This window comes from Sporosarcina sp. SAFN-015 (assembly GCF_059415085.1).
Genome location: NZ_JBPFDR010000006.1, coordinates 1 through 57,671, shown reverse-complemented (window position 1 = coordinate 57,671; position 57,671 = coordinate 1). Strand labels below are relative to the sequence as shown.

At 41.1% G+C, this 57,671-nt stretch carries 59 protein-coding genes and 1 tRNA gene (1 of these 60 running past the window's edge); 45 read left to right on the top strand and 15 right to left on the bottom strand.

The window, feature by feature from the left end; translation table 11 throughout:
* Positions 1–247, bottom strand: partial view of a DUF3899 domain-containing protein gene (locus tag ACR65H_RS11765; RefSeq protein WP_440500466.1) — the 5' portion only. 98 nt of this gene lie to the left of the window's left edge; only the first 247 of its 345 coding nucleotides appear in the window; it begins with the start codon at positions 245–247; the stop codon falls past the left edge of the window.
* 257 nt (positions 248–504) lie between these two features.
* Between ACR65H_RS11765 and ACR65H_RS11760 the strand changes: the two genes are divergently transcribed.
* The 11 genes from ACR65H_RS11760 (at position 505) to ACR65H_RS11710 (ending at position 10,992) form a co-directional block, all read left to right on the top strand.
* Positions 505–2,226 carry a peptide ABC transporter substrate-binding protein gene (locus ACR65H_RS11760; protein WP_440500465.1) on the top strand — a complete coding sequence of 574 codons (1,722 nt, stop codon included), beginning with the start codon at positions 505–507 and terminating at the stop codon, positions 2,224–2,226.
* Positions 2,227–2,390: 164 nt separating this feature from the next.
* The gene (gene opp3b, locus ACR65H_RS11755; protein WP_440500464.1) at positions 2,391–3,323 is read left to right on the top strand and encodes an oligopeptide ABC transporter permease; all 933 of its coding nucleotides are present in this window, start codon (positions 2,391–2,393) and stop codon (positions 3,321–3,323) included.
* The gene (gene opp3C, locus ACR65H_RS11750) at positions 3,323–4,345 is read left to right on the top strand and encodes an oligopeptide ABC transporter permease (protein ID WP_440500463.1); all 1,023 of its coding nucleotides are present in this window, start codon (positions 3,323–3,325) and stop codon (positions 4,343–4,345) included. Before opp3b ends, opp3C begins: the two co-directional genes overlap by 1 nt.
* A 16-nt stretch (positions 4,346–4,361) precedes the next feature.
* The gene (locus ACR65H_RS11745; RefSeq protein WP_440500462.1) at positions 4,362–5,426 is read left to right on the top strand and encodes an ABC transporter ATP-binding protein; all 1,065 of its coding nucleotides are present in this window, start codon (positions 4,362–4,364) and stop codon (positions 5,424–5,426) included.
* A complete protein-coding gene (locus ACR65H_RS11740; RefSeq protein WP_440500460.1) occupies positions 5,426–6,358 on the top strand; it encodes an ABC transporter ATP-binding protein in 933 nt (310 codons plus the stop codon). The genes ACR65H_RS11745 and ACR65H_RS11740 overlap by 1 nt, the downstream gene beginning before the upstream one ends.
* Positions 6,359–6,498: 140 nt before the next feature.
* Positions 6,499–7,194, top strand: a complete 696-nt coding sequence (locus ACR65H_RS11735; RefSeq protein WP_440500459.1) for a Crp/Fnr family transcriptional regulator — start codon at positions 6,499–6,501, stop codon at positions 7,192–7,194.
* A gap of 179 nt (positions 7,195–7,373) precedes the next feature.
* On the top strand, positions 7,374–7,523 hold the full coding sequence (locus tag ACR65H_RS11730; RefSeq protein WP_440500457.1) for a cytochrome C oxidase subunit II: 150 nt from the start codon (positions 7,374–7,376) through the stop codon (positions 7,521–7,523).
* Positions 7,524–7,551: 28 nt separating this feature from the next.
* Positions 7,552–8,019, top strand: a complete 468-nt coding sequence (locus ACR65H_RS11725) for a cytochrome c oxidase subunit II (protein ID WP_440500455.1) — start codon at positions 7,552–7,554, stop codon at positions 8,017–8,019.
* Positions 8,020–8,108: 89 nt separating this feature from the next.
* A complete protein-coding gene (locus ACR65H_RS11720) occupies positions 8,109–9,740 on the top strand; it encodes a cbb3-type cytochrome c oxidase subunit I (protein WP_440500695.1) in 1,632 nt (543 codons plus the stop codon).
* Between the two features lie 62 nt (positions 9,741–9,802).
* A complete protein-coding gene (locus tag ACR65H_RS11715) occupies positions 9,803–10,438 on the top strand; it encodes an SCO family protein (protein ID WP_440500694.1) in 636 nt (211 codons plus the stop codon).
* Entirely contained in the window at positions 10,435–10,992 is a 558-nt protein-coding gene (locus tag ACR65H_RS11710; protein WP_440500454.1) for a hypothetical protein, read from the top strand. The genes ACR65H_RS11715 and ACR65H_RS11710 overlap by 4 nt, the downstream gene beginning before the upstream one ends.
* A gap of 59 nt (positions 10,993–11,051) precedes the next feature.
* Here ACR65H_RS11710 and ACR65H_RS11705 read toward each other — a convergent pair whose 3' ends face one another.
* The 3 genes from ACR65H_RS11705 to ACR65H_RS11695 all read right to left on the bottom strand — a co-directional run bounded on the left by ACR65H_RS11705 (position 11,052) and on the right by ACR65H_RS11695 (position 13,707).
* Positions 11,052–12,347 carry an L-lactate MFS transporter gene (locus ACR65H_RS11705; RefSeq protein WP_440500453.1) on the bottom strand — a complete coding sequence of 432 codons (1,296 nt, stop codon included), beginning with the start codon at positions 12,345–12,347 and terminating at the stop codon, positions 11,052–11,054.
* 213 nt (positions 12,348–12,560) lie between these two features.
* Positions 12,561–13,346 carry a formate dehydrogenase accessory sulfurtransferase FdhD gene (gene fdhD / locus ACR65H_RS11700; protein ID WP_440500452.1) on the bottom strand — a complete coding sequence of 262 codons (786 nt, stop codon included), beginning with the start codon at positions 13,344–13,346 and terminating at the stop codon, positions 12,561–12,563.
* Positions 13,347–13,359: 13 nt separating this feature from the next.
* The gene (locus ACR65H_RS11695; RefSeq protein ID WP_440500451.1) at positions 13,360–13,707 is read right to left on the bottom strand and encodes a Na-translocating system protein MpsC family protein; all 348 of its coding nucleotides are present in this window, start codon (positions 13,705–13,707) and stop codon (positions 13,360–13,362) included.
* Between the two features lie 263 nt (positions 13,708–13,970).
* Here ACR65H_RS11695 and fdhF point away from each other — a divergent pair, with 263 nt between their 5' ends.
* From fdhF to ACR65H_RS11680, 3 genes are all read left to right on the top strand, one after another.
* Positions 13,971–16,907 (top strand): formate dehydrogenase subunit alpha, encoded by a 2,937-nt coding sequence (gene fdhF / locus ACR65H_RS11690; RefSeq protein WP_440500450.1) that lies wholly within the window; start codon positions 13,971–13,973, stop codon positions 16,905–16,907.
* A 5-nt stretch (positions 16,908–16,912) separates the two neighbouring features.
* Positions 16,913–17,392 carry a helical membrane plugin domain-containing protein gene (locus ACR65H_RS11685; RefSeq protein ID WP_440500449.1) on the top strand — a complete coding sequence of 160 codons (480 nt, stop codon included), beginning with the start codon at positions 16,913–16,915 and terminating at the stop codon, positions 17,390–17,392.
* Between the two features lie 92 nt (positions 17,393–17,484).
* The gene (locus ACR65H_RS11680) at positions 17,485–18,126 is read left to right on the top strand and encodes a YIP1 family protein (protein WP_440500447.1); all 642 of its coding nucleotides are present in this window, start codon (positions 17,485–17,487) and stop codon (positions 18,124–18,126) included.
* Positions 18,127–18,177: 51 nt separating this feature from the next.
* Here the strand turns inward: ACR65H_RS11680 and ACR65H_RS11675 are convergent, their stop codons facing one another.
* Together ACR65H_RS11675 and ACR65H_RS11670 are read right to left on the bottom strand one after the other, a co-directional pair.
* Positions 18,178–18,357, bottom strand: coding sequence for a hypothetical protein (locus ACR65H_RS11675; RefSeq protein ID WP_440500445.1), 180 nt, complete (start codon positions 18,355–18,357; stop codon positions 18,178–18,180).
* 102 nt (positions 18,358–18,459) lie between these two features.
* Positions 18,460–19,308 carry an MBL fold metallo-hydrolase gene (locus ACR65H_RS11670; RefSeq protein ID WP_440500444.1) on the bottom strand — a complete coding sequence of 283 codons (849 nt, stop codon included), beginning with the start codon at positions 19,306–19,308 and terminating at the stop codon, positions 18,460–18,462.
* Between the two features lie 150 nt (positions 19,309–19,458).
* Here ACR65H_RS11670 and ACR65H_RS11665 point away from each other — a divergent pair.
* Positions 19,459–19,531, top strand: a tRNA-Arg gene (locus ACR65H_RS11665).
* Positions 19,532–19,607: 76 nt separating this feature from the next.
* On the opposite strand, the gene ACR65H_RS11660 is transcribed toward ACR65H_RS11665, so the two are convergent.
* Positions 19,608–19,844 (bottom strand): hypothetical protein, encoded by a 237-nt coding sequence (locus tag ACR65H_RS11660; protein WP_440500443.1) that lies wholly within the window; start codon positions 19,842–19,844, stop codon positions 19,608–19,610.
* Between the two features lie 232 nt (positions 19,845–20,076).
* On the opposite strand from ACR65H_RS11660, the gene ACR65H_RS11655 reads away from it, so the two are divergent.
* The 4 genes from ACR65H_RS11655 to ACR65H_RS11640 all read left to right on the top strand — a co-directional run bounded on the left by ACR65H_RS11655 (position 20,077) and on the right by ACR65H_RS11640 (position 23,084).
* Entirely contained in the window at positions 20,077–20,859 is a 783-nt protein-coding gene (locus tag ACR65H_RS11655) for an amino acid ABC transporter substrate-binding protein (protein ID WP_440500441.1), read from the top strand.
* A 63-nt stretch (positions 20,860–20,922) separates the two neighbouring features.
* Positions 20,923–21,582, top strand: coding sequence for an amino acid ABC transporter permease (locus ACR65H_RS11650; RefSeq protein WP_440500440.1), 660 nt, complete (start codon positions 20,923–20,925; stop codon positions 21,580–21,582).
* A 43-nt stretch (positions 21,583–21,625) separates the two neighbouring features.
* Positions 21,626–22,375, top strand: coding sequence for an amino acid ABC transporter ATP-binding protein (locus ACR65H_RS11645; RefSeq protein ID WP_440500439.1), 750 nt, complete (start codon positions 21,626–21,628; stop codon positions 22,373–22,375).
* 151 nt (positions 22,376–22,526) lie between these two features.
* A complete protein-coding gene (locus ACR65H_RS11640; protein WP_440500438.1) occupies positions 22,527–23,084 on the top strand; it encodes a DUF420 domain-containing protein in 558 nt (185 codons plus the stop codon).
* A 48-nt stretch (positions 23,085–23,132) separates the two neighbouring features.
* On the opposite strand, the gene ACR65H_RS11635 is transcribed toward ACR65H_RS11640, so the two are convergent.
* A complete protein-coding gene (locus ACR65H_RS11635) occupies positions 23,133–23,609 on the bottom strand; it encodes a general stress protein (RefSeq protein WP_440500436.1) in 477 nt (158 codons plus the stop codon).
* Between the two features lie 141 nt (positions 23,610–23,750).
* On the opposite strand from ACR65H_RS11635, the gene ACR65H_RS11630 reads away from it, so the two are divergent.
* Positions 23,751–24,461, top strand: a complete 711-nt coding sequence (locus tag ACR65H_RS11630) for a DUF421 domain-containing protein (RefSeq protein ID WP_440500435.1) — start codon at positions 23,751–23,753, stop codon at positions 24,459–24,461.
* A 60-nt stretch (positions 24,462–24,521) separates the two neighbouring features.
* The gene (locus ACR65H_RS11625; protein ID WP_440500434.1) at positions 24,522–25,820 is read left to right on the top strand and encodes a purine/pyrimidine permease; all 1,299 of its coding nucleotides are present in this window, start codon (positions 24,522–24,524) and stop codon (positions 25,818–25,820) included.
* Between the two features lie 18 nt (positions 25,821–25,838).
* Here ACR65H_RS11625 and mnmH read toward each other — a convergent pair whose 3' ends face one another.
* Positions 25,839–26,903, bottom strand: a complete 1,065-nt coding sequence (gene mnmH, locus ACR65H_RS11620; RefSeq protein ID WP_440500433.1) for a tRNA 2-selenouridine(34) synthase MnmH — start codon at positions 26,901–26,903, stop codon at positions 25,839–25,841.
* Positions 26,904–26,928: 25 nt separating this feature from the next.
* Positions 26,929–27,978 (bottom strand): selenide, water dikinase SelD, encoded by a 1,050-nt coding sequence (selD, locus tag ACR65H_RS11615; RefSeq protein WP_440500432.1) that lies wholly within the window; start codon positions 27,976–27,978, stop codon positions 26,929–26,931.
* 164 nt (positions 27,979–28,142) lie between these two features.
* Between selD and ACR65H_RS11610 the strand changes: the two genes are divergently transcribed.
* Both ACR65H_RS11610 and dacB read left to right on the top strand, forming a co-directional pair.
* Positions 28,143–29,561 (top strand): NAD-dependent succinate-semialdehyde dehydrogenase, encoded by a 1,419-nt coding sequence (locus tag ACR65H_RS11610; RefSeq protein ID WP_440500430.1) that lies wholly within the window; start codon positions 28,143–28,145, stop codon positions 29,559–29,561.
* 187 nt (positions 29,562–29,748) lie between these two features.
* Positions 29,749–31,230 carry a D-alanyl-D-alanine carboxypeptidase/D-alanyl-D-alanine endopeptidase gene (gene dacB / locus ACR65H_RS11605; RefSeq protein ID WP_440500429.1) on the top strand — a complete coding sequence of 494 codons (1,482 nt, stop codon included), beginning with the start codon at positions 29,749–29,751 and terminating at the stop codon, positions 31,228–31,230.
* 50 nt (positions 31,231–31,280) lie between these two features.
* Here dacB and ilvA read toward each other — a convergent pair whose 3' ends face one another.
* Positions 31,281–32,543 (bottom strand): threonine ammonia-lyase IlvA, encoded by a 1,263-nt coding sequence (ilvA, locus tag ACR65H_RS11600; RefSeq protein WP_440500693.1) that lies wholly within the window; start codon positions 32,541–32,543, stop codon positions 31,281–31,283.
* A gap of 174 nt (positions 32,544–32,717) precedes the next feature.
* A complete protein-coding gene (locus tag ACR65H_RS11595) occupies positions 32,718–33,617 on the bottom strand; it encodes a diacylglycerol/lipid kinase family protein (RefSeq protein ID WP_440500428.1) in 900 nt (299 codons plus the stop codon).
* Positions 33,618–33,931: 314 nt separating this feature from the next.
* Between ACR65H_RS11595 and ACR65H_RS11590 the strand changes: the two genes are divergently transcribed.
* The 3 genes from ACR65H_RS11590 to ACR65H_RS11580 all read left to right on the top strand — a co-directional run bounded on the left by ACR65H_RS11590 (position 33,932) and on the right by ACR65H_RS11580 (position 38,359).
* Complete coding sequence (locus ACR65H_RS11590; RefSeq protein ID WP_440500427.1) at positions 33,932–35,395, top strand: amidase; 1,464 nt, start codon at positions 33,932–33,934, stop codon at positions 35,393–35,395.
* Between the two features lie 173 nt (positions 35,396–35,568).
* A complete protein-coding gene (locus ACR65H_RS11585) occupies positions 35,569–37,275 on the top strand; it encodes a methyl-accepting chemotaxis protein (protein WP_440500426.1) in 1,707 nt (568 codons plus the stop codon).
* 115 nt (positions 37,276–37,390) lie between these two features.
* Positions 37,391–38,359, top strand: coding sequence for a proline dehydrogenase family protein (locus ACR65H_RS11580; RefSeq protein ID WP_440500425.1), 969 nt, complete (start codon positions 37,391–37,393; stop codon positions 38,357–38,359).
* Positions 38,360–38,415: 56 nt separating this feature from the next.
* Here ACR65H_RS11580 and ACR65H_RS11575 read toward each other — a convergent pair whose 3' ends face one another.
* Positions 38,416–39,432, bottom strand: coding sequence for a DUF1646 family protein (locus tag ACR65H_RS11575; RefSeq protein ID WP_440500423.1), 1,017 nt, complete (start codon positions 39,430–39,432; stop codon positions 38,416–38,418).
* A 128-nt stretch (positions 39,433–39,560) separates the two neighbouring features.
* Positions 39,561–41,054, bottom strand: coding sequence for a peptide MFS transporter (locus ACR65H_RS11570; protein ID WP_440500421.1), 1,494 nt, complete (start codon positions 41,052–41,054; stop codon positions 39,561–39,563).
* Between the two features lie 350 nt (positions 41,055–41,404).
* On the opposite strand from ACR65H_RS11570, the gene ACR65H_RS11565 reads away from it, so the two are divergent.
* The 11 genes from ACR65H_RS11565 to ACR65H_RS11515 all read left to right on the top strand — a co-directional run bounded on the left by ACR65H_RS11565 (position 41,405) and on the right by ACR65H_RS11515 (position 51,745).
* Positions 41,405–43,291, top strand: coding sequence for an ABC-F family ATP-binding cassette domain-containing protein (locus ACR65H_RS11565; RefSeq protein WP_440500420.1), 1,887 nt, complete (start codon positions 41,405–41,407; stop codon positions 43,289–43,291).
* 17 nt (positions 43,292–43,308) lie between these two features.
* Positions 43,309–44,442, top strand: a complete 1,134-nt coding sequence (locus ACR65H_RS11560; protein ID WP_440500419.1) for a conserved virulence factor C family protein — start codon at positions 43,309–43,311, stop codon at positions 44,440–44,442.
* A gap of 344 nt (positions 44,443–44,786) precedes the next feature.
* Positions 44,787–45,659 (top strand): ectoine/hydroxyectoine ABC transporter substrate-binding protein EhuB, encoded by an 873-nt coding sequence (gene ehuB / locus ACR65H_RS11555; RefSeq protein ID WP_440500418.1) that lies wholly within the window; start codon positions 44,787–44,789, stop codon positions 45,657–45,659.
* 80 nt (positions 45,660–45,739) lie between these two features.
* Positions 45,740–46,402 (top strand): amino acid ABC transporter permease, encoded by a 663-nt coding sequence (locus ACR65H_RS11550; RefSeq protein WP_440500417.1) that lies wholly within the window; start codon positions 45,740–45,742, stop codon positions 46,400–46,402.
* Positions 46,399–47,085, top strand: coding sequence for an ectoine/hydroxyectoine ABC transporter permease subunit EhuD (gene ehuD / locus ACR65H_RS11545; protein WP_440500415.1), 687 nt, complete (start codon positions 46,399–46,401; stop codon positions 47,083–47,085). The genes ACR65H_RS11550 and ehuD overlap by 4 nt, the downstream gene beginning before the upstream one ends.
* A gap of 17 nt (positions 47,086–47,102) precedes the next feature.
* Positions 47,103–47,882, top strand: a complete 780-nt coding sequence (ehuA, locus tag ACR65H_RS11540) for an ectoine/hydroxyectoine ABC transporter ATP-binding protein EhuA (RefSeq protein WP_440500414.1) — start codon at positions 47,103–47,105, stop codon at positions 47,880–47,882.
* 131 nt (positions 47,883–48,013) lie between these two features.
* Positions 48,014–48,451 (top strand): BrxA/BrxB family bacilliredoxin, encoded by a 438-nt coding sequence (locus ACR65H_RS11535; protein WP_440500413.1) that lies wholly within the window; start codon positions 48,014–48,016, stop codon positions 48,449–48,451.
* Complete coding sequence (locus ACR65H_RS11530; protein ID WP_440500411.1) at positions 48,429–49,226, top strand: class I SAM-dependent methyltransferase; 798 nt, start codon at positions 48,429–48,431, stop codon at positions 49,224–49,226. Before ACR65H_RS11535 ends, ACR65H_RS11530 begins: the two co-directional genes overlap by 23 nt.
* Before the next feature lie 305 nt (positions 49,227–49,531).
* Positions 49,532–50,134 (top strand): YpjP family protein, encoded by a 603-nt coding sequence (locus ACR65H_RS11525; protein ID WP_440500410.1) that lies wholly within the window; start codon positions 49,532–49,534, stop codon positions 50,132–50,134.
* A 158-nt stretch (positions 50,135–50,292) separates the two neighbouring features.
* The gene (locus ACR65H_RS11520) at positions 50,293–51,234 is read left to right on the top strand and encodes a thymidylate synthase (RefSeq protein ID WP_440500408.1); all 942 of its coding nucleotides are present in this window, start codon (positions 50,293–50,295) and stop codon (positions 51,232–51,234) included.
* A gap of 22 nt (positions 51,235–51,256) precedes the next feature.
* Entirely contained in the window at positions 51,257–51,745 is a 489-nt protein-coding gene (locus ACR65H_RS11515) for a dihydrofolate reductase (RefSeq protein WP_440500406.1), read from the top strand.
* Positions 51,746–51,767: 22 nt separating this feature from the next.
* Here ACR65H_RS11515 and trhA read toward each other — a convergent pair whose 3' ends face one another.
* Positions 51,768–52,403: a PAQR family membrane homeostasis protein TrhA gene (gene trhA, locus ACR65H_RS11510; protein WP_440500405.1), complete on the bottom strand. Its 636-nt coding sequence runs from the start codon at positions 52,401–52,403 to the stop codon at positions 51,768–51,770.
* Between the two features lie 72 nt (positions 52,404–52,475).
* Here trhA and ACR65H_RS11505 point away from each other — a divergent pair, with 72 nt between their 5' ends.
* The 8 genes from ACR65H_RS11505 to ACR65H_RS11470 all read left to right on the top strand — a co-directional run.
* Positions 52,476–53,315 carry a DegV family protein gene (locus ACR65H_RS11505; RefSeq protein ID WP_440500403.1) on the top strand — a complete coding sequence of 280 codons (840 nt, stop codon included), beginning with the start codon at positions 52,476–52,478 and terminating at the stop codon, positions 53,313–53,315.
* 47 nt (positions 53,316–53,362) lie between these two features.
* A complete protein-coding gene (locus ACR65H_RS11500) occupies positions 53,363–54,175 on the top strand; it encodes a GDSL-type esterase/lipase family protein (RefSeq protein WP_440500402.1) in 813 nt (270 codons plus the stop codon).
* A gap of 12 nt (positions 54,176–54,187) precedes the next feature.
* A complete protein-coding gene (locus ACR65H_RS11495) occupies positions 54,188–54,763 on the top strand; it encodes a YpmS family protein (protein ID WP_440500400.1) in 576 nt (191 codons plus the stop codon).
* A 138-nt stretch (positions 54,764–54,901) separates the two neighbouring features.
* Positions 54,902–55,432, top strand: a complete 531-nt coding sequence (msrA, locus tag ACR65H_RS11490; RefSeq protein ID WP_440500399.1) for a peptide-methionine (S)-S-oxide reductase MsrA — start codon at positions 54,902–54,904, stop codon at positions 55,430–55,432.
* Positions 55,429–55,854 (top strand): peptide-methionine (R)-S-oxide reductase MsrB, encoded by a 426-nt coding sequence (msrB, locus tag ACR65H_RS11485; RefSeq protein WP_440500398.1) that lies wholly within the window; start codon positions 55,429–55,431, stop codon positions 55,852–55,854. The genes msrA and msrB overlap by 4 nt, the downstream gene beginning before the upstream one ends.
* Before the next feature lie 13 nt (positions 55,855–55,867).
* Positions 55,868–56,089, top strand: coding sequence for a YozE family protein (locus ACR65H_RS11480; RefSeq protein ID WP_440500397.1), 222 nt, complete (start codon positions 55,868–55,870; stop codon positions 56,087–56,089).
* Between the two features lie 81 nt (positions 56,090–56,170).
* Positions 56,171–56,872, top strand: a complete 702-nt coding sequence (gene deoD, locus ACR65H_RS11475) for a purine-nucleoside phosphorylase (RefSeq protein ID WP_440500396.1) — start codon at positions 56,171–56,173, stop codon at positions 56,870–56,872.
* Between the two features lie 85 nt (positions 56,873–56,957).
* The coding region (locus ACR65H_RS11470; protein WP_440500395.1) for a S41 family peptidase at positions 56,958–57,671 on the top strand (714 nt) is incomplete at its 3' end.

Sequence of the window (57,671 nt, the reverse complement as noted above, 5' to 3'; positions counted from 1 at the left end):
GTGCCCGCATAGTATTTATTTCGTCTTGGCCATGTTTGCGGGAGAAGACCTTTTTAAAACTCGAAGAAAAGAAATCGAAAAAACCAGATTGCAAGATCAAAACAAGAATTCCAATAAAGAGATAGGCTCCTCCTATATAGAAAGAAACGTTAATATAATCTATAGTTGTCAGTTTCTTGTATAAGATTAAAACAAGTACCAAAATTAATAATTGGTTTACAATAACATTGAATGTAATTTTCTTCATATTCTAACCTCTTTTTTATTGTTTATATTATTGATTATTTATGTATAATATCTCATTTGACGAAAGAATGCAATTTGGCTAGAAGTCAATATCTATAAGGTTTTATGTATATATATGCTAAGTATTTAGACTTTTATTTCTTTTATAATTATGTTGTTTCAGAAAAAAACATAAAAAAACTCTTTGACTTAAGATATTTTGAATGTATAATAAAAAGTGATAATTCTTCAGACAATTACAAAAGGGAGGTCAATGCTTTGAAAACAAACAAATGGCTTTTGCTTGTCGCTTTATCATTAGTGCTAAGTGTCGTGCTTGCTGCTTGCGGAGGCAAGGACAAGGACGAAGACAAAACTGCTGCACCAAACAAAGAAGATGACAAAGCAACAGAACAACAAACAGAAGAAGCCGGCGAGCCGGATGCAGAACAAGTTTTGAACTTGATCGAATCTGCAGCAATTCCATCTGTTGACTCCGCAATCGTGGAAGATGCAGTAGGATTTAACGTATTGAACAACGTAAACGAAGGGTTGTACCGTTTAAACCTTGAAAACGTTGCTGAACCAGCAATGGCAGCAGAGGAAGCGGAAGTAAGTGAAGATGGTCTCACTTACACATTCAAACTTCGTGATGCAAAATGGTCTGATGGAACACCTGTTACAGCACACGATTTCGTGTTTGCATGGCAACGTGCAATCGATCCTGCAACTGGATCGCCTTATGGTCCGTTCATGATGTCTGGAGTTATCAAAAATGCAACAGCAATTAGTGAAGAGAAAATGGACAAGTCTGAACTTGGCGTAGTTGCCGAGGACGACAAAACATTGGTCGTAACATTGGAACGCCCAGTACCTTACTTCCTATCACTAATGTCATTCGGAACGTTCTACCCACAAAAAGAAGAGTTTGTTACATCAAAAGGTGATGCATACGCTACGAACTCTGACAACCTGCTTTACAACGGTCCTTTCGTTCTTACTGAATGGGATGGAACTGGAGATAGCTGGGTTTACAAGAAAAACGAACATTATTGGGATGCTGAAAACGTAAAACTTGAAACAATCAACGTTGACGTTGTTAAAGATTCTGCAACAGCAGTTAAACTTTACAACGACGGCAAGAAAGACCGTGCAGGAGTATCTGGAGACTTGGCTCTTCAATATGGAACTCATGAGGAAGCTCGTAATGAGTCAGATACAGCAGTATTCTATTTTAAATTTAACCAAGAACGCGGTGGAGAAAAAACTCCACTTGCAAACGTAAATATCCGTAAAGCAATTGCAAAGTCTTTCCAAAAAGAGGACTTGGCTGATGTAGTTCTTGCGAACGGATCAACAGCTGCAAACTTCCTAGTGCCAAAAGAATTCGCATATGATGAAAACGGAACAGATTTCCGTGAAATCAGCGGAGATCACCTAGTATACGATGCAGAAGAAGCTAAGGAATACTGGGCAAAAGGTTTGGAAGAGCTAGGTGTTACTGAATTGGAACTTGAAATCCTAGGCGGAGACACTGAACTTTCCAAGAAAATGGACGAGTATTTCAAATCACAACTTGAAGGCAACCTTGAAGGTTTGAAAATCAAGTTGAAAGAAGTTCCTTTCGCAGTACGTTTGGAACTTGACGGAAATCAAGATTACGATATCCAAGTTTCTGGATGGGGCCCTGACTTCCAAGACCCGATTTCATTCATGGATTTGTTCGTAACAGGTGGTACTAACAACTTGATGTCATTCTCGAACAAAGAATACGATGAATTGATCGAATCTACTAAAGATGAGCTTGCACTAGATCCTGTAGCACGTTACGAAGCATTCGCAAAAGCTGAGAAAATCCTACTTGAGGATGAAGCAGCTATCGCACCGATCTACCAACGTGGTTTGATCCAACTTCAAAAACCGTACTTCAAAGGACTTGGAGTTCATCCATTCGGAGCTGACTACAGCTACAAATGGGCTTATATCTCTGGTAAAGAGTAAGTAAGCAACGCAGTTTAATCATCTGAGAGTATATGGCGGAAGCTCCATATACTCTCTTTTTACTAAAAGGGAATAAAGTGAAAGTTTGTAAGTGTTTTCATTTTGAAAAGAAATTGATTATTCAATTTGACATAAATCAAACTCACGTACTTTGGAGGTGCAACGTGGTTAAGTATATTGGAAAACGGCTCGTTTACATGTTCCTTACGATGTTCCTGATTGCAACTGCAACGTTTTTCTTAATGCAGACGCTCCCAGGTTCACCGATTGCTTCTTATAATAAGTTGAACGAAACGCAACGGGCAATAGTAGAAAAAAAATATGGCATCGATAAACCGAAACCGGTACAATACGCTATTTATATGAAAAACTTAGCCAAAGGGGATTTGGGTACTTCCTTTGTCTTTAAAGGGAAAAGCGTTAACGACTTATTGGCGTCAAGGGTGAAACCTTCCTTCATATTAGGTGCGCAGGCGATGGTATTCGGTACGATCATAGGGATTCTATTAGGAATGCTTGCCGCTTTGAAGCAGAATACGATATGGGATTATGGAAGTACATTTTTCGCCATATTGGGCGTATCGATACCTTCTTTCGTATTTGCTTCATTATTGCAATATTGGGTCGCTTCCCAATGGCATTTATTGCCGGTCGGACTTTGGAACGACGGATGGAAGTCAAGTGTCCTTCCTTCCATAGCTTTGGCAATGGGACCACTTGCACTATCGGCACGTTTCATTCGTACCGAAATGATTGAAGTATTGAGTTCCGACTATATTACATTAGCGAAAGCGAAAGGTGCGAGCGGTTTTGAAATCGCATTCAAACATGCATTCCGAAATGCGCTAATTCCTCTCGTTACAGTATTAGGACCGGTAGCGGCCGGTATTGTCACCGGTTCCCTTGTTGTAGAACAGATCTTTGCGATTCCGGGAATCGGGGAGCAGTTCGTATCCTCCATCATGACGAATGATTTTGCAACAATCATGGGTACGACACTATTCTTCTCTGCATTGTTGATTTTCATTATCTTCATTGTAGACCTTCTTTACGGAATCATTGATCCGCGAATCCGTTTGTCTGGAGGTAAAGGTTAATGCGAAAAGAAGAACTTCAACAATTGCCGCCGGAAAAATTCGAGCGTATTTCAATTGATAGCAGTAATGCTGAACGTATTACTAAACCAAGCTTAAGTTTTTGGCAAGATGCATGGCTAAGACTACGGAAAAACAAAGCGGCGATTGTCAGCATGATTATTCTTGTATTGTTTATCATTATGGCTTTAATAGGGCCGCATCTAAATGGCCATGATGGTGATGAACAAATTTTACGTCACGCTAACTTGCCGCCAAAAATTCCTGGTATTGAAAAATTAGGGATATTTGACGGAATGGGAAAATTAGGTGGAGAAACAGTAAACCTATATGAAATTAAAAAAGTGGATGAGTATTATTGGTTCGGAACAGATGGACTTGGCCGTGACTTGTTCACACGTGTTTGGGAAGGAACTCAAATTTCCTTATTGATTGCATTTGTTGCTGCGGCGATTGATGTGGTCATCGGTGTCCTTTACGGAGGAATTTCGGGCTACTTCGGTGGCCGTGTTGACGATATCATGCAACGGATTGTCGAAATTTTAATCGGTATCCCGACACTAATTATCGTCATCTTGATGCTATTGATAATGGAGCCGGGGCTAACCGCAATTATCATTGCAATATCCTTGACCGGATGGATCGGCATGTCCCGTATTGTACGTGCTCAAATCTTGAAATATAGAGGACAGGAATTCGTACTTGCTTCACGGACGCTTGGCGCGAGTGATAAGCGAATCATCGGTAAGCATTTATTGCCGAACATCATGGGGATTATCATTATTAATACGATGTTCACGATTCCAACTGCTATTTTCTTTGAGGCGTTCTTGAGCTTTATCGGACTTGGGCTGCAACCGCCTGCCGCTTCATTAGGTACGCTGATCAATGATGGATACAAAGTGATGGAGCATCAGCCGTATTTCCTATTGTTCCCGGCTGTGATCATCAGTGTCTTGATGATTGCATTTAACTTGATCGGCGACGGACTGCGCGATGCGCTGGATCCGAAAATGAAAGATTGATAGGAGGAAAGCCAATATGGAAAAAATATTGCAAGTAAAAGACTTGGAGCTTTCCTTCCACACATTTGCCGGTGAAGTGAAAGCAATCCGAGGAGTCAGTTTTGATTTGAACAAAGGAGAGACGCTAGCAATTGTCGGTGAGTCAGGATCCGGGAAATCGGTTACGACAAAATCGATTATGCGTCTATTGCCAGAATCAAGTTCTGAATTTAAAAATGGTGAAATACTATTTAACGGAAATGACCTTACGAAACTTTCTGATAAACAGATGCAAAAAATCAGAGGGAAAGAAATTTCAATGATTTTCCAAGATCCAATGACATCATTGAACCCGACAATGACAATTGGCAAGCAAGTAATGGAGCCGATTTTAAAACACCAAAAAGTTAGTAAAGCTAAAGCAAGAGAAGTAGGAATTGAGCTCTTGAAAATGGTAGGGATTCCGAACGCGGAAAACCGCTTTAAAATGTATCCTCACCAATTTTCCGGTGGCCAAAGACAGCGGATTGTTATTGCGATAGCGCTCGCTTGTAATCCGAAAGTCTTGATTGCCGACGAACCGACAACTGCCCTTGATGTTACGATTCAAGCTCAAATTCTCGAATTGATGAAGGATATACAGAAAAAAGTCGATACGTCGATCATCTTCATTACACATGATTTAGGCGTCGTTGCGAATGTCGCAGATCGGGTTGCTGTCATGTATGGTGGGCGGATTGTAGAAGTAGGTACGGTTGATGAAATTTTCTATAACCCGCAACATCCATATACATGGGGGCTTCTCAGCTCGATGCCGTCTATGGATTTGACAGAAGAGAAGCTGTATGCGATTCCTGGCACTCCGCCAGATTTGTTGAATCCACCTCTTGGAGACGCTTTCGCACCAAGAAGTGAGTATGCTTTAAAAATTGATTTGGAGCAAGCACCACCAATGTTTAAAGTGAGTGATACGCATTATGCTGCAACCTGGTTGTTGCATCCGAATGCTCCAGAAGTTGAACCGCCGAAAGCGATCATCGACCGGATGAAGACTTTCCGTGGAAGCAAATATTTTGAGCAAGCGAATAGAGGTGATGCTTGATGGCAGAGAAATTACTAGAAGTAAAAAACTTGAAACAATATTTTAATGCTGGCAAGCCATCCGAAGTCCGTGCAATTGATAATATTAGCTTTGATATTTATCGTGGGGAGACATTCGGGCTAGTCGGTGAATCCGGTTGCGGTAAATCGACGACCGGTAGGACAATCATCCGACTATATGACGCAACTGACGGCGAAGTCCTTTACGACGGAGTCAGTGTGCATGCGAATAAATCGAAATCCGAAATGAAGGATTTGAATCAGAAGATGCAGATGATTTTCCAAGATCCATATGCATCGTTAAATCCACGGATGAAAGTTCTTGACATCATTGCTGAAGGATTGGATGTCCATGGACTGGTTAAAAATCCGAAAGAACGGAAACAAAAAGTTGTCGAGCTGCTGGAAACAGTCGGATTGAATAAAGAGCATGCTGATCGTTATCCGCATGAGTTCTCCGGAGGACAGCGGCAACGGATCGGGATCGCCCGAGCACTTGCCGTCAACCCTGAGTTCATTATTGCTGACGAACCGATTTCCGCACTAGATGTATCTATTCAAGCACAAGTCGTCAACCTCTTGAAAGAGCTGCAAAAGGAAAAAGGATTGACGTATTTATTCATCGCGCATGACTTATCAATGGTGAAATATATTTCAGACCGTATTGGCGTTATGTATTTTGGGAAACTCGTTGAGATGGCTCCTGCAGATGAATTATATAAAAATCCTCTTCATCCTTATACAAAATCATTATTATCTGCAATTCCACTTCCAGATCCGATTTATGAACGGACACGCGTAAGACAAGCGTATGATCCTAAAAAACATAATTACGGACCAGATGAAAAAGTGGAATTCCGTGAAGTGACACCAGGTCATTTCGTTCTCTGTTCTGATAAAGAGTTCAACGAAATGAAAGCACAAGTCAACTAATCAATTTCTACCGCCATGACATCAATCATTACGATGTCATGGCGGTTTTCTGTTTCTAAGCCGATATCTTGCGATAGAATGTTATAATATAAGCAACTATTTTATTTGGAGAGTTATGTTTCATTCGAAGGAGAGATAAAATGGACTCGGAAATTGAACTTCTGAAAAGTGCAATGTTTTTTAAAGACTTATCCGACCAAGAATTGAAGCCTTTTCTTTCAATTATGTATCGTAGGAAGCTTACCGATAGAACTATTTTATTTTTGCAAGGTGATCCGATCACCCATGTATTTATCGCAACGGCAGGGAAGATTAAAATATACAGGAACGACCAGGCGGGCAAAGAACAAGTCCTGCATTTTAAACAGCACGGGGACTTGTTTCCACATGTCGGTTTCTTCCGTCAAGGTCACTATCCAGCTCATGCACAAGCGATTGAGGATAGTGAAGTCTTTTCGATTGCTATCAAAGATTTCGAACAGGTTCTTATGTCGAATCCTTCTTTGTCCATCAAGCTTTTCAGAATGCTTGGCGATCAAATCGTCAATTTGCAGCAAAGGCTGGAGGAGCTTGCATTGCGCAGTGCGAATGAACGGATCTTGTTATTATTGCTTAGGCTTTGTGAAACACATGGATCTGTCATAGGGAAGGAAGGTTGGGTGAAGTTGAATACTCGCTTTAAAAATGCAGATCTTGCCAATATGATCGGCACTTCAAGAGAGTCAGTCAACCGGATGATTTCACAGCTGCGCAAAGATGATGCGTTGCGATTGGAAGAAGGGGAATATTTGATACGCCCAGAAATGCTGAAAGATGAATTGCTCAATTTTACTTGAATCATTACATGATAGCCATTTTGCAAACTACGATCGCGTAGTTGCAAAATGGCTTTTTTGTTGGAATCAATGTCATAGGTTTGTCACTTTCAATCTCGTTAATGTGATGTACATCACATTATTGAGAACTATTATCAACTATTATAAAAACAACAATAAAGCAATGGAGGTGTTACGAAATGAATTTGCATGAAGCACCGCTTAAAAATAAGCAAGAACAAGAAGATGAAAATACCGTAAAAGGAACAATGGTATCAGTAGGCATCGTCGGACTTGTCATCCTGGTAATGTGGGTATTGCTATTCGCCATTTATATGTACCGCTACTAATACACGATAGAGATTAGGAGGAAGAAAGATGAAAATGAATCGCTATGAAGAGATCTGGTTACTATTGAGCGGTGGGATGCTTGTCATTTTCATGCTTATTACGGGTTATCAAACATTTGCTTTTGGGATGGGGCCACCGAGCCATAAAGAGACAATTGACCCGCAAAAGGTGAATGAAACTGCACCGTTTGATAAGCCAGGCGTTTATAAGACCGGCGACAAAGAATATGAAGTAGTCATGACTTTGGAAGTCTTCAACTTCAATCCGGGGAATATTGAAATTCCGGCTGGTTCAACTGTCACTTTCATCATGACATCGAAGGATGTAGTACACGGTTTCCAAGTTGCTAACACAAACTTGAACGCGATGGTGATGCCTGGCCATATTCAAAAAGCGACGCAAACATTCGATAAACCTGGGGAATATCTCGTGTTATGCAATGAGTATTGCGGCGCAGGACATCAGCATATGAGTACGACTATAACGGTGAAATAAAGGAGGGAATTTCCTTGAATACTGCAGTAAATGTGCATCAAAAAGAAAAGAAATTAAAAACCGTTTTTAAGGATACATCAAATAAAGTGATGGGAATTGGACCAGAAGATGCCAAATTGACAAAATCATATATGAGTGTAGCTTTTATCGCTTTGCTAATCGGTGGTGCATTAGGGCTGCTGCAAGGTTTGGAAAGAGCCGGCCTCATGCAGCTGCCACACTGGTTCAATTATTATCAAGTTTTGACCACTCATGGTGTATTGCTCGTACTTGTATTAACGGCTTTCTTTACGATCGGCTATTTCTATGCAGGTTTGTCTCACACATTAGGCGGTTTATCATCAAAAGTGAGAAAAGTGGCATGGATCGGCTTTTGGCTGAAAGTGATTGGTCTTGTCGTAGCAGTTATTCCAATACTTATGAATAAAGCATCCGTCTTGTATACATTTTATCCACCTATGGCAGCGTCACCCTATTTTTATATTGGTCTAGCACTAATCGTCATCGGAGTATGGATGTGCGCTTTCGGAGCTTTCATAAGCGTAGCAAAATGGCGTAAACAGAATCCAGGAAAGCATATTCCAATTCTCGCATTCTTTGCAACAGGTGTATTTGTTTTATTGTTTTTCGGAAGTATCGGTGTCACCATTGAAGTGTTGACGTTAATTGCATGGTCTTTCGGTTGGAAAGCTACGATCAATGTCTTGCTTAGCCGCACGCTATTCTGGTCTTTCGGCCATACATTAGTGAACATATGGTATTTGACAGCTGTATCAGCATGGTATGTAGTCGTTCCTAAAATTATCGGAGGACGTAGATTTAGCGATACATTGACAAGGGTAGTCGTCATTTTGTTAGTAATCTCAAATATTCCAGGTGGATTCCACCATCAAATTGTCGATCCTGGAATGACACAAACTCTTAAATTTCTTCATCTGTTCATGAGCCTTGCAATCGGTTTTCCATCTTTGATGACAGCTTTCGCAATGTTTTATGTGTTCGAAAAAACCGGCAGGAGATTAGGGGGAAAAGGGTTGTTTGGTTGGTTAAAGAAATTGCCCTGGGGAGATGTGAGATTCCTCGCTCCGATGGTTGCAATGATTGCCTTCATTCCTGCAGGTGCTGGAGGAATTGCACAAACAACTAACCAATTGAATCAAGTCGTGCACAATACATTATGGGTAGTCGGCCATTTCCATTTAACAGTCGGCACATCTGTAATTCTGACATTCTTCGGCATCAGTTATTGGTTGATCCCTTATATATCTAAACGGGTACTGACTCCAAGGATGAATAAAATCGGCATCATCCAAACAATTATCTGGACTGTTGGCATGTTGTCCATGTCCGTTGCTATGCACTGGGTCGGATTGCTTGGATCTCCTCGAAGAACATCCTATACGACTTATGGGGATGATGCGACAGCACTCGGTTGGGATCCGTACTTGCTTTTCCTTGCTGTAGGAGGGACATTCCTGATTATCGGTGTGCTCATCCAAGTATACGCTGTATTCCATATGATGTTTTTTGCTCCAAAAGGAGAAACGCAATTTCCGATTGCCGAGCCGGAAATGCCCGAAGAAACAACGCCATTGTGGACGGATCGATGGGGATTATGGATTGTTGCCATGTTACTAGTCGTTTCCATGGGGTATGTCGTTCCGCTAGTCGATTTGATCGTCAATGCACCTCCTGGATCGCCTCCATTCATAACATGGTGAATAAAAGGGTGGGTGGTCCTGATGAGAGGCCACCTCTTCTTGAAAACAATCGAGGAGTGGGTATCATGTCAACTCGATATACGAAATTGGCTAGCTCGGTAGTATTGCTAGTCGGATTACTTATCATTTTTATCGGAACTGATGGATTCACAGCATTCACTGCCGAAAAAGCCCGTGTGAATCATTTGCTAAAAGATAAACCTGCATTTCCCGAAGTTACTATGGAGGATAGTGAGGGTCGGGTATATTCGATTGATGAATTTAGAGGAAATTATGTTCTTATAACTTTTTTCTACTCATCTTGCACGACTGTTTGCATCGATCTCGAGATGAATATGTCCGAGTTATATGAGAAAATTCCACAGAAATACATTGGAAAAGATATCGATTTTCTTAGTATCAGTTTTGATCCTGCAAGAGATGACCCCGCTACTTTAGACATTTATAAAAATATGTTCAATAGTGATGGCGAGACATGGAGAATGGCAAGAATTCCGAACCAGCAGCAATTGGAAGGTCTGTTGAAAGAGTTCGGCGTCATCGTCATTCCCGATGATTATGGGAATTTCGCTCATAATTCAGCATTCTACCTCGTAGATGGCGAAGGCAAATTAGAAGAAGTTATGGATTATACAAATGTGGATGAGGCTGCAGAAAAACTGATGGAAGTACTGGGCGGTAGGGAGGGGAGGTCATGAAGCAGGCAGCATATGGAGCAGCATTATTCATCTTCCTTGCAATTCCAGTCGTTGCAGATGTGCTCGAATCAATAATGATTATGCACATGCATATGCAAATGCCACTTCTTATATTTTGCGGCTTTCTAATTGCTGTTTTTTTCAGACGTAAGTTTCCTACGTTCTTTGCTAAATGGAATGGGGATGGGATACCAGGTATTTTACTATTTACACTTATCATGTTGTATTGGATGATTCCGCGAACGATGGATGATGCATTGACAAATATGACAGTGGAGATATTCAAATTCATTAGTTTACCGTTTCTTGCAGGCATTCCATTACGCGATAGTTGGAAAAAAATCGGTTCGGCCGGGAAAAAAGTTATATGGGTCACTTTTACTTTTATGTTTTATATAATGGGTTTTCTTTATATAAAAGCGCCTATTCAACTTTGCAACAACTACTTGCTCATCGATCAGCTCACTCTTGGATGGGGATATATGACGATGGCTATCTGCTTCACGATCTACTTGCTCTATCTTGCTTTTACAAATAAGTATGAAACGGTATAAATAGAAGCAAAACCCCTATTCCATATTCCAAGGAGTAGGGGTCGCATATTATAAAAATATTAAACGCTCTTAGCAGTTTGTACTACATTTGATTTTTTAGAGTTATGTTGTTCAGCTCTTACTTTTTTGATATCAACTTGTATTAAAATCGAAATCACTAAAGCAATCGCAAAGAGTCCGGAGAAAAATAATAAGCTGCTTTCATAGCTTCCTGTTGTGTCTTTCATCCATGCCGCAAACATTGTTCCAGCAATCCCTGCAGCCGCCCAGGCTGTTAAAATATACCCATGAATTGCCCCAAGTTGTTTTGTTCCAAAAATATCGCCGATATATGCTGGTATACATGAAAAACCACCGCCATAGCAAGTATAAATGATGGCGAGCATTACTTGGAACATAATAGCGTTTGTTGTAAATGGAAGAAGGGCAAAAAGCGCTAACTGGATAACGAAAAACGCTGTATACGTATGCCTTCGGCCGATATAGTCGGAAATAGATGCCCATCCAAGCCTTCCAGCTCCATTAAAAAGACCAAGAACTCCTACGAGAGCAGCAGCTTGTACTGTAGTCATGCCAATACTTTCTATAGCAAGAGGCTTCGCCGCAGACAAAATGGCGATTCCACAAGTGACATTTAGGAACAGCATCATCCATAGATAGTAGAATCGTTTAGTTTTGACTGCTTCATTCGCTGTCAATTGCGCTAAGTCAACTTTCGCTTCAATTTTTCCGGATTCTAGTTTTTTAACATACCCCGCAGGTGCCCAACCTTCCTCAGGTTTTTCGAGATAAAGAGAAGAGACAATCATTATTAATAAATAAGACGCTCCTAAAATATAAAAAGTATTTTGTAGGCCGACTGAATTAATAAGCGCTTCCATTATTGGACTGCTGATCGCAGCTGCAAAGCCAAACCCCATAATGGCCATTCCAGTTGCTAGACCACGTCGATCGGGAAACCATTTCACTAGTGTAGAAACGGGAGCGATATATCCTACACCCAAACCAATTCCACCCAACACACCATAAAAAACGTATAATAGCGTAAGTGAAGACATACTTACAGCAAAACCGGCACCCATGACACCCACTCCAAAGCATGTTGCCGCGAGAATACCAGCTTTACGAGGACCGTGCTTTTCAACGAAGTGCCCAAGAAATGCAGCGGACAGACCTAGAAATAAAATTGCGATACTAAACGTCAATTGAACTTGGCTCGTCGACCATCCGAATTGATCGATGAGAGGGTTTGTAAAGTTACTCCAAGCATACACGGAACCGATTGAAATATGAATCCCGACAGCAGAGGCGGCAATTAACCATCTGTTCTTCGTTTTCTTCGTTCTCCCTTTCATTTTTCACATCTCCCTTTAATGATAAAGTAATATGCCAAATAAAAATATCTTCAGATTTTTATAAAGAAGTTTCTTGATAAAATGAAGAATTTTACATTCTATTTGAATAATAAAAATTCAGAAGACATATATTTGTCACATTTCCGACATAGTACCACCATTATTTGGGTTTGTCACTTAAAAGTTAAATAAGTCGAAAAACAGGGGAAATCGTTATTTAATCCTTTCGGGATGTGTATAGACATTGAATGATTCGCCTCTAATGAATCCAACTGCAGTTATGCCTAACTCTTCAGCAAGATTTATAGCCAGTTCAGTCGGGGCTGATTTTGAAAGAACAACTTCACAACCAATTTTTGCAACCTTCAACAATATTTCGGAAGAAATTCTACCGCTAAAGACAATTACCTTGTTTTTGACAGGAATATCTTTTCTTAAACAATGTCCATAAATCTTATCAAGTGCATTATGACGTCCAATATCCATTCTCGTTAGCATGAAATCTTGCGAATCACAAAGTGCAGCAATATGGACCCCGCCTGTTTGTTGAAATAGATCGGCTTTCATATCCATTTTTTCCATCAGTGCAAAACAATCCTGAGCTGATAACAGTACGTTTCTATCTTGCATACGTTTTGCGGTAAGTGCATCATTGGCGAAAACGAAACCTTGTCTGCTCATGCCGCAGCATGAAGTAATATACCTTTTATTTTGTAGTTGTTCGAAAAAAGGGAATGTCCGGCTTGTTTGGATATGGACTAACCCTAAATCTTCTTCCAATCGTATTTCCTGTATATCTTTATAACTGATAATAATTCTTTCAGAAGCAAGAAATCCGACTACCATATCCTCGAGATACTCAGGTGTACACACGATCGTCAATAGTTCTTTGCCATTCAATTTAACTGTAATAGGATACTCGGTTGCAACCTCATCATATTTTTGTTCGAAATTACCGTTGGCAAATCGTAAAATAGACCGACGTTGAATTCGGTTCATATTTGTTCTCCTTTCACTGATCAATGATTCTATCAAACAAAAATACAGAAACTGCAATATCATCCTCTAATTTGATGTCTGAAAAGAGATGGATAAATTTTGCCCCAACAACCTCCTCAAGGCCATCCGGAGGTGATTCATCATACACTTCTTGTATCATTTTTGTTCTGGCAGAATGGACCATTTCTTTTCCTTCTCGTGTACCCGCTATGAATTTTTCAGTTGGTGTCAAGTTTCCATACAACGTAGAGATTGCCATATTATCAACGAATATAGTTGTAATCCTCTCCGGACCTTTTCCGAATAGATCTTTCCTCAACTTTCTAATAATGTCGTTGAAATCGTGTATCTTCTTAGACATTTCTAAGCGCTCCTTTTTGAAACAATATGAATTGACTTGCAATAATTCTCTAAACCTATTGAATAGTGTATTCTTCTACTCTATAATACTAGTTAGTATGGTATCGGGGTATGGCATTGCACCGATATTATCAATTCATTACTTTACATTTGGATTGGTTATTTAGCAAGCTCTGCTATTAGACTATTCCACCATAGACAAGCACACCTCAATAGCAGGTGTATTTGTCTATGGTGGTTTTTTATTTCAAAGGAGGCATTTTCATGTCAATTAAGATCAATGGAAAGGCGTTTCCGTTCAAAGAGGGCATAACGATATTACAAGTGGTCAATGAACAGAAAATCGAGCATCCGCAAATTTGTTATTTTCCAGAAGTGGACCCGATTGAAACATGTGATACATGTATTGTCGAGATGAACGGACGGCTTGTTCGCGCGTGTTCCACAAAATTAGAACCAGGCATGGATATCCAATTATCTTCTCCTCGTGCTAAGGAAGCACAAACTGAAGCAATGGATCGAATTCTTGAAAACCATTTATTATATTGCACAGTTTGTGATAACAACAACGGCAACTGTAAAATCCACAACACTGTCGATATGATGGGAATCGAAGAACAGAAATATCCTTACGAACCGAAGTGCACACAAGACAGCGTCGACTTCACGCATCCATTTTACCGATATGATCCTAACCAATGTATCGCTTGCGGACAGTGCGTGGAAGCATGTCAAAATCTGCAAGTGAATGAAACCCTCAGTATCGATTGGGAAAGGGATCGTCCAATTGTCCTTTGGGATGGCGGCGCCAAAATCAATGATTCTTCCTGTGTAGGCTGCGGACACTGTGTCACCGTCTGTCCGTGTAATGCATTGATGGAGAAATCGATGCTTGGTGAAGCTGGCTTCATGACAGGAATGAAGGAAGAGATTTTGACACCGATGATCGATTTGGTGAAAAATGTCGAGCCAGGCTACAGCGGCATTATGGCAATATCAGATGCTGAAGCTGCCATGCGCGACACAAGAACGAAAAAGACAAAGACTGTTTGTACATTCTGCGGTGTCGGATGTTCATTCGAAGTGTGGACGAAAGATCGCAAAATCCTTAAAATACAGCCTGTTTCAGATGCGCCGGTCAATGCGATTTCAACTTGTGTGAAAGGGAAGTTCGGCTGGGATTTCATCAATAGCGAAGAAAGACTAACAACTCCACTCATCCGGAAAGGCGAGTCCTTTGTGGAGGCAACGTGGAAGGAAGCGTTGGACTTAGTGGCAGAAAAATTGGGAACTATCCATCGGGAGCATGGTGAAGACAGTGTCGGTTTCATTTCTTCTTCAAAAATAACAAATGAAGAAAACTATTTAATGCAAAAGCTCGCTAGGCAAATGTTCAAGACGAATAACGTCGACAACTGTTCTCGCTATTGCCAGTCTCCGGCGACTGATGGCTTATTCCGTACAGTCGGCATGGGAGGAGATGCCGGGACGATCAAAGATATCGCAAAAGCTGGGCTTGTCATTATCATCGGCGCAAACCCTGCTGAAGGTCACCCGGTCCTAGCAACACGTGTGAAACGCGCCCATAAGCTACACGGACAAAAACTGATCGTCGCCGATTTGCGTAAACATGAAATGGCCGATCGATCAGACATTTTCATTAGCCCTAAGCAAGGGACCGACCAAGTATGGCTAATGGCAGTTACGAAATATATGATTGACCAAGGTTGGCACGATTCAAATTTCATCAAAGAAAATGTTCATCATTTTGAAGAGTTTAAGGATGTATTGAAGAAATACACTCTCGATTTCGCTGAGCATGTAACCGGTGTTCCGAAAGATCATCTCATTCGTACTGCTGAAATGATTCGTGACGCAGATGGAACGTGTATCTTATGGGGAATGGGCGTAACGCAAAATACAGGAGGTTCCGATACGTCAGCTGCCATTTCAAACTTACTCCTGGCAACCGGAAACTACCGGAGACCAGGCGCAGGTGCATACCCGCTTCGTGGCCATAATAATGTACAGGGTGCTTGTGATATGGGGACGCTTCCGGGCTGGCTACCAGGATATCAGCACGTGACGGATAATCGTGCACGTGAAAAATTCGAACAGGCATATGGTGTTGAAATTGGCAATAAACCGGGACTTGATAATATTCAAATGCTTCATGCCGTCGATGAAGGAATCATGAAAGCAATGTATATCGTCGGAGAGGATATGGCGCTTGTCGATTCCAATGCGAACCACGTACATGACGTCTTATCCAAACTCGATTTCCTAGTCGTTCAAGACATATTTTTCTCAAGGACTGCAAGGTACGCAGATGTCATCTTGCCTGCAGTGCCTTCCTTAGAAAAGGATGGTACTTTCACGAATACGGAAAGAAGAGTTCAGCGTTTGTATAAAGCATTGCCGGAATTAGGGGATGCAAAGGCGGATTGGAAAATCATCCAAGAAATAGCAACTCGTTTAGGAGCGGATTGGAATTTTGAACATCCTAGCGAAATCTTCGCTGAAATGGCTAGTCTTTCACCATTATTCAGCCAAGCTGATTATAGCAATATGGAAAACTGGGATAGCTTTTTCTGGGGCAGTCTGGAAGGGGAAAGCACGCCGTTGCTATACGTTGATGGTTTCAATTTCCCTGATGGAAAAGCAAGATTCGCTTTATCCGATTGGGTAGAGCCTGTCGTCTATGATGACGAATTCGATTTGCACATTAACAATGGCAGGATGCTTGAACATTTCCATGAAGGGAACTTGACGAATAAATCTGCAGGGATTCAATCGAAGGTGCCTGAAATTTTCGTGGAAGTATCGCCAGAGCTTGCAAAAGAGAGAGGCGTTCTCAGCGGTTCATTAGTAAGGCTCGTTTCACCGCACGGAGCTGTCAGACTGCCGGCTTTAGTGACCGACAGAGTGAAAGGGAATGAGTTATTCCTTCCGATGAACTCTGTAGAAAAAGAATCAGCTATTAACTTTTTGACGGGTACAGCAGTAGATCAAAGAACGAACACACCTGCATTCAAACAAGCAAAAGTCCGTATGGAAGTTTTAAGGAAAGAAGGCGAAAATCCTTTACCGGCAAGCAACCATCGGAACAAGAAACGACATCCTCAAAACGGGGTAGAAGTTGAACGGAAGTGGGCTAGACCAGGTTACGAGCATCTGACAGATCAAGTGGAGAAAGGGTGAGCTCTATGGCAGCGCCAATTACTTCAATTAAACTAAAAGAACTTACGCCAGCAGAAGTGCAGCAACAGAAAATGGATGAACTGCAATCCCTCATTACAGAACAGCAGCAATCATTGCAAAAAATCTTAGAAATTACAGCTGAATTGGACAATGCGGGAGTACTGGATTCTGTAAATGCAATGGTAAAGGCGAAAGATGAGATTGCAAGTATCGCTGTAACACAAGCGTCCCGGGAACCGATGACGAATCTCATCAATAATATAATGAACGCGGCGGGTCTATTGACATCGATAAATCCGGAAGTTACGGAAAGTTTGAAGGACAGCATATCAAAAGGAATCGAAGAGGCTGAATTGTATAAAGGAAATGGAGATAAAGTGTCGATTTTTCAAGTGATGACCGCACTTAACGACCCTCATATCAATCGCGCAGTGAAGTATGGTTTAGATTTTCTGAAAGGTATGGGAAAAGGGCTTGATAAGTAAATGCCGATTCTCAATTATTCTTGAAACGAATCCGTTTTTCATGCGTATGTATGAAGAGTGGAAGAAAAAGAATAATAGGGAGTGAGCTTTCTTTGCAAAATAATGAATATGAAGTCCATGAAGGAATACAAGTCAACCCATGGACTGCCATATGGCTTCATCCGAGAAAAACCGTCCAATATGTGAAGGATTATAAAACAGGCAGTTTCGTACTTGGCATTTCGGCAATTACTGGAATCATACACTTCCTTGACCAAGCTGTGAACAATGATTTAGGGGAGACCTGGAATCTCGCCTCTATTCTATTAATTTCATTGATTGTCGGACCAATTATAGGAGTAATTGCACTATATGTAGTATCGGGAATATACCATGCTTTATCACTTCTGTTTGGCGGCTCGGGAACATTTGAGGAATCGCGAAAGGCGTACACGGTTTCTAATATCATTATTGTGATTATCGGAGTTATTTGGATACCGGATCTGCTTATTTTGGGTCAAGGCAATTTTATTAGTGACTATGATTTCTCGGTTGGACAATTTATTTGGATGATCGTCTCTTTACTTGTCAACTTTGTTGGAGGAATTTGGTCGTTGGTAGTCCTCGTTGCCGCATTTGCTGAAGTTCATCAGTATGCTATTTGGAAAGCTGTATTGGTTGTACTATTGCCGATTATCATTCTTGTAGTCTTTTTAGTCATTATTATTGCATTAACGACACCAGCTTTGTTTTAATTATGAAAAAAAGTTCGTCTCAAAGCCGTTTATAGCTTTAAGACGAACTTTTTAATGTGGGTTTATTGATTCATCGTCATTCTTTTGCTCTTGCTCCGTCTTTCTGTATGAGTTGACCATCGCTTCCTTATAATCGCCTAGAGTGGAAAATTCATGAAACCTCTTCGCAAACTTTCGATTCCGCAATTCAATTTCATTTCGTTTCGTAATGTTTCGCTCAACCCTGTCCATCGATCATACCTCCTCCGGATCATTATTATTTAGCTTACCCGGAAAACATGACAATATGACAGCGATGTAGGAATGACAGGGATAAGTCTACCGAAGTTGAATTTATTTTGAATCATCTACGAATTTGCCGTAATCGGGAACAGCAATCGATTGGAAATTAGAAACAAGCTTATTTAAGTTTTCATCTAGCCATTGCCCTTCAACCGGAACTCCATGGCCTGTAATAGCAATTTTCGGTCTCAAAGCCGCTAATATGCCGACTGACTGTTCAGCCGTATCCCAATCTGGCGTCAAATAGCGGGGAGGCCCACCTATTTCTTTTTCCTGAGTAAACACTTTATACAACTCATCCTGGATGACTGTTACGAATGCATCACCAACAATCATGGCGTGATCGTCATTACGGAACATAGAAATATGGCCAACGGAATGTCCTGGTGTGTGAATCCATTTCCAACCGGGCATGAATGGCACCGTATGATCGTCTGGTAGTGCATGCGCTTTTGATCCGATATTTGTACTTTCATGAGGAAACATGAACGATAATTTGGCAACCATCCCTCCCTCGACAGTCGTGTCAGGTTCAGGGTAATTTTTTTGTCCGGTAATATAAGGAAGCTCTAACGCATGTGCATATACGGGTACGTCCCAAACCTCCAATAAATCAACCAGTCCACCGATATGATCGAAGTGTGCATGTGTCAAAATAATCGCTTTTGGCGGATTGTCTTTACCAAATCTCCTTTCGGCTTCTTCTCTAATCTTTTCACCTGACGTAGGCATACCTGCGTCAATTAAAACCCAATCATTTCCTTCGCCGGCAAAACCGAAAAATATGACATTGACGATTTGAACCGTATAGCAGTATAAGTCGGGAGCTACTTCAAATCCTTTTCCACTAGTCACAGATGTCATAGGTTGAAATCTATCCGTTGAAGAACTTCGTTCCATGCATACTCCTCCTACCTACTATTAGTTTGTTTTCACATTTACTTTACTATGCGTGTTATTTTCGGTGTCATACGGCCGATCCTAAAAAAGGGCAGCAAAACTGTTGCTCTTACCAAATCATCTCTTTATAATAGAAAGGTACTCTAATTTGTCTCAGTAGCTCAGGGGATAGAGCAACAGCCTCCTAAGCTGTGGGTCGCAGGTTCGATTCCTGCCTGGGACGTTCCATTACATAGCGAAGGCTGTCCGAATGTCAGGTGAATCTGATTCATTCGGGCAGCCTCTTTTTTAAATTTGAATCATTTTTTTTCGGGATTGATACTATTAGGTTCATCCCCAAGACGATTCATCCCCTGGGATAGCGCTTCATTCGGGGTTTCCTGAAATGAGTAGCCTTTTTCAAAAATGGTTTCAGGATCCATTCCATTTGGCTCTTTGTCCGAGTTAGCATCGTCCTTCATTCCTAAAGATTGCTGTTGGGACGCTTCGGTTTTCTTGCTATTTTCCACGAAATCATTTTTAAATTCTTTCTCCATGTGAACATCCTCCTTTATGTTTCTTACGTATGCTTTACGTAATCCTATATTCTTCAATTTCCTTTTTCGACAGAATCAAAACGTTGACCAATCATATACTAAGTGGAATTGTTAGTGAACGAAGATTTCGAAAATTTATAAAGGGGTTTTCTTTATAGAGAAACCGTGGTATATTATCAATACGTTAACAGACTAAAGTGTTAAAGTGAGACTATGAAAAGGGGAGATAACAATGAAAAAATATATGACATTAATGATCATTTCAATAGTTGCATTGCTTGTCGTGACTGGTTGCGGTAAGTCAAAAACAGAAGGCTCAGAAGGGAAGAACGTTCTCGTCATCGGTGTGGACGATAAATTTGCTCCAATGGGTTTCCGTGATGAGAACAACGAACTCACTGGATTCGACATTGAATATGCGAAAGCTGCAGCTGAACATATGGGGATGGAAGCAAAATTTCAACCGATCGATTGGAAAACAAAAGAAACTGAATTGAGCAGTGGACGAATCGATTTGATTTGGAATGGGTATACGATAACGGATGAACGAAAAGGCAAAGTGCTTTTTACAAAGCCGTACTTGAAAAATGCACAAGTAGTAGCAACATTAGCTGATTCCGACATCGCTAAACTCAATGATTTATCCGGTAAAAAAATTGGGTTGCAAGCACTTTCCTCGGCTGCGGACGCATTAAGCGACAACCCGATTCAATCTGACATCAAATCGATTTCGGAATATGCGGACAATGTTCTTGCCCTATCAGACTTAAAATCAGGCCGTGTCGACGCAGTAGTCATTGACGAAGTTGTCATCGATTATTATATGTCCAAAGAAGAAGGCGTTTTTAAAGTGTTGGACGAGTCTTTAGCGCCTGAGGAATATGGAGTCGGTGTAAAAAAGGGCAATGAGGAATTGCTCAAAAAATTACAAGGCGCTTTAGATAAAATGAATGAAGACGGCAGTGCGGCAGAAATCTCCACGAAATGGTTCGGGGAAGATAAAGTACTTAAATAATGAAACGAGCATGCCGGGTTTTCGATGAGAAAACCTGTTTTGCTTTTTAGAAGGAGTTATCATATGTCTATCGATTATTTCTTATCCATCTTGAAACCGATGCTGGAGGGAGCCCAAGCAACGATAATTTTATTTATCGTTGCCATCATAGTATCCATTCCGCTTGGCTTCATGTTAACCCTTATTGCGAGGAGCTCTATTAAGCCGTTAGCTTATTTGGCGAATACTTATATTTACTTAATGCGTGGGACACCGCTCTTATTGCAACTGTTATTCATAGTTTTCGGCTTGCCGCTTATTCCCGTCATCGGAGAATATTTAGTACTTGATCGGTTTGTCGCAGCATGTTTAGGTTTCATCTTAAATTATGCGGCCTACTTCGCAGAGATTTTTCGTGGCGGTCTGCTCGCTATTGATAAAGGCCAATATGAGGCCGCACAAGTGCTTGGATTGAATCGATGGCAGACGATGAGAAAAGTTGTTCTTCCACAGATGTTCCGTATTGCATTGCCTTCTGTTGCAAATGAGTCGGTTACGCTAGTGAAGGATACGGCCCTACTTTACGCAGTGGCGGTGCCTGAATTGCTGCATTTCGCGCAAACAGCCGTCAACCGTGACTTTACAATAACTCCTTTCTTGTTGGCAGGCGTCATATATCTTCTTATTACATTATGTTTGACAATGTTCTTCAAATGGTTGGAAAGACGGTTGAGGTTCGATTAACTTTTATACAGTTATGCAGGATTGATAAAGAGGAGTGTAATTCATGGCAATTCTTGAAGTGACAAATATAAGAAAATCATTTGGTCCCCTTGAAGTACTAAAACAGATTAGTTTTGAAGTGAATAAAAATGATGTAATCGCAGTCATCGGACCATCTGGATCGGGGAAAAGTACGATGCTCAGGAGTCTAGTCCATTTAGAAGAATTGGACGGGGGAAGTGTGTCGGTCAACGGAAACTATATTGTAAAGGATGGAATTTATTCGAAACCTCAACAAGTGAAACAGATTACATCCAATATGGGAATGGTTTTTCAGCATTTCAATTTGTTCCCGCATCTTACTGTAGTTGAAAATCTTGAACTTGCGCCAAAGCTTCTTAAGCAAGGAAGTGCAATGCAAAACCGTGAATTAAGTATGGAATTATTAGCGAAAGTTGGCCTTTCCGACAAAGCAGATGTTTTGCCTTCCAAGCTTTCCGGCGGTCAAAAACAGAGGGTGGCTATAGCCCGTGCATTAATGAGAAAACCTGAAATTCTCTTGTTTGATGAACCTACATCTGCCTTGGATCCGGAATTGACGGGAGAAGTACTTCGTGTCATGAAAGATCTTGCTCAGGAAGATATGACCATGATTGTTGTAACTCATGAAATGGAATTTGCAAAGGATGTAGCAAATAAAGCGATTTTCATGGATAGAGGTGAGATTGTGGAATCAGGAAGTCCCGTAGATTTATTGAGCAATCCACAAATGGATCGGACAAAGGCATTTTTACACCGAACAATATTCAAGTGATCTGTAGAATAAAACAAGAAATGCAACTATGCAGTCGGGAAACTATACCCGGCTGCTTTTCATTTCGACAACAATGTGAACTGGCGTAAGGGAGGAGTAAAATATGATACACTACGGTTATTAAGTATGTACTGTATAAGGAGATGTTTAAATGAATCAAACCGCAGATTCAATTGGCGGGAAGCCTTTCAAAAAAAGAAATTATCGGCCGGCGATTATCATTTTATCGGTCGTATTAATTGGTATTATTGGCTTATTATCGGGTAGGCAGGGTGTGGAGGATTTTGATGCGTTTGATGTTACGATCCTTCCGTTGATGAATGCAATTTTCAATACCTTTACGTTCTTTTTCTTAGTAGCTGCACTCATTGCTATTAAAAAGAAGAATGTAAATGTCCATCGAAAATTCATCTATGCCGCATTTTGCACAACTGCTTTATTCCTTGTTACTTATGTAGCTTTTCATTATTTGTCCCCGTCCACTCCATATGGCGGCAGCGGCATTTTAGCTGGAATCTACTATTTTGTCCTCATCACACATATAATTCTCGCAGCGGCAATCGTTCCGCTTGCTTTAACAAGTGTTGCTAGGGCTTGGAACAGGGAGCATGAACGTCATCGCAAAATAGTGCGCTGGACGATGCCGATTTGGCTATACGTCAGCTTTACAGGTGTTCTTGTTTACATATTGATTTCTCCCTATTATTAAAATAAAAAAAGGCTGCTCCCATTGAGAGGGAACAGCCTTTTTCGTTTGTTAGATAAGCGGGCGATCGGGATAGTCCAAGCGTGTGGCTGTGTAATCGCCATCTACTAATACAAGAATTTTGCCTTCATTAAAGTAATCATTATAGCGATTTGCTTCTTCTTCAGGAATACCCATACCGATCAATGCTCCAGCGAGTCCGCCGACTCCTGCTCCTGCAGCTGCTCCAGTAATCCCTGCTACGATTGGTCCTGCTGCAATGATCGGGCCGACTCCGGGAATAGCAAGCGCTCCGATACCCGCTAACACACCACCAAGGCCGCCAAGCAAACCACCCGTTGCAGCCCCTGTCGCCGCGCCGTCTGCAGCATGGGTTCCAGTTTGTTCTTCGATGTTATCTACATGATCTCTATCTTTGCTAATGATAGAAATATCATTGGAACTATATCCTTGTCTTTTCAATTCCTCGATTGCAGCAACAGCTTCCGATTCAGTATCATAATAACCTACCACGTGTCTTTGTACCATTTCAAAACGCCTCCTAATAATTTTTTATTCTAGGTGAGTGCTATTCTAGAAAATACCCAATCAATTCTATTTAAAACATTGAAATAGATTTAAAACGTCGATACCGGGTATTTAACTAACTACAGAAGAGGAGGAATAGAAATGGATTATTTTATAAATGGAATGAAACTCGTTATCGGTTTGATTACTTTTATGGTCGTCATCCGGCTTTTAGGGAAAAAGCATTTGGCCGAGATGACGCCTTATGACATCATTTATTTAATAATGTTCGGGGGAATTCTAGAAGAAACTTTATATGATAATAAAACGAGTATATGGATGTTCCTATTCTCCATGGTTGTATGGGCACTATCCATATTCGCTATCGAGAAATTGGTATCTATCTTCAATCCATTGCGCATTCTTCTAAAAGGAGAGCCAGACCAATTGATTTCAGATGGAAAAATCAATCAGAAAGCGTTTAAAAAAAATCAACTGGAAATGGAGCAAGTCCGGACGATGCTCCGTCAACAAGGAATTTTTTCATTAAGGGAAGTGCGTGATATGTATATCGAACCCGGTGGACAAATATCGATCAATTCGTTCGCCAAATATAAACCAGTTGTAGCGGATGATTTGGATATTAGAAAAAAGGAGGAAGAGCCAAGTGTTCTGCTAATTGATGAAGGGGAAGTGAAGACGGAAGTATTGAATGCTATCGGAAAGTCCGAGCAATGGCTGCAGACAGAGATTCGCGAAAAAGGTTATAATCAAGCGAAGGAAATTCTCTATTGCGAATGGTCGAAGACTGATGGTTTCTTCATTAAAGGATTTGCTGATACTATAGAATTGAATGGACATCAGCCGAGCTGATCGATATTGTCCACTATATCAAAATTGTATCCGAATCGTATTCGGGTGAGAGGTGCATTTATGAAAATAGTTGTCGGAGGGTTGCAATGGGCGGTTTTTTTAATCGCATCCTCAATTGCGGCTCCTATTGCAATCGCCCATGGGTTTGGAATGGAGGCTGCTGAAACCGCCCTATTCGTTCAACGTACGATGTTTGTTCTCGGCATCGCATGTCTCGTCCAAGCTTTTATCGGTCATCGTTTGCCGATCAATGAAGGACCAGCGGGATTATGGTGGGGGATTTTCGTCATCTATGCAGGAATGGTAGGTATCGTATATCCTACTGGCGAGGATGCGTTGCAAGCTTTGCAAAGCGGAATGCTTGTCAGCGGCTTCTTGTTTATCTTATTGGCTATGAGTGGAATGATTTCTAAAATGAAAGATCTTTTCACTCCATCAGTTACATTTACATATTTGATGCTGCTCATTTTGCAATTAAGTGGTACTTTCCTAAAGGGAATGGTTGGTGTTGAAAGTGCTGGAGGCAAGATAGATGGCCTTATATTCCTCGGAAGTTTAGCGGTTGTCTTTATGACGTTCAGTACGATGAACCATAAAGTGCCCTGGGTCTCAAGGTATTCCGTCCTATTGTCGATCGGATTCGGTTGGATTCTCTTTCTGATAATCGGAAAGGCGGATCGTGTAACGCTTGAAGGCGGGCAATTTATTCGACTTCCCGATTTATTCGTGTATGGGAAACCGGTTTGGGATAGCGGCATGTTCATTACTGCTAGTTTTATTACGCTTTTATTGATTGCAAATATGATGGCGTCCATCCGTGTTATGGAAAGCTTACTGAAACAATCTTTTTCCATAACGCCGCCTGACCGGATGAAACAAGGCTCCATCGCTTCAGGAATCAACCATATATTCGCAGGAATCTTTTCAGCAATCGGGCCAGTCCCGATTTCAGGTGCAGCGGGGTTTGTTGGTGCAACAAGAATGGCGTCGCTTACGCCGTTCATAACGGGAAGCATTATTGTTATTCTAGTTACACTCATTCCATCGATCATGTCTGTGTTTGCTGTACTGCCTGCACCGGTTGCATACGCAGTCACGTTTGCAATATTTACGAAAATGGTAGAGATGGCATTCTATGAGCTTGCTGCCGAGCCGAAGAAAGATCGTGCCTATAAAGTGTCAGCCATTGGTTTAATGATAGGCGTGGGTATCATGTTTATTCCGCAGGAAAGCATGTCTGGTTTGCCGAATGCAATTGTAGCTGTTTTATCGAATGGCTTAATTACAGGTACAATTATTGCAATTATAATTGAACAATTCTTTATGTGGAATGAACGCCGGATAGAAAAATTGCAATGAAAAAAGCTGTCGATCACTTCAGTGATTGGCAGCCTTTTTAGATTTCAATTTCTCAGAAGTAAAGTCAAGCTTCAATAATTGTTCATAAGCATCATCAACAGAGTCTGCATAGATGACAAAGTCGTTTTCTTGAGGATGTTTTGTCGTTGAATACTCATATCGGGGGTCGTAGTAGTTTTCAAGCAATAATGTAACTGCTCCCTTAAATTCACCTTTGTGTAACTTTTCTTCTATTTCTTTCGCGATAGGCACATGGATGCGCCGTTTAATTAAATTAAAAGCTTCGATGAATTTATCACCAGCATTCCATGGATTATAATCAGCCAATATGTTTTTTACCCGTTCCTCTATCGGTAGATGGATGAAAACATGGATTCCATTTTTCTTTTTGTCAAATAGGAATGCGGGAATCAGCACTTTGCCGATTCGTTTGCTCTCTCCTTCAATATAGACGAAAGGTTTGTCTTTCTTTTTTTGAAGTTCATGGATCAGCAAAGAATCGAACTTTTTTTGGTTATTTGGTTCACGTCCAATTTGACCGAAAATAGAGCCGCGATGTCCGGCGAGCTGTTCAAGATTGATAATAGGAAAACCAGTGCTTGCTAGCCGATTCAAAAGAGCTGTCTTGCCCGATCCAGTATATCCATTCAACACAATAAAACGAGGAGGGAATGCTTCTTTTTCCAACTCTTTCACGACCCATTGGCGATATGTTCGGATTCCACCGCTTAATCGGTTTGCTTGAATGCCCATTAAATCAAGGACGGTCGCGGCTGTTTTGCTTCTCATACCGCCGCGCCAGCAAAATACTGTCATAGGTGTTTCTATCTTCTTAAATTGCTGTATGAAAGAGGGGAGTTTCGCTGAGAAAATCTCCAGCCCCCGTTCAGTAGCAGTCTCTTTCCCGACCTGTTTGTACAGGGTTCCAATTTCTGCCCGTTCTTCGTCGGTGAAGACAGGAATATTGATACTGCCTGGTATAGTCGCTTCCCTATACTCTGACGGAGAACGGACATCAATAATTGTATGCGGCTCTTTTTCGACCGATAAAAATAGGTCTTGTAAACTTATATCACGAATCAATTTCAATCACCTTCTATTATAAGGGTTAGTCAACATGGATATTTCCTGAATGCACTGAAGTTACTTCCCCTATGATGGCTGCATGGACGCCTTTTTTATTCATCTCGTCAATTAATTGATCTACATCGTTTGCTGAAACTGAAATTAGCAGGCCACCTGAAGTGACCGCATCACATAAAATATAACGGTCCAATTGATCAAGTTTATCAGCATAAGTGACCGCATCATCGACGTGGGCATAGTTGCTTTTTGTACCGCCTGGTATTCTTCCTGCTTCTGCTAGTTCTTTTGTGCGAGGAAGAATCGGTACTTGCTCTGAAATAATTCGGATGCCTATCCCACTTGCTTTAGCCATTTCTGTCGCATGTCCAAGCAAGCCGAATCCAGTGACATCTGTAGCCGCATGAACTTCATATTTAGACATCACTTCTGACGCAGTCTTGTTCAAAGTCGTCATTATTGAAGTCACCCGCTCAATTTCTTCATTAGAAAGAGCACCGTGTTTTAAAGAAGTAGTATAAATTCCGACACCGATGGGCTTTGTCAGCACTAACTTGTCTCCTGCTTTCGCACCGGCGTTTGTAAGGACTTTTTCGGGATGCACAGTGCCTGTTACCGCTAAGCCGAATTTAGGCTCTTGATCGTCAATGGAATGCCCGCCGACAAGAGTAACTCCAGCTTCTTTTAACTTGTCTCCGGCACCTCTCAAAATTTCGGTAAGAATGCTTTTATCCAATTTGGCTATGGGGAAAGCCACAATATTTAGAGCGGTGATCGGAGTTCCGCCCATTGCGTAAACATCGCTAATAGCATTCGTTGCTGCAATTTGGCCGAAATCATAAGGATCATCGACAATCGGAGTGAAAAAGTCAAGTGTTTGGACGATTGCGACGTCGTCCGTTAATTTATAAACACCGGCATCATCACTCGTATCGAGACCGACGAGAAGATTTGGATTGGAGACGGCAGGAGGAAGGGATTGAAGAACTTGCACTAAGTCTGCGGGTCCAATTTTACAGCCACATCCTCCTTTTGTTGTAAGTGATGTCAATTTGACCTGGTTCGATGTTTCCATCCTCATTACCGCCTTTCATCTTTTTAATAAATAGTTTAGCACAATAGATACGAACGTACATTGTAAGACGATTCGAAACAATTTCTCACTATGCAACCCGCTTGGAAGGAATTCAAGAAAAAATAATGATACATTTGTATATATAAATTGGAGGAGGTTATGAGATGAATGCATATTCTATGATCATTGACGGAAAAGAAGTCGGGAAAGGTCTTGGTACAATTGATGTCATGAATCCTGCAACTGGAGAACTGATCGCAACGGTTCCGTATGGAGCTGAAGAGGAAGCTCATCAGGCAGTTGAAGCTGCAAACAATGCGTTTTATAAATGGTCAACGCTCTCCGCTTATGAAAGAAGTTCTTACTTGGTGAAATGGTATGAACTGATCGAAAGTCATGTGGATGATCTGGCTCGGACAATGACGGAAGAGCAAGGGAAGCCAATAGCCGAGGCAAAAGGAGAAATCACATATGCAAACGGCTTCATCTCTTGGTACGCAGAAGAAGCAAAGCGAATTTATGGTGAAATGATTCCTTCCAGCCATACAGGAAAACGGATTTTCGTTCATAAACAGCCCGTCGGCGTAACGGCAATTATAACCCCTTGGAATTTTCCGGCAGCGATGATTACTAGAAAAGTCGCCCCTGCATTGGCTGCAGGCTGCACGGTTGTCATCAAGCCAGCGGAACAGACTCCGATTACTGCGATACGGTTAGCTCAATTGGCATTGGAAGCTGGTATTCCTGCTGGTGTTGTAAATGTCGTTACAGGTGACGCTAGTTCAATTGGGGATGTTTGGCTGCAGGATACACGGGTACGTAAGCTGACATTTACCGGTTCTACCGAAGTCGGGAAACTGTTAATGCGCGGTGCGGCAGATACAGTGAAGAAAATATCTTTGGAATTAGGTGGGCATGCACCGGCAATTGTTATGGAAGACAGTAATCTTGATAAAGCCGTGGATGGGATTATTGCCGCAAAATTCAGGAACGCTGGACAAACTTGTGTATGTGCCAATCGAATTTATGTGCACGAAGCAATCGAAGAAGCCTTTTCACAGAAGTTGGTTGAGCGAATTAAACAATTGAAAGTAGGAAACGGCAAGGATGAAGGTGTGACAATCGGCCCTCTTATTGATGAAGACGCAATCCAAAAAGTACAACGACATGTCGATGATGCTCAAGCGAAAGGTGCGGAAATAGCCGTCGGCGGGTCAAGGAAAGAAGGCTTGTTCTACGAGCCGACTGTATTACGTAGTGTCAAGGATGACATGGTATGTATGCAGGAAGAAACGTTCGGTCCGGTTGCGCCGATTACAACTTTCTCATCAGAGGAAGAAGTGATCAGAAGAGCGAATGATTCGATTTATGGATTGGCGGCATATGTATTTACAGAGAACATTTCAACGGGCATTCGGTTGAGCGAACGTTTGGAATATGGAATCGTCGGCTTAAATGATGGACTCCCATCGACTCCACAAGCGCCTTTCGGAGGGTTTAAGCAAAGCGGACTCGGCAGGGAAGGCGGGCACCATGGCTTAGATGAATATATTGAAATAAAATATATCTCGGTAGGTTTATAATATTTAGGATGGCATCCATTTACTATGGGTGTCTTATTTTGTCATTTTTATTGTAAGTTTATCAATAATAGAAAATTTATAGTTGCATAGATATTATTAAAAAATACTTTTTATCTCGAAATCTATTTATTTACTTAGAATAAAATGGTAGACTGAAAACGACATCAAAGAAGAAGGGGGAAATGATTTGTTGTTCAAAAGAACCGCTATGATTTTCATGGCTGTTTTCATGTCGTTTGCTACCGTGTTCACAGTTGCTCCTTGGCAAAAGGAGGTTCAAGCTTCAGCTTCGTATGATAAGTTGGAAAGAAATATTAATGCTGTCTTATTGGGAGATTCAATGAAATCTGTCGTAAGTAGTGTCACAGTGCGAAAGGCATCGACGGGAGAAATAATTTATGAGGCCAATGCAGATAACAAAGTGACGCCAGCTTCTACATTGAAGCTGCTCACATCAGCGGCAGCATTGGAAACGCTCGGTGAAGAATACCGATTCAAGACGGATTTGCTTACGGACGGATCTATTTCCAAAGGGGTATTGAACGGAAATCTCTATCTGCGTGGCGAAGGGGATCCGACTCTTTTGAAAAAGGATTTAGATCAATTTGCTGCAACACTGGCTAAGCTCGGGATAAGGAAAGTGAATGGCGATCTTGTAGGAGATGATAGTTGGTTCGATTCAGTCCGTCTTTCACCTGGAATTGATAAAAGTGATGAAACCTTTTACTATGCCGCTCAAATTTCAGGATTAACATTATCTCCAAACACTGATTATGATGCCGGAACTGTCATTGTCAACGCTAGTCCGACTAAGAAAGGGTATAAAGCCAAAGTTACATTAACGCCTGACACGGGCATCGTCACAATCATTAACAAAAGTAAGACGGTTCCGAAAGGCTATAAAAACACATTGTCGATCAAGCGACAATATGGAACGAATAATATTATCATTACAGGAAATGTACCAGTTGGAAATGCTGGAAAAAAAGAATGGGTTACAATTTCTAATCCGACAGCTTATACACTTGATGTATTTAAAAAGTCGCTAGCAACAAAAGGAATCACATTCACCAAACCTTCCAAAGTGACAAGAAGAAGCACCCCGCAGAATGCCAAGGTCCTTACATCCAGACAGTCGATGCCATTGAAGAATTTGATGAAGCCATTCATGAAGTTAAGTAACAACACACATGCAGAAATATTGGCAAAGACGATGGGCAAACAGGTTTATGGGGAAGGCAGCTGGAATGCGGGTCTTCGTGTAATGCGAGAATTTGGACAATCCGTCGGTCTACATACAGCTGAATGGAGTTTTGAAGATGCATCCGGCATGTCTCATAAAAACAAAGTAACTTCTGCGCAACTGACAGAATTGCTATATATTGCACGGCAAGCTCCGTGGTACAAAAGTTTCGTACAAGCTATCCCTGTTTCAGGAATGAATGACCGTTTTGTAGGCGGTACGTTAAAAAATAGGCTGACGAGTGCTTCTGTAAAAGGGAAAGTCATTGCGAAGACAGGTAGTTTAAACCAAGTGAATTCATTGGCGGGCTATGTCGAAACTAAAAGTGGGGAAACATTGATTTTTAGCGTCCTTACACAAGGGCAAAGAAAGAATGCACTCCCTGCAATTGATAAAATCGCTACCGTCATTGCTACGACACCATAAAACTAAAACCCACATACGGCGCTATTGCCGTTTGTGGGTTTTCCTTGTAATTAAATAAGGAGTTCAAATAACGTGCTATCTTTATTCACTTCGGTGAACGGGAAGCCGTTCTGTTCCATTCGGAGCAGTAGACCAGCATAATCTTCTTTTCTTTTCAATTCAATGCCGACAAGGCCAGGTCCATTTTCTTTATTATGCTTTTTCGTATATTCAAAAGTTGTAATATCATCATCCGGCCCTAACACAGAGTCGAGAAATTGACGCAATGCGCCTGCGCGTTGAGGGAAATTGATGATGAAATAGTATAGCAAACCTTCATATAATAAGGATTTCTCCTTAATTTCCTGCATCCGTCCAATATCGTTATTCCCTCCGCTAATGATACAAACAACTGATTTCCCTTTGATTTGATCTTTATAGAAATCGAGTGCGGCAATTGGCAAAGCACCTGCAGGTTCAGCGATAATAGCATGCTCGTTATACAAATCCAAAATAGCGGTGCAAACTTTCCCTTCAGGTACACTTAAAATGTCGTCGATATATTTCCGGCATATTTCATACGTTTGGTTGCCTACACATTTAACGGCGGCACCATCGACGAATTTATCAATACTTTCTAAAGCCGTAACAGCTCCATTTCGGACAGCAGCCTTCATACTGCTAGCCCCTTCCGGTTCGACTCCGATCATCTTTGTATTAGGGGATAGGTTTTTAATATATGTGCTAATACCCGACATGAGACCGCCTCCGCCGATGCTTGCAAAAACGAAGTCAATCGGTTCTTCAATGTCGTTCATCAATTCAACAGCTACTGTCCCTTGCCCTGCAATAATATCCTTGTCATCGAATGGATGGATAAAAATGCGATCCTCCTGTTCCGCGCTATTCACTGCGTGGGCAGATGAATCATCAAATGTATCACCGACGAGGATGATTTCCACAAAATCCTTGCCAAACATTTTCACTTGATTGACTTTCTGTTTCGGTGTCGTTTGTGGCATGAAGATTTTGCCATTAATTTTCAATTGAGCACATGCATAAGCGACACCTTGTGCATGATTGCCGGCACTTACACAGACAATCCCTTTTTCGCGGGCTTCTGCTTCAATCCGCTTGATTTTATAATAGGCACCGCGTAATTTGAACGAGCGTACGTATTGTAAATCTTCCCGCTTAATATAGACATTACAACCGTATTTTTCGGACAGCCTCTCATTTTTTTGCAAAGGTGTATGAATTACTACATCCTTTAGCAATTGATTGGCGATCAGGATATCTTCCACTTGTACTGTCTTTGTTTCACTTTTAGCCATCTTTGTCATATGCTCGTTCCCTCCGGTAACTTAAATGAATATTTTATTATATTAACATGAAACACCGAAGCAGAACATAAGATTGTTCATAATTGCCGATTAATTTGAATGAATTTCTCAAGACGAATTATTCAATTAAATATGTAAGCGTTTTCTTTATAGGAATATCAAATTTTAAGAAGTGACGACAAGTTTCAAAGCTCTTGGTTGAATGGAAAGGTGAATGTGAGTAGAGAAGAATATTTCTCCATCAACGATATAAGGTAATTTATGTTCTCCTTCAATTTTAATATCCTTTCCTTTCAAATAGGTCACTTCTTTCTCAAAGATAGGATGGCCTTTTAAAAGTTTAGGAAAAAGCTTAGTCATAACATTCCAGCGTTTCGCATTATGCAAGATAGTCACATCTATTAGTCCGTCTTGAGGATCTGCAAAAGGACAAATGATTAGACCACCTCCATACATTTTCATATTACCATTCGCAACTAGCCATAAGTTAGTTTGGAGAGTTAGACTTCCATCGACAAAGAAACTGCCACGGTATGGCTTGAAAGTCATCAGCTCAATGATTGCGGCAATTGTATAAGTAAAAGAACCGAAACCGAATCGATTAAGCCATTTTTTATAACTGGAGCGATCAGCTCTCATTCCAATCTTCGCATCCATTCCGACACCGACGACTGTTATTCCATACAATCCATTCACATATAGTAGATCTATCGCTTTCGTTTCACCAATGATCAATTTCTCGACAAAATGAACCGGTTTTCCAACAAGATTACAATTTCTGGCGATATCATTTCCAGATCCAGCAGGGAGGATAGCGAGTGGAATATTCGTATTGACCAATTGTTGAAGGGCGGAGCTTACGGTTCCATCGCCGCCAATAACGATGAAAGCCCGAATTGATTGTGAAGCAATTTTTTCTATCATATACGTGCGTGTCAATTCGGGAGAGATGCATATATGTGTTTCATAGGATATATTCTTAGCGATTAATATTGGATTAATTTCGTGCCAAATTGCAAGTGCCTCGCCTTTACCAGACGAGGGATTAATTATAAATACATACATGTGACGCCCCCATTCCTTTCTACTAGTTTAGTATAATCCAACTGAAGGAATAATTGAATTATGATTAGTCTGTTTTAAACTTTTGAAAGACGGGAAATCCTTAATGATGAGTTGCGATGAAAAGGAGAGGATATCATGCAGAAATGGGATAGCAGACCTGATAAGCCCGATACCGGTCTATGGGTCGCTTTAGGGGTATCATGCCTCATCATACTTATAATCATTCTCGTTAATCTTATGTAATATGTCTAAGCTTCTTTCCCGTCTAGGAAAGGAGCTTTCTTCATTTGTCTAATTAGGAGTCTCTCATTATAATGAATTTAATGAATAGTTTAAATACAGAGGGGCGGGATTGGGGAATGGAGAAGGTGGAGTTCATATTAGATGCAGATGTTACACATATACGAAAGATGATATGGAACAAGGAAATAACCGTTTCAGAAGTCACTTCTATTTTCATTGAAAGAATAAAAGAAAAAAATCCATCTGTTAATTTCTTAGTGGAAGATTGTTTTTCCGCTGCAATGGAACAATCGGCACAGGCTGACGAGGCATTATCGAACGGGGAAGCGGTAGGGATGTTATTTGGTGTTCCAATGAGCATGAAAGAATCATTTGATGTTGCCGGAATGCAAACGACCGGCGGATTGCTTGCAAGGAGAAACTCCGTACAGGAAGAAGACGCGCATATTGTCAAAAAGTTGAAAGCTGAAGGGGCAATTATACTAGGTAAGACAAACACACCTGAATTATGCTTTTGCCAAGAGACGGATAATAAATTGTATGGTAGAACAAATAATCCATGGAACTTAAGTCGGACAGTCGGCGGTTCAAGCGGCGGAGAGGGGGCGGCGATTGCACTTGGCGCGGCGGCGGCCGGAATTGGATCGGACATAGGAGGTTCAATCCGGTTTCCAAGCCATTTCAATGGTGTCATTGGATTTAAATCAGGAAAAGGGCAAGTGTCCCAAGTTGGAAGTTTTCCATTTGTGGATGATCCATGGCAACAAAGGATGCTTGGCATTGGACCGATGACGAAAACAGTAAGGGATGCAAAGCTATTGTATTCTATCATAGCTGACCACCAAATCGAAGAGCAGAGAATCACCGATTTTTCAATAAATGTTTTTCGTACAACCGAGTTCCCAATGTCCGATGAAACAATAAAATTAGTAAACAGCGTCTATCTTTTCTTGAAGGATCATTATAAGACGGATAGGGAAACAGTACCCTATATGAAAGAATCAGCGCTTCTTTGGCAGGAAATCATGTCGATCGATGGAGGGGAATCCACCCGGAAAGTAGCGTTCGGAAATGAAAAAGGCAGTCCGCTAGCTGCGTTTATAAAAGAAAAAATGAATGGAACCGCAACTGTTCATCGCTATTTATCGTGGGCATTAATCGGGGCTGCATTGTTCAAGCCGTCGGCAAAAAGGATAGATGAAATATCAAATCTATTAGACGAAGGAGATCAATTCTTAGAAGATTACTTAACAAAACGATTAATTATCATGCCGGTTTATCATACTGCAGCTCCCCCTCACGGCATTGTTTATAGCGAGATTTTTTCAATTAAAAAGACATTCATGAAATACATGCCGTTTGTCGCATATGCAAATACATGGGGGTTACCTGCGTTGACAGTACCCGTAGGAAGGGATAATGAAGGAATGCCAATTGGACTACAGATCATTAGCAAAAACGGCAACGAGGATGCCATCTTTTCGCTCGGATCCATTCTTGAAAAACAATTTGGAGGCTACTCTAGGGCTGAATAAAGAAGTGTAAAAAAGTTAAGTAGATGAAGGAAGCAATCAACTTCCTTCATCTTTTTTTATGGATTACTAATTAAATGAAAAAAGATAAAGAAAATGTATATGAAATCATGTATCATTTAGATAGTTAGTTCTATCATCAAATGATAGATTAGTAACAGGAAGGAAGAGAATTGATGAATAAAAGAAATAGCCTAACTTTCCAATTAGGCACCATAATAGTCGGCATTCTTATCGCGATGCTTGCTATCACATCTGTCGCCACGTATAAGACGGCATACGATAAGCTTTACGATGCAGCAGGTATAGAGGCCTATGGATGTGCAAGCATAACGACAGGTTTACTACTGCCTAATGACATTGAAAATGCATTGGCAGGAGATAAAGCGACGATTGAAAAAGTAGGCAAAGAATTGAATTGGACAGTTTTACATAAAGACATTTTTGAAACGCAATACGTCGTTGATTTAAATGGCAAACTTATGGCACTTGATGATAATTTAGCTAGTAAAGGTATCGAAGCGGGAGATCAAATACCGTTGGATGAAGAAGCAATTTCCATGCTGCTGGAAATGAAACATCCAACTTATTCAGAACCGTATAATTTTGCTGGCATGAAAAGATTGTCCGGGTATGCGCCAATCTTCAAAGATCACGACCCGTCTAAAGAGATTATCGCAATCAGCGTAATTGATTTTGATGCGAGCATCGTAGCAGACCGGACATGGGAAGTTGTTCGTGATGGCATACTTATTAGCATCATTCCAGTACTAATTGCAGCCTTCGTTACAATTATGCTTATCCGCCGTAAAACAAAGCCGATTTCCCGATTAATCGGTCATGCGAAAGAAATTGCGAACGGTAATTTGAACATTGGAAATGTAGATGTGAGTTCCAAGGATGAAGTTGGGGATCTTGCTAACACATTGAATACGATGACGTCAAACTTGCGTACTATGATCGGAACGATGAAGGATACATCGCATAAGCTAATGGAGAATTCCTCAACGACCGCTTCGGCATTAGGTGAAATGAACGGAGCAATTGAAATGGTTGCGGACAATATGAACGATGTTGCTTTAAGTGTCACGGAAGGCACAACTAATACAGAAAATGCATATTCCATCCTGAGCTCACTTGCAGCCGACTTGCAAAATTCTAAAGTGCGGGCAGATGAGGTAGCTGCCAATTCCCAATTAACGATGAGAATTGCGCAAGATGGGCAACAGCTTGCAAACGATATTAGCCAGGACATGAATAAAATTAGACAGTCTTCAACTGATGTTGGTTCAACAATTCAAGAACTTATCAAGTCAACGAGTAAAATACAAGAAATAACGAATTCAATTTCAGGCATTGCTGCACAGACGAATTTATTGGCATTGAACGCTTCAATAGAGGCTGCCAGAGCTGGTGAACATGGAAGAGGGTTTGCGGTAGTAGCGGAAGAAGTTAGAAAGCTAGCCGAACAATCCAATCTGGAAGTGCAGCAAGTTGAAAATATCGTCAATGATATAACAACTACAATTGGACAAGTTGAGGTCTCTGCTTTGGAAAGTACGAAAGTAGTAGAGACAGGTAGCCGGACTGCGCAACTCACTTCAGAATCGCTAAGCAATATTGCCGCAGCAGTCTCAAATACAGTTCAGGAAATTAATCAAATTTCCGAATTAATGAGTAGAGAAGCAGAGAAATCAGCTTCAGTAGTAGATTTGATCACTAACTTAACAACGGCAATGCAAGAAATCGAGAATAAAACGAATAATATTTCTGCTGCAACGGAGGAAACAACCGCTTCAATCAGCGAAGTGTCACAGCGATCGCTGCAAACAAATGGTATGGCTAAAGAGCTTGAAAAAATGGTTGGGCAGTTCAACCTATAGCATCCAGTTAAGCGGGAAGACTCTAAAATTTCCTTCTTGCTTAATTTGATGGTCAATTGTGGAGGCTATGTTATAATGCATGATGTAAATAATTTTTTATCGAGGAGAAATGGAAATGTTAAAAGATTTCTTTATCGGCCTATCCCAAAATCAATTTTTGAATAGTGCGGCGAAAAAATACGGCTTGAAATTAGGCGCTCAAAACGTTGTTGCGGGAACAAATATTACTGAAACAATTGAGAGCATCAAAGAATTGAACAAACACGGAATTTCTTGTACTGTAGACAACTTAGGCGAATTCGTCTATGAAAAAGAGGAAGCACTCGCAGCGAAAGAACAGATTCTCGCAGTCATTGAAGCTATTCATGAGAATGAAGTGGATGCGCATATTTCATTGAAGCCATCTCAACTAGGTTTAGATATCGACTATGATTTCTGTAAAGAAAACATAGAGGAAATCGTCGCTACGGCAAATAAATACGGTCTTTTTGTCAATTTTGACATGGAAGACTATGCACGTCTCCTACCTTCATTCAACTTGTTGGACGAGCTGTCGACACAATACGACAATGTCGGTACAGTCATTCAAGCTTATTTTTTCCGGGCGGAAGAAGACTTGCATAAGTATAAGAATTACCGTCTCAGGATCGTCAAGGGAGCTTATAAAGAGCCTGCCGAATATGCTTACCAAGATAAACAAGACATCGACAAAAACTATATTAAATTGATTGAATGGCACTTATTGAACGGTAAATTTACGTCAATCGCAACGCATGACCATAATGTCATCAATCATGTTAAACAATTCGTCAAAGACAATAATATTTCAAACGATAAGTTTGAATTCCAAATGTTATACGGTTTCAGGAAAGAAATGCAATTGGAACTCGCGAAAGAAGGATACAACTTCTGTACGTACGTTCCTTTCGGACAAGACTGGTACGGCTATTTCATGCGTCGACTTGCGGAAAGACCACAAAATATGAATCTTGTCGTGAAACAAGTGTTTACGAAAAAGACGAATACGATGATTGGTTTAGCGGCTGGTGCATTCCTGCTCGGACGCCTAACGAAAAAGAAATAAACTAAATAATACAGGTGGGGAGAAACGAATCAAATCGTATCTTCCCACCTGTTTGTTTATCCGAAAATAACAATTACAATAAAGTAGATTACCATTGCAATCAAGCCGATTGGAACACCGAATCGCGCCCACTCAACGCTTTTGATATTCAATTTTCCGGCGGCGATAATATTAGGGATATTACCTGGTATTAGCATTCCGCCACTAATAAGTAACCCTAGCAAAATCGCTTTAATCGTAGGCTCGTCCATCTCGCTGCTAATTTCTGCTGCTGCGAGCGTTGCATTATCGAGTACAGCCGAAATCATATTGATCCAATAAAGGATATACGGGTTTAGGTCAAGAAGGAATCGTTTAATGAACGGCTCAAATCCTGCGCCTAATAATGTCAATGCCATGACGAACAGGTAAACTTTAAACCCGCGGATAAGGATATCCACTAATGATTCGTCCCCTTGGTTCGCCTTCAAGCCCCCCGTCTTTTTCGAAGGCTTGATTAAGAACATTGCCAATACGCCGAAAGCGATGACTCCCGGGATAACATCTGGGCCAATAAGTTTTAGAAGATAAAAAAAGTCCTCATTCAGTTTGCTCGTTGCAATTGTTGAAAGCGGTTCACCGATCGGTGTCAACACAGCGCCCATTCCAATTGAATAACAGGCAAGGATGACAAACCGAACTTCCGATTTGCGATCAAGTTCTAAAACACTGACGATGGCGACTAAAACGAGAGCTGCAATGATAGCGGTGATGATGCTTGAAATGATTCCGAGAATAATAATGACTAGCGCTAAAAAGAGTTTAAAAGGAATGATCCGGCTCACACCTTCGATTCCTTTTTCAAAAGGCTTTTTGAGCCATTTGAAAATAAGACCCGCCACGATGACAGCAATCGTTATATGTATTGGATCCTCCAACGCCTTTAAAACCAAATCCTTATTCAATACTCCGCTCACTACGACCGCCGCAATTCCCATGATGAAGAGGAATACTTCCAAGTTGCGTTCAACAAATGGGATTGTGAAGGGCAGGAATAAAACTAACGCTAAGATGATAGACAAACCCACAATCATAATCTTTCCCCTTTTCCATTATTTAATTTACTTTCTATTCTATTATATCGCTTTATTAAGAAAAATATTTATTGGAAAATAAAAGCAATACCGCAAGCGGTATTGCTTTCAAAGATGATTAAATTGTATTAATGAACGCCCTTCATATATTTCAAGATGATGGGGGAAATTGCAAATAGGATTAAACTTAATACAATCGCTACACCGCCGATGATCCCGAAATACATCATTTCTGTTTCGGCAGAGTAAAATTTCACAAGTTGTGCATTCAAAGCCTGTGCTGCAGCGTTCGAAAGGAACCATAAGCTCATCGTCTGTGCAGAAAAGGCTGCTGGCGCTAATTTTGTCGTTGCGGATAATCCTACAGGAGAAAGGCATAGTTCACCTAACACTGCAATGAAAATACTGAGGACTAACCAAAGTGGGTTGACAAGTGTATCCGCGCCACCGAAATACGCAGGTAACAGAATAACGATGAATGAAAGTCCTGCAAAAAGAATTCCAAATGAGAATTTTTGAGGGATTGTCGGTTGACGTTTCCCCATTTTAATCCATAGCCATGCAAATACTGGTGCTAAAACAATGATGAATAATGGATTCAATGATTGGAACCAAGCAGGTGAGATATGGAATCCGAAAACATCCAAATCTGTTCGCTTATCTGCATACAATGCCAAAATGGTTGATCCTTGTTCAGCAATCGACCAAAACATAACTGCAGCCAAAAACAATGGAATATATGCGATGATTCGTGACTTTTCATCCGGTGTTGTCTTGTCACTTCTGTACATGACAACGAAATAGCAGAAAGGAATTACGAACCCGAGGATCCCTACCAATGCGATGAACGAGTCAAACGTAAGCCAACCATTAGGAATTGAGATAGCAACAAGTACGCCTAAGACTACTACTGCGGCTAAAATCGTTAAGAAGAAACGTTTCCGATCTTCTGGTTTTAATGGATTGGCGATTTGAGTTCCCGCGAGTCCCAAGTTCTTCTTCTTCGTATAGACGAACATGAGAAGACCGAAAAACATACCAACAGCAGCAAGACTAAAACCAAGGTGGAAGTTGTATTCCAATCCGATTGTCCCAACAATCCAAGGTGCGATGAAGCTTCCCATGTTAATGCCCATATAGAAAATACTGAAGCCCGAATCTCTGCGAATATCTTCTTTGCTATATATATCGCCAACGATACTTGAAACGTTCGGTTTTAAAAGGCCTGTACCAAGAACGATCAGTCCCATCGAGATGAAAAGGCCAGTTGCTCCCGCCGGCATTGCAAGGACAATATGACCGATCATAATCAATACTCCGCCATAGAATACCGCCTTGGAAGTACCGAATACACGGTCAGCAAGCCATCCACCGATAATACCGGACATATAGACAAGAGCCCCGTAAATGGACATGATTGAGAGGGCAGTCGTTTCACTTATCCCAAGTCCGCCTTTGGTCACTTCATAATACATATAGAAGAGGAGGATTGCCCTCATTCCGTAATAAGAAAAACGTTCCCAAAATTCTGTGAAAAATAACGTGAAAAGCCCTTTAGGATGTCCGAAGAATCCTTTTTGGGGAACGCTTTCAACAATTTGCTCTTTCGTTATTTGTGACATTGAAATGTTGCCTCCTTTAGTATTTCATTATTATATAGATAAATTAATTATATTGTCAAAATAAAAATGCCTTCTTTAAAATTTGTTTTTATCATGATAATAGAGTGTTTTCAGACACATCTTATATTTTTAAAATTATATTTAAAAAGAAAATTTACCTAGGACTACTGTAATAGAGACAACATTATAATACCCATTGGGCCAAAGCCGATACTTCAAGTGATGACCGGAATTACGAGCTTTGTATTATTTTACTTTGATTTCAAATATAAGCAGGACGTCAACGTTCAAAAACAACTGAATATGAGCTATCATGAAGATATGCAGTTAGTAGAAATGGATGTGTTGTTATGAGCCAATTGATTGTAGAGAATTTAACGAAAAGCGTCGGAGAAAAAACATTGTTCCGTGATATTTCTTTCACGATAGTAAGTGGGGAAAAAGTAGGCTTAATTGGGATTAACGGAACCGGTAAGTCAACTCTTCTTTCCATCATTGCCGGTGTAGAGGATGCAGATTCTATCAGCAAAGAACATCCAAATAAATATAGCATCTCCTATTTACCACAAACCCCTTTAGTAGATCCTGACAAAACTGTAATGGAAACAGTATTCATGTCAGATGCACCGATAATCAAATTGAATTTGGAATATGAATATGCGCTTGCAGCACTTTCAGCTGATTCCTCATCTGCAGAAAATCAAGAACGTTTTTCGAGGTTGCAAAATGAGATGGACGCACGATCCGCTTGGGATTTGAACACAAAAGCGAGGATGGTTCTGACAAAGCTTGGAATTGACACTTTCAATAAAAAAATGGGCGAGCTTTCCGGAGGACAACAGAAACGTGTCGCCTTGACAAAAGTGATTATCGAACCTGCCGATCTTCTACTTTTGGATGAGCCTACCAACCACCTTGATGTACAGTCAATCACATGGTTGCAGGAATACTTGAAGAGTGAGCAAGGGGCTGTCATGTTCATTACACATGACCGCTATTTCCTTGATGAGGTATCTACCCATATTTATGAATTGGCCGATCGTACGCTTTACACGCATACCGGAAATTTCGCCGATTATTTGGAATCGAAGGCGATCAGGGAAGAGATGGCGGAAGCGACAGATGCTAAGATGCGAAACAGATACCGAACGGAGTTAAAATGGATCAGGCGTGGGGCAAAAGCTAGATCGACGAAGCAGAAGGCTCGGATCGGCCGATTCGAAGAGCTTCAAGAGAATCTGAAAAAAGATGGCCCTGCTGTTGACATGGATGTGTCATTGAAAACATCCCGTCTCGGCAAAAAAGTCATTGAGACGCATGATATTTCAAAGGCTTTCAATCATAACAAAATAATTGATCGTTTCAGTTGCATTTTGCAATCGGGGGACCGCATAGCTATCGTTGGTCCGAACGGTGCAGGAAAATCGACGCTTATGAAACTGTTTGCGAAAGATCTCGAACCGGATAGCGGCTCAATAGAGATGGGATCTACCGTGAAAATAGCGCATTTTCATCAGCATCTACCGCATATGGACGAAAACAAACGAATTATTGAATACATTCGGGAAACGTCGAATGACATTGAAGATGGAGCTGGTGCCAGAATTTCTGCTACGCAAATGCTCGAACGTTTTCTGTTTCCTTCATCAGCACATGGAACTCCGATCGGAAAGTTATCCGGTGGAGAAAGGAAAAGGCTTTATTTGTTAAAATTGCTCATGGAACAGCCAAATGTATTGTTGCTTGATGAACCGACGAATGACCTCGATATCGAAACTTTATCAGTGCTCGAATCCTTTATTGATTCATTTCCAGGTGTCGTGATGACAATCTCACATGATCGCTTTTTCCTTGATAGGACATCTACGAAGCTTTGGGTATTAGATGGCTCTGGAAATATTGACGTGCTATACGGCCTTTATTCCGAATATCTTGAAGCAGAAATCGATAAAGCTAATGTAGTCACTTCTAAAAAAGAAGCTCCGGTTCAGCAACCGCCCGAGCCGACCATTGCTAAAAAGCGAATGACCTATTCAGAGAAAAAGGAATGGGAAACAATTGAGCAGGACATCGAGAATATTGAGGCGAAAATTGATTCGACGGAAGCCGAAATGATTGAATTCGGATCGAATTATGATCGTTTGCGTGAATTGACAAAGACGCTGGATGATCTGAATGCTGAATACGAGCGTTTGATTGAACGATGGACATATTTACAAGAAATATCCGGATCATAAAGTGAGGAGTGTTCGAAATGAAAATTGTAACGATAGAACCGACACCAAGTCCAAACTCCATGAAGATTATTTTGGACAAAGAGCTTCCGATGGGTGTCAGCCATAACTATAAAAAAGAAGACGCCGAGACTGCACCTCATCCTGTATCGAAAATACTTTCTATAAAAGGCGTAAAAGGAATCTACCATGTGATGGATTTCATGGCAGTTGAACGTATCGGTAACGTTGCTTGGGAAAATATACTTGCTGAAGTGCAAGCTATTTTCAACGAAGAGTCAGTGGACGTTAGCCGAGTTGACGAGCAAACACCAGATGATCATTACGGAGAAGTGTATGTTCATGTTCAAACGTATAAAGACATTCCTCTTCAAGTGAAAGTTTTCGATAGTGATTCCGAATTGCGATTTGGGTTAAGCGACCGATTCCGCGAAGCGATGGAAAAAGTGCATAGTACGGAAGTGGAAAACTATATTCTCCTCCGTAAATGGGCAGATTATGGCATTCGATATGGAGAAAAGCAAGAAATTGGCGAAACTGTCGTGCTGGAAGTCGAAGCCGCATATCCTGATGAACGTTTAGAGGAAATTATAAACCGATCAGAACAGGGGAAAAGCAATGTAGAAGAACGAAAACGCAAAGTCACTTTGGATGATTTCAATGTGGAAGAATGGGAAAAACGATTCCAATTGATTGATCAAATGCCAGATCCAGACGTTTCCGATCTTCCATTGCTTGATCGTGCGCTGGAAGATGAAAAAATGTCCATTCGCCGCCTTGCTACGGTTTACCTCGGCATGATTGAAGACGAGTCTGTCATTCCATATGTGGAAAAAGCATTGAAGGATAAAAGTTGGGCGGTACGCCGAACAGCAGGCGACTGCATGAGCGATTTAGGCTTTGCAGGCTTTGAGAAAGCTGCTATAGAGGCATTGAAAGATAAGAACAAGCTTGTCAGATGGCGTGCAGCGATGTTCTTATATGAATCGGGCACTGAAAACGCGTTGGATGCATTACATGAAGCTGAAAATGATCCTGAATTTGAAGTGAAGCTGCAAGTACGCATGGCTATTGCAAGAATCACAGAAGGAGAAGAAGCAAAAGGTTCCATCTGGAAGCAGATGACCGAATTGCATAGTAGTTCATCCGAATAATTGTCGAAATCTGTCTAAAAACACCAGCGAGTGTGCTTAAATACACTTGCTGGTGTTTTATTATTTTTTTATCAAAATGTATTGTTAGAACTGGAAAAAACCATAAAAAAAACTGGAGTATTTTCAAATTAGATAACGCTTACAAATTAATTTTCTGCTTTATCCAAAAAAAAAATGAAATTATTTAGTTAGCAATAAACGTTATATTAAAGGGTTTTAAAAGGCTTTTTTATTTCGTTGTTATCGAAAAAAGGAAAGAAGTGGGTTGATGAATAAAATTCCCTATGTTAACCTGTTAACTATCAAATTATTGTGTTTGATGAAAAAATAAAAGGAGGAACATTGTGAGAAAATTTAAGATTGGTATTTTGGCAATTGTGCTCGTACTGCTTGCTGCATGCAGCAGTGAAGATTCAGCATCAGGTGAAGGTGTATTGAATTCGCTACAGGAAAAAGGGGTAGTGAAAGTAGGATTCGCTAACGAGAAACCGTATGCATATGAAGAAGATGGAGAGCTCAAAGGTGGCGCGGTCGCTATTGCAAAAGCGGTCTTTGAGAATCTTGGCATAGAAGAAGTTGACGGTCATCTTTCTGATTTCGGCCAGTTGATCCCCGGGCTTGGTGCCGGGAAATTCGATGTCATAACTGCAGGAATGGCAATTACGCCTGATCGTTGCAATAGTGTTGACTTCGGCGAGCCTGAAATGCAATACGGAGAAGGGTTGATCGTCGCAGCTGGTAACCCGGAGAATTTGCATAGTTATGCAGATATTGCGGCGAATCCGGAAATCACAGTCGCTGTTATGAGTGGAGCAACAGAAAAGGATTTTATGATCCGTGAAGGTGTTGACGAAAAACAAATTATGATGGTGCCGGACATTCCTGCATCATTTGCCGCAGTTTCATCGGGCAGGGCACATGCGACAACAGGCACAGAAATGACAATCAAAATGGCGTTGGAGTCGGCAGACCAAGAAAAGCTGGAGTTTGTCTCCGACTTTGTTCAGCCTGAAATTGAAGGTGTACCTAGCTATGGGGCTGCAGCGTTCCGCATTGATGATGATGAATTAAGGGAAGCGTATAATGCTGAGCTGAAAAAGTTGAAGGAAAGCGGAAAAATTGCCGAGCTTATTGAGCCATACGGATTTACTGAGGAAATGAATGTAGTAGATCCTGCACTTACGACAGAAAGTATTTGTAGTGGTAAGAATTACTAAGAGAAGGGCGAGGGTCAGGCCTAAATAGGTGTGACCCTGTTTCTTATTTGAATGATTAGAACATTATTGGAGTTGTTTTTATGAGTTCCATTCCGGATATAACCCTTATGTTAATGAGGGGACTAAAAGTGACGTTGATCGTACTAGCGCTTTCCATCATTCTTTCTTCAATCATCGCAGTAATTGCTGGCCTGTCCAGAGTCTCCCAAAATAAATTGTTGACCGGTTTTACAGGATTTTATGTAGAAATCTTCAGGGGAACTTCGTTAATCGTCCAACTTTTTTGGTTTTCCTATGCATTGCCTGGTCTATTTAATATTCATCTCGGAAGCGATATTTGGGTAGCGGTATTGGCGATCTCCTTGAACTACGGCGCATATATGTCTGAAATAGTGAGAGGGGCTATTCTATCGGTTCCACCAGGTCAGACAGAAGCTTCAATCGCCTTAAATCTCTCCAGATTTCAAAGGATGCGGCATATTATAATCCCGCAGGCAATACGAATGATGTTGCCGGAGTATGGAAATTATTTAATTCAAATTTTAAAAGCAACTTCGCTTGTATCTTTAATTGGATTAACTGATTTGTTGTACTACGGAAATATCTATAGAAGCACGCATTTACAAGAAGCGCCAATCGTTTACATTATCATTTTAATCTTTTACTTCCTCCTTGCACTGCCGCTCATCGGTTTCACTCGGAAGATGGAAAAGGTCTCTAAGAAAGGTGTGGTTCACGGATGACTTGGAGCTGGGAAGTATTTATTGATGCAATCCCTATCATTTTCAAAGGTTTGTGGATCACGTTAGGTTTGACAATTGCTTGTTACTTATTCGCACTGATTTTCGGTTTTTTCTGGGTGTTCATGAGCCGTATTCCAATAAGGCCGATAAATTGGCTATTCAAATGGATTGCTGAATTCATCCGATCAACTCCGCCGCTTGTACAATTGTTTTTCATTTATTTTGCGTGGCCGGCAGTTCCGGTAGTAGGTGTAGCGCTGAATCCTTTCGTAGCTGCAATTCTCGGACTTGGCATCCACTTCAGTACGTACACATCAGAAGTGTATCGTTCCGGAATCGAAAGTGTCGAAAAAGGACAATGGGAAGCATCGACCGCTTTAAATTTATCAACACCACAAAAATGGCGGCATATTATCTTGCCGCAAGCAATACCGCCGACTATTCCGATGCTAGGTAATTACTTGATCATCATGTTCAAAGAAGTGCCACTAGCGTCAACGATCGGGGTCGTTGCAATGTTGCATTTGGCGAATGATTATGGTGCTCAATATTATAAATATGTGGAGCCTTTGACAGTCGTCGCGTTATTTTTCCTATTACTAAGCTACCCATCCGCCTTGTTGATCAATAAACTTGAAAAAAAGTATAATCGGCGTTTCGACAAAAAAACGGCAACGTTATAAAGAGAAGGAGAATATTGATGGAAGAACCAATAGTACAGTATAAAGACATCCATAAATCGTTTGGAGAAGTGGAAGTCTTGAAAGGTATAGATCTGGACGTTAAACAAGGAGAAAAAATCGCATTGATCGGTCCGAGCGGATCAGGTAAAACGACGATTATCCGTTTACTAATGACGTTGGAAAAACCAACTTCAGGTATCATTATTGTCGATGGAGAGAACCTTTGGGAAATGAGAAATAAGAAAAGTGAGCTCGTTGAAGCGGATGACAAGCATTTACGAAAAATCCGCGGCGATATCGGAATGGTGTTTCAGCATTTTAATCTTTTTCCACATATGACCATTTTAGAAAACTGTATGCTAGCGCCGACAATTGTGAAAAAGAAGAAACGTGAAGAAGTTCGGGAAATGGCGCTTGAAATGTTGGAGAAAGTAGGTCTTGCCGATAAAGTCGATCTCTATCCGAACCAATTATCAGGGGGGCAGAAGCAAAGGGTTGCCATGGCAAGAGCTTTAATGATGAGACCGAAAGTAATGCTCTTCGATGAAGTAACATCAGCATTAGATCCAGAACTTGTCGGTGAGGTATTGGAAGTCATCCGTGATCTTGCCAAATCAGGCGAGATGGCTATGATTCTAGTAACTCATGAAATGGATTTTGCTTTGGATATAGCTGACAGAGTTCTTTTCTTAAATGAAGGGGTTATTGAAGAAGAAGGACATCCGAATGACATTTTAATAAATCCGAAAAGCGCGAGATTACGGGATTTCCTGTCACGTTTTACAAACAACAGATAAATAATCATAATTATATTATGTAAACAATCAGGCCATCAGTTTTATTGAATAATATCGAAAACATGAAATCGTTTCGTTTTCACTGTAGAATGATACTGACAGTAGTGAATTTTCGAAAGGGGATTTTATAAATGAATGCGTACGATGAGTACATGAAAGGAATTGTGAAACCGATGCGGGAGGAGCTTGTCCAAACGGGTTTCACTGAACTGACAACAGCTGAAGAAGTGGAAGAAACGATGAAATCCATAGATGGCACGGCTTTAGTTGTCATCAATTCGGTTTGCGGTTGTGCAGCAGGACTTGCTCGTCCAGCAGTCAGAGAAGCATTGCACGCAGCTGAAAACAAACCAGATCATCTGTTAACAGTGTTTGCCGGACAGGATAAAGAAGCGACAGAGGAAATGAGAAGCTATTTCCCTGAAGTTCCACCTAGCTCTCCTTCCATCGCTGTTTGGAAGGATGGGGCTCTTGCCTATTTCATTCCAAGAGAACAAATCGAGAATTTTGAAATGGAACAGATCAAAGATCATTTGAGCGGCGTTCTTGAACAAGTTTGTGCAAAATAAGACAATCATCACAACTGCAGGTAGACCTGATGCGATTACTCATGAATTGGCAGCAGTCGCTAGCAGGGAGCTCGGTTTTCCGATTGTGGAAAGGAAGAAGCGTTCAGTTTCGCTTATGCATCGTGAATATTCAGCCGATGTCCTTGTAGCAGGTAAAGAACGTTATGAACTGTTCCGCGTAGGAATGGAGCACCCATTATTCTTTCATCCGAATTCCGCAGCTTTCCGTTTAAAACGCATCATAAAGGGTGAAACAGATCCGCTCGTTGAAGCTAGCGCATTAACGATAGGGGATACTTTCCTCGATTGTACACTAGGTTTGGCATCGGATAGCATAATTGCTTCCTATATAATAGGTGAAGAAGGGAAATGCGTTGGGTTGGAAGCGGATCCTACTGTAGCTTTTTTAGTGAAAACTGGCCTTCAACAGTTTCCAGCCAATTTCGAAGCATTGGAAACGTCCATGCAGAAAATCGAAGTCATTCAATCGGAAGCGATTGAGTTTCTGGCGAATCAATCGGATAACTCTTGGGATGTTGTATACATTGACCCGATGTTTCAAGCACCGATCGAAGAATCATCGAATTTCAAACCTCTTCGTCAAGCAGGCGTACATACTTCCTTGACAGAAAAGTGGATCGAGGAAGCCTTCCGGGTATGCAAGCGACGCGTTGTCGTGAAAGATCGATTTGATTCAGATGTATTTACCCAATTTTCCATGCAGCGAAAAATTAGAAAGAACACTAAATTTCATTTTGGGTTTTTGTCGAAATGAAAAAGTCGTCCATTCCATTGTGGGGTGGACGACTTTTTGTATCAGTTTGTAAAATTTAATGAGCTTAAATAAAGGACGAGTACGAGTAAACCAATTCCCATAAGTAATTCTACGTTCATTTATAAAACCTCCTTCATAAAACCTCACAATTATGTTCAGTTTTATTGTACAATGAATTTAGGAAATATGAAACCTTTTCAAGCCCTTTTCGTAATATTAGGAAAGACATCGACAATTTACGAATAAAACAACATAGCAAACTATTACTATAAAAAATATAAAATACATAAAGAGCAGGTGGCCAAATGAAGAAGTATTTACAAAATATTTTCATTGCACTCGTTGCGGTACTTACACTTGGCGTCATTTCGCCAAATCATGAAATTTGGACAAATCTACAGCCGAAAGACGATACGAGGGAAGCTAACCTTCCAACGACATCCAAACATGATTTACAATTAGGGCTAGAGGATTCCATTTTTGAACGTGAATCATTTGAATCTTCCCTTTCTATTGAAGACGCTCTTTTTCATCCTGCGAAGGAATTGGCATACATGAAATTTGGATCTAGAATTGGACCCGTCATCCAAAATGAATTTGATAGCACTATTTTTCCGAAAATTGAAGAGGTCATTCAAGATACAGTAGCTTCTGCTGGAGGACTTGATAATAGAATGCTCTCCATTACTGAATATCCTTCCGGTGATTATGCCGAGAAAATGTTTCATGTTGCCGACACAGAGAATGACAAAGATTTGATTCGTTTTCATGTAAGAACAGAGAAAAGACCGTTGGACGGTTATTTCTATAACTTCCATTACCATACTGCCGAAGACGGTTTTACTGTCCATCATTCACTTGGAGATATTTATTGGTCCAAAAACACGCCGCCGAAATGGTTGTCATAAGACAATACCGTTTCGGCGGCTTTTTTTGTACTTTTATGGATGCTTAAATTCCAAGTTTTAACTGGCTTGTTCAATAATAATGAATATGCGATGACCGCTAGGCGAAATTGCTTTCAGTTTTTGCTATACTGACAAGTAAGCACAAGGAGGATTCGATCATGAAACAATATTTGGATTTATGCTCCCATATTCTTGAACATGGAACTGTTAAAGAAGATAGAACCGGGACTGGAACAATAAGCGTATTTGGGTATCAAATGAGATACGATCTCCAAAAAGGATTCCCATTGATGACGACAAAGAAAACGGCCTTTCGATTGATCACTTCGGAATTATTATGGTTTCTAAAAGGAGACACTTCTCTTCGGACATTAATCAATGACCGCAATCCGATATGGGACGAATGGGGCTTTGAACGTTGGGTGACAAGTGACGAATATAATGGGCCAGACATGACGGATTTCGGTCGTCGCAGTCTTCAAGATGAAGAGTTTGAACGTACATATAAAGAGGAAATGGCAACATATAAGAAGCGCATAGTTGAAGATGACGAGTTTGCTGCAAAATACGGTGATTTAGGTCCGATTTACGGGAAACAGTGGAGATCTTGGAGTTCAGGAGACGGTGTCATCGACCAAATTGAGCAGTTGATTGAAGGTATTAAACGGAATCCAGATTCTCGCAGACATATTGTAACTGCATGGAATCCGTCCGAAGTGAACGATATGGCGCTGCCGCCTTGCCATGCATTGTTCCAGTTTTACGTAGCGGACGGCAAGCTCTCGTGCCAGCTTTATCAAAGAAGTGCCGATGTTTTCCTTGGCGTTCCTTTTAACATTGCATCATACGCTTTACTCGTCCATTTAATTGCACATGAATGCAATTTGGAAGTTGGCGAATTCGTCCATACGCTAGGGGATGCCCATATATATTTGAACCACATAGAGCAAATGAAGGAACAATTATCAAGAACTCCGAAAAAATTGCCTACATTGAAATTGAATACAGACGGGAAATCCATTTTTGAGTTGACTTACGAGGATATCACAGTTGAAGGTTATGATCCATATCCAAAAATAAAAGCGCCGATTGCAGTATAACAGGGAAAGAGGATGGTACTAGATGATTTCTTTACTTGTAGCATATGACTTGAACCGAGTGATTGGAATCGATAATAAAATGCCATGGCATATCCCAGAAGAGCTGAAATACTTTAAAAAAGTAACGATGGGTAAAGCTATAATTATGGGAAGAAAAACGTTCGAATCAATCGGTCGCCCGTTGCCGGGTCGGTTGAATATAGTTGTTACACGAAACAAAGATTATCAAGCGGCAGGAGTAGAAGTGTTCCATGGTCTGCAACAGGCGATTGAACGGGGGAAAGAGTATTCCGATGAAGTTGTTATCATCGGTGGTGCCGAAATATTCAATATGTCGATGGATATTGCTGATCGTCTTTACATAACGATCATTAGGAAAGAATACGAAGGCGACACGTTTTTCCCCGAACATGATGAGAGCTGGAAGCTTGTGTCTGAATCGGAAGATCATTACACAGAAGATGGCATCCCTTACTCTTATTTAGTATTTGATAGGACTTCGAATGCCTGACTAGGAAAACGAAAAAGCGTCCTCACACATAAAGGAGGACGCTGAAAAACATAGATGCACTGCCGGCAATGACGAAAATATGCCAAATCGCATGGTTGAAAGGGATCTTTCTCCATGCATAGAAAATCGAGCCGAACGTGTAAAGGATTCCACCAATCACTAATAATGCGAAGCCTTCGATCGGCAAATTGGTGTATAGCGGTTTGATGGCGGAAATGATTAGCCATCCCATTACAATATAGAAGACTAGTGAAACAGCTTCGTATTTATGGATGAAAAACACTTTGAAAAGTATCCCGAGGATGGCGAGTCCCCAAATGACACCAAAAAGCGACCAGCCAAGGGCCCCTTTTATCGTCACTAATAAAAATGGCGTATACGTCCCAGCGATAAGGACATAGATAGCCGAATGGTCGAAAACGGAAAACAATTTTTTCAGTTTTGCTGGCATGCTGTGTAAAAGTGTGCTCATGAGGAATAAAAGAACCATCGATGCTCCAAAAATGGTGAAGCTGACGACTGCGGTTGCACTGCCGTGATTAGTTCCTTCGATGATGAGCAAGACAAGCGCTGGAATGCTCAATGCAAATCCAATGCCGTGTGTGATGGCATTCCAAAGTTCCTCTCGTGAATTTTTATAATCAAATGCTTCGGACATACGCAAACCTCCTTGCATTTACAATTCTAACATACATTAACCGCCGCCAATATTATAAAGGAAGTGCTATTTTTGAAAAAAATTCATATCGTTACAGACTCCACCGCGGATTTAATCGAAAACTATACTAATCAATATGATATTCATGTTGTTCCGCTAACAATCCATATTGACGGCAATACGTATACGGATGGAATCGATATTCAACCTGAATCATTCATCGAAAAGATGAAAGGAAGCAAAGAGCTCCCGAAAAGCTCACAGCCTGCTGCAGGCGTTTTCAAAGAATTATATGATCGTCTCGGTGAAGACGGAAGCGAAATCATTTCCATCCATATGACCGGTGGAATGAGTGGCACTGTAAAATCAGCAGAAGCCGCAGCTGAAATGACGGACACGAAAGTGACTGTCATTGATTCTATGTTTATTTCCCATGCGTTGACGTTCCAAGTTGTAGAAGCTGCCAAAATGGCTAAAGAAGGGAAAAGTGTGGATGAGATAACAAGTCGATTGGCTGACGTACGCAAAAACACAACATTATTCGTTGTCGTCGATATGTTAGATAATCTTGTGAAAGGCGGCCGCATAGGTAAAGGGAAGGCATTGATCGGTTCTTTATTGAATATCAAACCGATTGCGACTTTGCAAGAAGGCGTTTACACACCGGTTGCCAAAGCGCGGAGCCACAAACAAGTCGTTTCACACTTATTTAAGGCTTTCAAGGAAGAGACTGCCGGCAAAATCATCCGTTCAATCGGCATTTCGCACGCAAATGGTATGGCAATGGCTGAACCGCTATTACAATTAATAGAAGAATCCGGTTTGAAAGATGTTAAATTCTCCTTCACTTCACCAATTATTAGTACGCATACAGGTGAAGGGGCAATCGGTTTCATGTATTATACGGACTGATTGTCGAACTGGACGGTTCAATAACAAATAAAAGGGGAACTGTGTTTATGAGAAGAATTTTCCTAATCATCGTCTTCTCATTCGTTTTAACCGGGTGTCAGGAGATAGACGTTTCAAATACGTCTGCTTTCTCTGAAAGAGAGGGCGTTGCATTTTCGGATTTTAATGTCCCGGATTATTTCGTTCCTGAAAAGGTCACTGTCATCGGTCTTGGGGATTCACTGACCCAAGGGGTGGGAGATGAGTATAAAAGGGATGGGTATTTCGGGCGCGTTGCACTAGCGATGAATGATTGGAAAGGCGTCGAAGAGATTGAATCGAAAAATTTGGCCAAAAGAGGAAGGCGAAGCGATCAATTAATCGATCAATTGGAAAAAAAGGATATCCAGGACGAGATCAAAAAGGCAGATGTCATCTATATGACAATCGGCGGGAATGACATAATGAAAGTTGTGAAAGCGAATCTTTTCAATTTGACCGCTAAGCCTTTTTATGCCGAGTTAGGCAAGTTTGAAAATCGGCTTGATGAGATATTTAAGATGATACGCGGATTGAATGGGGATGCCGTCATTGTCGTCTCGGGATTATACAATCCGCTGTCAATCGTTACTCATGAAGCGAATGAATTCGAAACGGTCATCGATGATTGGAATGAAGCGATTGAAATTCAGACGATCATGGACGGAAAGGCATGTTTTGTCCCTGTCGTCGACTTGTTTATAAGTAATGAGAACATGGTATACCACTCCGATTTTTTTCATCCAAATGCGAAAGGATATGAATCGATGGCAAATCGCTTTATTGAAAAAATCGATCAATGCGGTTTGACGGAATTGTCGGATGGAAAATTGGATATGTAGAGGTGACCGTTGTTGAATATTTGGAAAATAGCATTTTTTGTCCTTGCCGGACTAATAGCATCCGCTGTTATTGCGCTAGTGATTTTTCTTGAAAGTCCGGGGGATTCGGACCCGCTTCCGCCGATGGATCAATATGCGCCAAAAGGCAGCGTGTTGAGCGTTAAAGCGACTCGAAATGATTTGCAGGCGCTTGCGAATAATTATATCCGGAAAGCGATGAAGGGAGAAAAGCTCCCTGTCACAATGCAAATAAAAAATGATGTAAGTCTTCATTCCGAATTGACTGCATTCGGAATTACATTTCCCCTCATCATGCATTTTGATCCTGTCGTTCTGGAAGATGGAAACTTAATGCTGAAACAGACATCTATGGAAATAGCAGATTTGAATCTGCCTCCGTCTACCGTTTTGAGTGTATTACGAGATTCGGTCAAGTTGCCGCCATGGATGATTGTAAGACCGAAAGAGGAAGAGATATTCATCCACTTATCGGAGCTTGAAATTGCAGGTGATTTACAAGTGAGGGCTAAATCGGTTGATCTTGTAAATGATAATATTGAGCTGGAAGTGACCATACCAACTGATTAAAGTCCAGCTTCGGGCGCCAGAAACTCGGGGTCATAAGTCGAATATGCTGCGTGGCAAAGAGCGCCACTATGCATCTTCGTCTCATGCCCGTCGTTTCTAGTCGGGCGTCCTGCGCATTCTAAATGAGGAGGGGTATTTTTGGCAATTCAAAAAGCGACATTTGCGGGAGGATGTTTTTGGTGCATGGTGAAACCTTTTGATAGGTATGAGGGTGTATTATCCGTCGTTTCCGGTTATACGGGAGGAGATGTCGAAAATCCATCTTATGAGCTCGTTTGTACGAATACGACTGGGCATCGTGAAGCCGTTCAAATCACTTTCGATGACGATGTTATTTCTTATGATGAACTGCTCACTATTTTTTGGAAACAGATTGATCCGACGGACGCCGGCGGACAGTTTTTCGATCGTGGTGAATCGTATCAAACTGCGATTTTCACTCATACTCCCGAACAACAGCAACTCGCTCTGAAATCCAAACAAGAGCTTGATGCTTCTGGAAAATTCGATAAACCGATTCAAACAGATATACTACCTGCCAAACCGTTTTATCCTGCAGAAGAAGGGCATCAAAATTATTACATGAAAAACCCTGCGCATTACGAACGGTATTCGGTCGGGTCGGGACGCGAGCGTTTCAAATATGAAAACTGGGGTGACAAAGCATGAAAGAAGATCTTCGAAATAAGTTGAACGATATGCAATACTATGTAACACAGCAAAATGGAACAGAACCGCCATTCAACAATGAATTTGACAGTCATTATGAAGAGGGGATCTATGTCGATATCGTCTCAGGGAAGCCGTTATTCAGCTCCAAAGACAAATACGATGCAGGATGCGGATGGCCAAGTTTCACGAAGCCGATCGAAAGTGAAGAAGTGACAGAACATTTTGATGCAAGCCATGGTATGCGCAGGACTGAAGTACGCAGTAAAACAGCCGACTCCCATTTGGGACATGTGTTTCCTGATGGTCCAGGGCCGGCTGGACTTCGCTATTGCATAAATTCCGCAGCATTGCGCTTTATCCCGGCAGACAAACTTGAAGAAGAAGGCTATAGCAAGTATTCCTATTTGTTTGAAGCCTGATAGGAGGTAAAAGATGGATCGTTCTTTTTATCAATTTGTCTTATCTTTCCGTGGTGGGAAGAAAGGTGACCCGAAATCTGCATTCGCCGAGGCAATGTTCAATGATCATAGCTTCCCGAAAGATGAAAAAGGCTTCGACCCGCTGTCACGCTACTTGGAGGAGAAAGCGGATCCCGAAATGCCAAGTATAGTATTTGATGAATTATTTGAAATGTACAAAGAGCGTTTCCAATAGGTTTGAATCACCATCTCCATTGCATAAACTGTGGAATAACTGTATGATTAGAAAAGAAATTTGAAAGTGAGGCGGATAAATTTGAGCATACATATTAATGCGAAAAAAGGCGATATCGCAGACACGATCCTTCTGCCAGGAGACCCACTGCGTGCAAAATATATCGCAGAAACATTTTTAGAGGATGTAACTAAGTATAATGAAGTGAGAAATATGTTCGGATATACAGGAACATATAAAGGGAAACGCATCTCTGTTCAAGGAACAGGCATGGGTGTTCCATCCATCTCCATTTACATCAATGAACTAATGCAAGAATACGATGTACAGAAATTAATCCGTGTAGGTACTTGCGGAGCAATTCAAAAAGACGTAAAAGTTCGTGACGTCATTATTGCTCAAAGTGCTACTACGAATTCACCGATCAACCGGACGTTTTTCAATGGTGTCGACTATGCACCAACAGCAGATTTCGATTTATTGCTAAAGGCTTATAATGCTGGTTTGGAAAAAGGACTTCATTTGAAAGTAGGTAACGTTTTCACAGAAGACTTCTTCTACAATGAGCATGCAGAGCATGAAAAACTTGCGCAATACGGAGTATTAGCTGTTGAAATGGAAACGGCAGCTCTTTACACATTAGCTGCAAAATTTGGAAGACAAGCACTATCAGTATTGACGGTAAGTGACCACATTTTAACTGGAGAAGTGACTACTGCCGAAGAACGCCAAACGACATTCAATGACATGATCGTCGTCGCACTTGATGCTGCAATTCAATAATAGTGCATCGGAGGACCGCTCGCTGCATCAACGGCGGTCTTTTTTTGAATAAACCGGTATATCGGGAAAGAAAGTGGGGAATGGGATGGACGAAAAAGAGAAAAACGGCGGCCAAGAAGCTGAAACAAGCTATGAACCGCCTGCGAAACGTTATATACGAATGAAACCGTTTTCGTTAGTCATGCTCATATTCGGCCTCGTTCTTGCGACGGCTGCGGTGACCTTTTTTGCGTTGACGACGGGAGAGGATAAGGTCGTAGAAGTGGTCAGTCCTCAAAACACCTCAGCTGAGCGCAAGGAATTCAAAAAGCTATATGAAGCTTACGATGAAATGAAGAAAACGTATTATAACGATATTGACGAATCAGTAGTGATTGATGGTGCCATCAACGGAATGATCGAAGCACTCGGCGACCCTTTTTCGGATTATTTGAATGAAAAGGAAGCTCGTCAATTAAATGAAAGCATCTCTTCAAGCTTTGAAGGGATCGGTGCAGAAATCCAGGAAATGAATGGGTATATCAATGTTGTTTCACCGATAAAGAATTCACCAGCAGAACGTGCTGGCCTACTGCCGAATGATTTGATCATCGCTGTAGACGGCAAGAGCATCCAAGGAATGTCTTCTTCAGAAGCTGTCCTTCTTATCCGCGGCAAAAAAGGGACGACGGTCACTCTTTCAGTACGCCGAGGCGAAGCGGGAGAGCCATTTGACGTAAAAATCGAAAGAGACGTCATTCCAATTGAAACGGTGTATGCAGAAATGCTCGATAACAATATTGCACATATTCATATTACA

Excerpts from the sequence above, each read along its gene's own strand:
- ACR65H_RS11520 (WP_440500408.1), top strand. The coding sequence starts at position 50,293 with ATGAAACAATATTTGGATTTATGCTCCCATATTCTTGAACATGGAACT.
- ACR65H_RS11740 (WP_440500460.1), top strand. The coding sequence starts at position 5,426 with ATGGCAGAGAAATTACTAGAAGTAAAAAACTTGAAACAATATTTTAAT.
- ACR65H_RS11575 (WP_440500423.1), bottom strand. The coding sequence starts at position 39,432 with ATGATTGTGGGTTTGTCTATCATCTTAGCGTTAGTTTTATTCCTGCCC.
- ACR65H_RS11675 (WP_440500445.1), bottom strand. The coding sequence starts at position 18,357 with ATGGACAGGGTTGAGCGAAACATTACGAAACGAAATGAAATTGAATTG.
- ACR65H_RS11730 (WP_440500457.1), top strand. The coding sequence starts at position 7,374 with ATGAATTTGCATGAAGCACCGCTTAAAAATAAGCAAGAACAAGAAGAT.
- ACR65H_RS11645 (WP_440500439.1), top strand. The coding sequence starts at position 21,626 with ATGGCAATTCTTGAAGTGACAAATATAAGAAAATCATTTGGTCCCCTT.
- ACR65H_RS11630 (WP_440500435.1), top strand. The coding sequence starts at position 23,751 with ATGGATTATTTTATAAATGGAATGAAACTCGTTATCGGTTTGATTACT.
- ACR65H_RS11590 (WP_440500427.1), top strand. The coding sequence starts at position 33,932 with ATGAATTTAATGAATAGTTTAAATACAGAGGGGCGGGATTGGGGAATG.
- ACR65H_RS11595 (WP_440500428.1), bottom strand. The coding sequence starts at position 33,617 with ATGTATGTATTTATAATTAATCCCTCGTCTGGTAAAGGCGAGGCACTT.
- ACR65H_RS11635 (WP_440500436.1), bottom strand. The coding sequence starts at position 23,609 with ATGGTACAAAGACACGTGGTAGGTTATTATGATACTGAATCGGAAGCT.
- ACR65H_RS11720 (WP_440500695.1), top strand. The coding sequence starts at position 8,109 with ATGGGAATTGGACCAGAAGATGCCAAATTGACAAAATCATATATGAGT.
- ACR65H_RS11550 (WP_440500417.1), top strand. The coding sequence starts at position 45,740 with ATGAGTTCCATTCCGGATATAACCCTTATGTTAATGAGGGGACTAAAA.
- ACR65H_RS11725 (WP_440500455.1), top strand. The coding sequence starts at position 7,552 with ATGAAAATGAATCGCTATGAAGAGATCTGGTTACTATTGAGCGGTGGG.
- ACR65H_RS11710 (WP_440500454.1), top strand. The coding sequence starts at position 10,435 with ATGAAGCAGGCAGCATATGGAGCAGCATTATTCATCTTCCTTGCAATT.
- ACR65H_RS11570 (WP_440500421.1), bottom strand. The coding sequence starts at position 41,054 with ATGTCACAAATAACGAAAGAGCAAATTGTTGAAAGCGTTCCCCAAAAA.
- ACR65H_RS11670 (WP_440500444.1), bottom strand. The coding sequence starts at position 19,308 with ATGGAACGAAGTTCTTCAACGGATAGATTTCAACCTATGACATCTGTG.
- ACR65H_RS11560 (WP_440500419.1), top strand. The coding sequence starts at position 43,309 with ATGAAAATTGTAACGATAGAACCGACACCAAGTCCAAACTCCATGAAG.
- msrB (WP_440500398.1), top strand. The coding sequence starts at position 55,429 with ATGAAAGAAGATCTTCGAAATAAGTTGAACGATATGCAATACTATGTA.
- ACR65H_RS11500 (WP_440500402.1), top strand. The coding sequence starts at position 53,363 with ATGAGAAGAATTTTCCTAATCATCGTCTTCTCATTCGTTTTAACCGGG.
- fdhD (WP_440500452.1), bottom strand. The coding sequence starts at position 13,346 with ATGAACCGAATTCAACGTCGGTCTATTTTACGATTTGCCAACGGTAAT.
- ACR65H_RS11660 (WP_440500443.1), bottom strand. The coding sequence starts at position 19,844 with ATGGAGAAAGAATTTAAAAATGATTTCGTGGAAAATAGCAAGAAAACC.
- ACR65H_RS11685 (WP_440500449.1), top strand. The coding sequence starts at position 16,913 with ATGGCAGCGCCAATTACTTCAATTAAACTAAAAGAACTTACGCCAGCA.
- ilvA (WP_440500693.1), bottom strand. The coding sequence starts at position 32,543 with ATGGCTAAAAGTGAAACAAAGACAGTACAAGTGGAAGATATCCTGATC.
- ACR65H_RS11625 (WP_440500434.1), top strand. The coding sequence starts at position 24,522 with ATGAAAATAGTTGTCGGAGGGTTGCAATGGGCGGTTTTTTTAATCGCA.
- ACR65H_RS11650 (WP_440500440.1), top strand. The coding sequence starts at position 20,923 with ATGTCTATCGATTATTTCTTATCCATCTTGAAACCGATGCTGGAGGGA.
- ACR65H_RS11565 (WP_440500420.1), top strand. The coding sequence starts at position 41,405 with ATGAGCCAATTGATTGTAGAGAATTTAACGAAAAGCGTCGGAGAAAAA.
- ACR65H_RS11525 (WP_440500410.1), top strand. The coding sequence starts at position 49,532 with ATGAAGAAGTATTTACAAAATATTTTCATTGCACTCGTTGCGGTACTT.
- ACR65H_RS11655 (WP_440500441.1), top strand. The coding sequence starts at position 20,077 with ATGAAAAAATATATGACATTAATGATCATTTCAATAGTTGCATTGCTT.
- ehuA (WP_440500414.1), top strand. The coding sequence starts at position 47,103 with ATGGAAGAACCAATAGTACAGTATAAAGACATCCATAAATCGTTTGGA.
- ACR65H_RS11535 (WP_440500413.1), top strand. The coding sequence starts at position 48,014 with ATGAATGCGTACGATGAGTACATGAAAGGAATTGTGAAACCGATGCGG.
- ACR65H_RS11735 (WP_440500459.1), top strand. The coding sequence starts at position 6,499 with ATGGACTCGGAAATTGAACTTCTGAAAAGTGCAATGTTTTTTAAAGAC.
- ACR65H_RS11515 (WP_440500406.1), top strand. The coding sequence starts at position 51,257 with ATGATTTCTTTACTTGTAGCATATGACTTGAACCGAGTGATTGGAATC.
- ACR65H_RS11640 (WP_440500438.1), top strand. The coding sequence starts at position 22,527 with ATGAATCAAACCGCAGATTCAATTGGCGGGAAGCCTTTCAAAAAAAGA.
- ACR65H_RS11480 (WP_440500397.1), top strand. The coding sequence starts at position 55,868 with ATGGATCGTTCTTTTTATCAATTTGTCTTATCTTTCCGTGGTGGGAAG.
- opp3C (WP_440500463.1), top strand. The coding sequence starts at position 3,323 with ATGCGAAAAGAAGAACTTCAACAATTGCCGCCGGAAAAATTCGAGCGT.
- ACR65H_RS11610 (WP_440500430.1), top strand. The coding sequence starts at position 28,143 with ATGAATGCATATTCTATGATCATTGACGGAAAAGAAGTCGGGAAAGGT.
- ACR65H_RS11695 (WP_440500451.1), bottom strand. The coding sequence starts at position 13,707 with ATGTCTAAGAAGATACACGATTTCAACGACATTATTAGAAAGTTGAGG.
- selD (WP_440500432.1), bottom strand. The coding sequence starts at position 27,978 with ATGGAAACATCGAACCAGGTCAAATTGACATCACTTACAACAAAAGGA.
- trhA (WP_440500405.1), bottom strand. The coding sequence starts at position 52,403 with ATGTCCGAAGCATTTGATTATAAAAATTCACGAGAGGAACTTTGGAAT.
- ACR65H_RS11580 (WP_440500425.1), top strand. The coding sequence starts at position 37,391 with ATGTTAAAAGATTTCTTTATCGGCCTATCCCAAAATCAATTTTTGAAT.
- ACR65H_RS11705 (WP_440500453.1), bottom strand. The coding sequence starts at position 12,347 with ATGAAAGGGAGAACGAAGAAAACGAAGAACAGATGGTTAATTGCCGCC.
- fdhF (WP_440500450.1), top strand. The coding sequence starts at position 13,971 with ATGTCAATTAAGATCAATGGAAAGGCGTTTCCGTTCAAAGAGGGCATA.
- ehuD (WP_440500415.1), top strand. The coding sequence starts at position 46,399 with ATGACTTGGAGCTGGGAAGTATTTATTGATGCAATCCCTATCATTTTC.
- ACR65H_RS11585 (WP_440500426.1), top strand. The coding sequence starts at position 35,569 with ATGAATAAAAGAAATAGCCTAACTTTCCAATTAGGCACCATAATAGTC.
- ACR65H_RS11745 (WP_440500462.1), top strand. The coding sequence starts at position 4,362 with ATGGAAAAAATATTGCAAGTAAAAGACTTGGAGCTTTCCTTCCACACA.